This is a genomic window from Sphingobium sp. V4, from assembly GCF_029590555.1.
Taxonomy (GTDB): domain Bacteria; phylum Pseudomonadota; class Alphaproteobacteria; order Sphingomonadales; family Sphingomonadaceae; genus Sphingobium.
In genome coordinates, this window is sequence record NZ_CP081001.1 from 1,050,262 (window position 1) to 1,107,932 (window position 57,671).

A 57,671-nucleotide genomic window follows, 5' to 3' on the forward strand; every position below is an offset into this window, starting at 1 on the left:
TGGTAGGAACCCCGCTCGCGGAATTCCGCCGAACGGTGCTCTCGCAGCTGCGTGGGCCGGTCGGCTGTACGCACCTTAACGACGCGGCCCGCTCGCTGGCCGAGGCGGAAGCACTGGTTGCTCATTTGCCCGCGTTTTCCAATCAGCCGGAAGGACAATTGTGACCAATACCGACAGTTTTCTCAGGCCCAAAGCGCGCGGCTCCACGGAGCTGGGAACCTGTTTGATGCACCCGGCCTCGATTGCCGTCGTCGGCGCGTCTGATGATGCGGCCAAGACCGGATCGCGGCCTATGCGTTTTCTTGATATGGCCGGCTTTACCGGGAGAATTTATCCGGTCAACGCGCGCAGTTCGATGGTTATGGGCCGACAGGCGTGGTCATCGCTGTCTGTCCTACCTGAAGTGCCCGATCACGTGTTCGTGGTCTCGCCGACAGCAACGGTGCAGGATATTGTCGCGGAATGCGTGGCTCTCGGCGTTCCGGTGGTCACCGTCCTCGCCGGCGGATTCGGGGAATCCGGCGACGAGGGTAAAATCCTTCGCCAGCGGCTGGAGGCGTCCCTCGCCAATGGGGCGACCCGGCTGATCGGACCGAACTCCATCGGCGTGGTCAATACCCGCACCGGGCTGATGCTGACCGCGAACGCTGCCTTCGCCGAGCCAGGCATGCCGGTGGGAGGACTATTTCTGGCTTCGCACTCCGGAAGCATGATCGGCGCCGTCATGTCGCGCGGACGAGCGCTTGGCGTCGGATTTGCCGGCGCGATTTCCACGGGCATGGAAATCGACCTGTCTCTTGGCGAGATCTGCCATGCGACCCTCGATGACCCTGGAATCGATTGCTATGCCTTGTTCCTTGAATCGATCCAGCATGGAGAGGATTTGCGGCGCTTCGCCTTCGAGGCCGCGCGCAGGGGGCGCACGGTGGTCGCCTATATGTTAGGCAGGACACCGCAGGCTGCTGAACTGGCCCAGTCCCACACAGGTGTTCTTGCGAGCGAAAATGTCGTTGCCGAGGCCTTCCTCAAGGATTGCGGCATTGCCCGCGTCGAGACCCTCGAAGGTCTGCTGCGGGCCCCGGCGTTGTTGCGCAAGCTTGGCCCCCCAGTTCGTCGTGAGAGGAGCGTGCAGGCCGCGCTGGTTACGACGACGGGCGCCGGCGGGAGCATGGTGGTGGACCAGTTGGCTCTGCGCGGTGGCGAGGTGGTGGGCCCGCAGGCCGAAATCCTCGACGAGCTTGCCAGGGGCGGCGTGACGGTAAGTCCGGGGCGGATTGTCGATCTTACCCTGGCGGGAACCCGCCCCGAAGCGATGGCGACGACGCTGGAGTTGTTGCTGGCGGCTCCGGAGTTCGACACGGTCCTGGCAGTCGCGGGATCATCGGCGCGGCATCAGCCTGAACTTTTGGTTCCGTCAATCCAGGCGGCTGCGACAGGCTCGGCCAAGCCGGTCGTTGCCTTTGTGACGCCCGATGCGCCAGAAGCCCTGCGCACCCTTACGTTGGCGGGCGTTCCCTGTTCCGGCAGTCCTGAAACTTGCGCAGACATCGTTGCCGCTGCCTATGCGCGCCGTCCGGCGCGCGCACCAGTTTCGGCCGTAGCCCATGCTGGACAGGTCCGTCTGGACGAGGCGCGAGGCTATGAGCGCCTGGCAGCGATGGGCATTGCGGCTGCCGAACACACGGTGGTTCCAACCTCGACCGAAGCATCTCCGCTGCTCTATCCCGTCGCCGTCAAGCTCCTCTCGGCCAATATCGTTCACAAGAGCGATATAGGGGGGGTGAAACTATCCATAGCCAGTGATGGGGCTTTCGCAACGGCAGTTGCCGATATTGTGCGCAGCGTGCGGCAGGCTCACCCCGAAGAGGCCTGCGACAGCGTGCTGGTCCAGCGAATGACCCCGGCGCTCGGTGAGGTGCTGCTCTCTTATCGTGTGGATCGCGAGGCCGGTCCGTTTGTCATGCTCGCGGCCGGGGGAACCGACGCGGAGATTCATGCCGACCGCACGGTCCGGCCGGCGCCCGTGGATATCGAGGAGGCGTGGGCAATGATGGCGGAGGTAAGGGCTTTACGCAAACTGGAGGGGTTCCGGGGCACGCAGCGGGGTGACATGGCGGCGCTTGCCCAGGCGATCGTCTCTCTCTCGCATGCTCCACCCGAAATCGTCGAGGCAGAGATCAATCCATTGCTGGTCCTTCCGGAGGGGCGGGGCGTGAAAGCGGTCGATGCGGTGATAACCGTGGGAACCGCTTCCGCACCGAATGACTTGGCCCGGTGACCTGCCGCGGCTCCTCCCTCCCGGGTGAGGGGCGGCCATGAGCGTTGCGGCAGCCCTGGGCCGGTTCGTGGCTCGTTCGGCAAATATCCCCGCGCCGGGCGAGGTCGTGCGGTATTCGACACGCGCCCTGGTGGACTGGAGCGGCGCGATGATTGCCGGCTGGACCGAACCTGCGATGGTACCGATCAGGGCGGCTGTGGCGGACGAGCTGGGGCAAGGCGCGAGCACCGTTTTCGGCCGCGGCAGCACACGTGCGCCGCCTCGCACGGCGGCGCTGTTGAACGGTTCGGCTTCACATGCGATCGAAATGGACGACATTTATGCTCCGGGCCTGTACCATCCCGGGTCTCCCACGATCGCGTCTGCACTGGCGGTTGCCGAGGCAGTCGGGGCGACAGGCGCGGACCTGCTTCGCGCCATTGCCATCGGCTATGAGGTTGGCAATCGCATTGCTGAAGCGATTCAGCCTGAACATTATCGCTTCTGGCACACGACCGGAACAGTCGGTTGTATGGGGGCCAGCGCGGCGGCAGCGGCGTTGCTGAAACTTGACGAGGGCCAATGTGGACATGCCATTGCTGCATCGGCAACCTTCGCTGCGGGCCTCCAGCAGGCTTTCCGCAGTGAGGCAATGTTGAAGCCCCTGCATGCGGGCCGCGCTGCTGAAGCTGGTGTGTTTGCGGCAATGGCCGCCAGTCACGGCCTCAGCGGCGAGCCGGCCATATTCGAGGGGGCGGCGGGTTTCGGTGCAGCAACCAGCCGGAATGTGGAATGGGGTGGCGCTATCGCTGCATTAGGCTCGCCTTGGACAATTTGTCGCATGACGCAGAAAATCCACGCCTGCTGTGGCCACGCCTTTGCCCCCATCGATGGTGCGCTGGCGCTACGAGGCCTTGCAGGTCCTGTTTCTGGCATTCGCAACATCCGGATCGAAACCTATCCGGTCGCAGTCGATGTCGCGGGAAACATGGGGCCAACGACTCCTTACGAAGCGAAGTTCAGCATCGGCTTTTGTGTCGCAACCGCGCTTGTGTTCGGGGAAGTAGGACCTGCCGCGTTCACTTTCGAGCGGCTCGCAGATCCTGCATTGCGCGCCCTGCGGGGAAGGGTGACCCTGACCAGGTCGTCGCGGTTCGAGGCTGAATTTCCGGCGATGAGGGGTGCCGCCATAGAGATCGAGACTGCAGACGGGCGTAGGTTGCGTCACGATCAGCCCACCCGGCTGGGATCGCCCGAATTTCCGGTGACCGACGAGCAGCTGTCGGACAAGTTTCGCCGGTTGGCGGGGGCGACACTAGGGGATCTCACCGACTCTGTCCTTGATGGCCTGTGGACTACGGCCCAGGGGCCGCGAGCAGGCCTTGAGGCGAATTTCGCGGGCGTTGGCCGCGGCACAGACGTGGCGCTTTTGGGAGAGTGAGATCATGCTCGACATTCTGATCCGCAGCGGAACCGTAGTCGATGGCGGGGGTGGGGAGCCGTTCACCGCCGACGTGGGCATAACGGGCTCGACCATTTCTGCGATCGGCCGCCTTGCCGAGCCTGCGCGGCGGGTGATCGATGCCGCCGGGCTTATCGTTGCTCCTGGGTGGATTGATATCCACACGCATTACGATGGGCAGGCAAGCTGGGATCCGGAACTGGAGCCGTCTTTTGGTTCGGGAGTCACGACAGCCTTGATGGGGAATTGCGGCGTCGGGTTCGCGCCGGTCCGCCCTGGCATGGAAACCCGGCTGATAGAGTTGATGGAAGGCGTCGAAGATATACCTGGCACGGCGCTCCATATTGGCATGACCTGGGGATGGGAATCCTTCGCCGAATACCTCGACATTCTCGAGAGCGTTGAGCGCACCTTCGACATCGGATGTCTGGTTCCCCACGGTCCCCTGCGCTTGTGGGCAATGGGAGAGAAAGTCGGAACCGACAAATCGGCCAGTGGGGAGGATTTGGCGCGGATGTGTGACGAGCTGCGCCGCGCGATGGACAGGGGTGCATTCGGCATGTCCACGTCGAGGACGCCGATGCACCGCACTAAGGCTGGGGAAATGACCCCCGACTTCGATGTCGATGAAGCCGAACTGCTCGCGCTGGCAAATGTGGTCGCGGACTCGGATGGGCTGCTGCAGGTGGTGCCAGCAGGCATCATTGGCGAAGCGCCCGCCGAATTGCGTCGGGACATGAATTTGCTCGAGCGCATCGTCGACCGCACGAGGGTCGACTGTCACATCCTCATGTTCCAGAACAGCAATGATCCCGACTTTTACCGGGCGCAGATTGCGCAGATCGACCGTATGAATGACAGGGCGCGAGTTACCGCACAGTTCGGTGGCAGGGGCACGGGCTCGATCATGGGCTTTCTTGGCTGCAACCCTTTCTCGCATCGACCGAGCTTCGTGGAGATTACGGCACAGCCGAGAGAGTGCTGGCTCAGTGAACTGGCGCGACCGGACGTTCGTGCCCGCATCCTCGCGGAAAGCAACATTCCGGGCACGCCAGGAGCGTTCTACGAATCGAAAATGGAATATATGTACGACCTGGGTCCCGATTGCGACTTCGAGCCTGGACCGGATCGGAATATGACGGCGTATGCACGAGCCGCAAACCGTGCTGTGGACGAGACGATATTCGATTTTCTGCTCGACCATAGCGACCCCCCGCGTCTCTACCTGCCGGTAACAAATTATGCGGCTGGTGACCTAGAAGCGGTGCGGCACGCGCTTCCGCTTCCCAACGTAGTCCTGAGTTCATCGGATGCCGGTGCCCATGTCCAGGCCGTTTGTGATGGCTCGGTCCACAGCTTCATGATTTCGCACTGGACGAGGGACCGGACTAGGGGTCCGAAGGTTCCGATCGAGCAGGTGGTCCACTGGCTGGCAGCTAAGGCCGCTCGTTCTGTAGGACTGAACGATCGCGGCGTCCTCGCCCCGGGAATGAAGGCGGACGTCAATATTTTCAGTCATGCCGATCTGCGCGTTCTGCCGCCGCGGATCGAATACGACCTTCCCGGCGGCGCCAGCAGGATTATGGCCAGGGTGAGCGGCTACCGAGCGACAATCGTTTCGGGTGTCATCACGAGGGAGTTTGATCAAGCAACGGGCGCCCGCCCGGGCCGCTTGCTGCGGAGGGGATGCAGCTGATGGGAACTTGCCGGAGGATCCTGGAGCATACTGCCCCTTATGCCAACTGGTTGGTTGACGACTTGGGGTGCGGACGATACTTAAACAGAAAGCACGAAGTCTCCGTTCAAGCTCCTGTTCGGTTCTGATTGGGAAGTTCAAGTGGGGAGCGCCGGGTGCGGGGAGGAGACTCCCCGCACCCCAGGCTGCCTTCGATTTGACACTTGCATCGCATTAGCTCCTCTCTAGGATTGAATATTTTACCGCACTATAATGACCGGGAGAGCGTGGATCGTGAATTCTACTCCAGTTGTTCTTCAGTCGACCTCCGAAATGGAGAATATCGGCCATCGCGCGCGCGTCGAAGATATCGGGCCATCGTTCATCGCGTGGGCGCGGCAGCATTGGCCGGAACGCAGCGATTTCATCATTCGTAACTGGCGCGCGCCGGACAATGGTGCCTCCAGCCAGGTGCTCCTCTTCGATCTCGATTGGCAGGAAGAGGGGCGGGCGCATAGTTTGGGACTGGTGTTGCGGCTCGAAGCTGTGGGGTCGGTGGTCTTCCCGCGGATGTCGGACGGGTACGCCACTGGCATGGAGTTGGAATTCCTTGTGCAACGCGCGCTTCGGGAGCATTCGAGCGCTCGGGTTCCTCCCATGGTGGCGCTCGAACGGGACGAGCGCTTCCTTGGCCGTGCGTTTTATCTTGCGGAAATCGTGCCGGGCTTCGTTCCGCCGACTTTCTCGACCATGGCATCACAAGTGATGAAGGATCTCTCTCCCGCTCAACGGCGCAGAATGGTGTTGGGTGGAGTGGAGCAACTCGCCGCTATTCACGCTATGGACTGGCAGAAGGCGGGATTGGCGATGTTGCTTCCTGGCGCGTCCGACGCTCCTGACACGCACGCCCACGTTCAGCGCTTCGCGGACGATCTTGTGGTGCGTCTCAACGGGCGCAGTCTTCCGGTGGTAGAGCGAGCCATGGATTGGTTGCTTGCGAACGTCCCAGCTGACGATCGAAATTCCATAATCTGGGGAGATTGCCGGCTTGGCAATATGATCTTCGAAACGACGGGGGATCCCGCCGCAGTGCTCGATTGGGAAGGGGCGGCAATAGCGCCTAGTGCTGCCGATGTCGGCTGGTGGCTCCATTATGACTGGCGCAATCATGAGTATGAATCGACGCCGCGCCTGCCGGGCGTGCCGGATCGGTCGGAGCAGCTCGACCATTATGTGGCGCTCACCGGGCATAGACCGGGTGATCTAGAATATTGGGCCACGATGGCCGCCATTAAGACCTTGATGGCGGTGTTGACCACGGCGAACCGCATGATTGCCAACGGGCTTGTCACGGAAGAGCAGTGCGCGTTCATCAAGAATAATCCTCACCATCATCGTCTCGAGAAACTTTTCGGATAATGCTGGGTTCGGGCGCGTTTGGCCTGCGGTGGCCTGAAGCTGTGTCGCGTCATGGTGTCAAGTGGACTCCTGTGCTTTTGTTCCGAGGCTTTTGATGAGCTTGATTGTTACTCTGCCAAATGGCGATCCGATCTGCCAATTCGTGCTTGCGGACGAGGCTCTCCATATTCCAGGTCCAGAGGAAAACTGGCAGGAAAGCGTTGCGATGTGGTGCAGCGATCTCGCCGGTCAGGCCAACCTGTTCATGCGGGTCGGCCGTGAACCGCATATGGATGGCGGCAACAACACGCTTTGGGCGTTTATGCAAACACCCGATTGCGTCTACGCTCGCAATGAGCAGTTCCCGTTGCGCCCGGGCGATATCGGGGATGCCCATATCACTTCCGGGGGGGTCGGTGGCTACGAATTCGACGGGCAAGGGACCCACTGGTGGGTAAAGGATGAAGATGTTTCCTGGGACGTGTGGCTCACGCCTTATCATCAGCCGATTCCGCTGTTCCCAGCGCATAACTCCGATTACGTCCGTACGGTCGGTAGCGCACACTTTGAGGCCGCTGACCGCATGGAGGGCACGATCAGAGTTAAGGGTGAGACGCGACAGATCAGGGGCTTCTCGTACCGCGATCACAGTTGGGGACCGCGCAACTGGTCCGACATTCGGTGCCACCGTTGGACCAGCGGAGTGTTTGAGGACGATATCAGTTTCGCTTTTTCCAATTTCCTGACGCAGTCATCAGGCATCAGTCGCCGCGGCTATATCCGCAAGGGTTCGGTTGTTCATTATACCCAAAAGGTCGATGTGATTCCTTACATGGAAGGCGACGGCTTCTCGCACCGGGGAGGCCTGATCATTGCGACGCTCGAAGACGGAACCACGCATCGGATCGAGCTTGATCTCTATGCCGAGGATTCGTTGGGCAACGTATCACTCAAGCGCGATAGCGCAATGATCGATACACCTTGCCAGGCCCGCCTTGACGGACGCCTAGGTTACGCAATTCTGGAAGTAGGCGAGAACCCGCGCCGCGGCACCAATCTGATCGACTATGTCGAACGTGGGCTTTTTGGCTCTGGCCTACTGCGGTGGAAGGGACAGGATTTGGGAAGCCACATCCGGTAAATGGGCTGCCTTGTCCAACCGTGAATTGAGCACCACAGCGCGTTCACTCTCAGCCTGATGTGCCAAATTGCCGTAATGGGGGCCTTGCTTCGGTTCGTGAAAAGTCGGAACGCGGCCTTGCCGATACGGCTGGCTACTCTGGTTGTAGAAAGGGCAATCTACTCTCGGCAGCGGTGTGGGGCGGTATGAGGGCGCAAACCTGCCGGAGCGACAAAGTCAACGGCTCGATTGGCTGGACGAGCTTTTCAAGCTGGAGCGCAAGCTCTCTATGGTCACAGAATCTCGGCTGTGCCATCGCATATGAATGGCGGAATATGGCTCGCGGGTCGTGATGTGCTCATGCCCGGCCGAGGCATCCTCCTGAGGCCGCGGCCAAGATCAACCCGGCGCCCGGGCACCCCGATTGTCGTCTCAACCTACATTGAGGAGAAGGCCGACCTCGAGTGGTGGTGGACGAGGCCGACGTCACGTTCGGCCGCATCGACGTTTGGCTCCATGTGGCGGGTTGCGTTCGCGAGGGACCTTGGCCAGGGATCAGCTACCTTCCAAGCCGACTGGTTGGTTGACAACACAAGGCGCGACCAATATCCATTTATGAGCGGACCGAACTGAACAAACCGCATTGGGAAGCGGCATCGGAAGACTGCTGCGGATTTTCTTCACGGTATCTGGTTTGGTCGGGATCTACTGGGAAGGCGCAACGGTGCTGTGGGGCGACCGGATCGAGTGCCTGATCGCGTTGGTGGCGGTAACCAGCGGAATGTAAACATAACTGGACGAGGATGAGGAATATGAACGGCATTGTCGACCGCCCGATCAGAGCGATTGTCTGGGGCCCTGGTAATGTTGGCGGCGGCGTTCTGCGCGAGATTCTAAAGCTACCGGAGTATGAGCTCGTTGGCGTCCTGACGTTCGGGGATTCGAAGGTGGGTCTTGATGCTGGTGAGCTTGCAGGGGCCGGAGCGACAGGCGTCATCGTCACTAATGACCGCGATGCTGTGATCGCATTGGATGCGGATGTTGTGTTCCATACGCCCATGACGACGCCGGCTGACGAAATGGACGGCGATGTTGTCCGACTCCTCCGATCGGGCAAGAACGTCGTGTCGGCAACGTCATACCATTATCCGCCGCTGAAGGGCGCGGACTATGTTGCGAAACTTGAGGCCGCATGCCGGCAGGGGAATGCGAGCCTGCATGGTACCGGCATTCATCCCAACTTCTTTATCGAGCGGCTCGGCCTTACGCTGACAGGTATCTGTACGCGTATCAAACACATGAAGTTTGCCGAAATCGTGAACAATTCCGATGCCGCGGATTCACCGCTTCGTCGCAGTCTTGGCTATGGCATGGATCCGGCAGACTTCGTACCTGGCAACACGGCATACGAAAACACCCGGCGATATTATGAGGAATCGTTGCAGCTGTCGGCTGTCATGCTGTTTGGGGAGCGACTTGACAGGATCGAATATCGTCCGATGCCAATCCCAGCTAAGGAAGACCTTGAACTACCTAAGCGTTCTTACAAGAAGGGCACGATTGCAGAGTTCCGGCACATTTTCGTCGGTTATATTGGCGACGAACCAAAGCTGACCATGGAAGAATGCTGGCACCTTGGAGAGTATAACAGCAATCCATACCCAGATGCCAAATCATCGAATTATTATAAGATAGAGATTGAGGGCGAGCCGTGTTCCTTATCGATGGAGTTGGGCTATTGCGCTTCGATCGAAAATGGGACTGAACGTTGGCCGAACGATCCGACGCAGCCACCTTACTACGCAACAGCGGTCACAATGCTTCAGGCAGCGCCGATTGTGTGTGCCGCGGCGCCCGGACTTGTGTACCCAAAGGTCTGGGCACATTATGCGTCCGACCTGCGGACGCTGGCCAGTGGTTCCTGATTTCCTTTGGGACCTGGTTGATCCCTAACGGTTTCATGATCATTGTGATCGCCAAGCAATTTGCCTTGGTGTGAAATATGACATGGGAGCGACCCTGCGACCAGCACGCTGATCCGCCACGTCAACTATATGGGTTGCGAGAAGACGCGCTCCTTCCATAATGTCGGACTGAGGCGGGCGATGTCCGCGCAAGATACGCTCGACTTCACGGCGTCCGTCGTGGGTGAACTCCGTCTTGCTCTATACCGTTAATGAGCGACGTGGCAGGCAACTGCCCCATGCGCGAATTTTCGCTCAACTCAAAATCACCGATCCCGACGCGCCCTTGGTGGCGGATACGACAGATCGACTCGAAAAGGCCACTTCCCTTCCGATACGCGTAGAATCCCTCACACATCGGTTCGATCTCAAAATTTAGACACTCGCCGGATTCAAGTACGATTGATGCTGTTCCGCCTCGATGCGTGGCGCCATCCGCCTCCATGTGGGCAACAATGTCGATCTCTTGGGAATAATGTACGACCCCGTCACGGACCACATATCCGAGTCGACGGATATTATCTCCGTCAGAGTGGAATGTGAGCAGGCACATGCTGAGGTCAGGTCCAAACACACCGTTCAGCCAGCGGTGTGTCTTTCGTTTCCACCAATGGCGCACGCCCCAACTGTGATCGCGATAGCCCAGCGCGTCGACCTCCACTGTGTCTCCGCGAATTGAAAGCCTCCCCTTCACTCGGCACGCGGCTTCGTAATGCGGGTAGCGGTGAAAGCTGTCCTGCGGTCGCCACAGTGCCACGGGAGGATGCAGAAGGGTGCTCTGCAGGTCGATCGTTACTTCGTCATCCGAATGCACCCATCGGGTGTCTTCACCGTCAAACTCGTAGCGCGCGGCTTCCCCTGCTTTCAACAGGCTCTTGCCGACGTCGTCGGAGCGGAGCGCGAAATCCCGGCTGGACCCATAAACCCACTTCGGCGTGAAGGCGTGACACCAGAGGGTCGTGTCGCCCGCCAACAGATTGGGGGCATAGCCAAGTCGCAAAAATCCGCCGTAATCACCGGATGGGTCGCCCCAGAGGAGAACAAAGCTCTCTTGCCAGTAGGCGTCCTTTTCGGGCGAATGCGTCTGTTGGTCGGATAAGGGAAAGACGACGTCTTCCGGAATCAAATGGATCATGGTTCTGAGCATCCTTTCCACGAGATGGTTTCGCCGTGACGGTGATGCCAAGCTGACCACGCGCCCTTGACGCACATAGACCATAGCAATAAGCTTTGATCAACTGGCCGGTTGGTTTTGCAGCCTGCCTATTTCATATGAGGGAGAGCTATGCTCGAAGGTAGAGTGGCTATTGTCACCGGTGCCGGCAGCGGGATCGGAGCCGCAACGGCTGAGTTGTGTGCCGCGCAAGGCGCGGTGGTCTACGCGGTAGATGCAAACGGTCACGGCGCGCGCGAAACCGCCGAGCGAATCACGCGGGCAGGGGGAATTTGTCATGACGCGGCGCTTGATGTTGCCGATCTGGCAGCGTGCCGTTGCTTGGCTGAGAGCGTAAAGGGCGCTGAGCGAAAAGCGTCCATCCTGGTAAACTCTGCAGGTGTCAGTGTCAGGGCGGCGGTGGACGATCCGGGAGCGGAAGAGGCATGGCACCGTTGCATGGATGTCAACGCGACAGGTGTCTACAACATGGTGTTGGCCTTCACGCACCAGATGCGGGAAACCAAGGGTGCCATCGTTAATATTGCATCAACGGCAGCCCTTCTTACGACCGGTGTTTTTGCCGCCTATTGTGCGTCCAAGGGAGCAGTGGTTGCCATGACTCGCTCCCTTGCGGTCGAATTGGGGCCGAGCGGCGTGCGCGTCAACGCTATTGCTCCCGGTTTGATCGCGACGCCGATGAGTGCGCGTTTGCGAGATAAGCCTGAGATGTTGGCGCCCATAATGACCCGCATTCCGCTGGGTCAGGTCGGCGAGCCGATCGATATTGCGGAGGCCGCGGCCTTTCTCGCATCGGATCGGGCGAGGTGGATAACGGGCGTTGTCCTGGCGGTGGATGGTGGTCTTCTGGCCGCTTGATTCGTCAGCGCTATCCGGTCCGTAAGTGACCGTGATAACGTAATTCCATTTGTTCTAGCTCAAGACAATTAATTTCTGGGCACAAGCACGCCCGGTTCGAAAAAAAGCAAGTATATCAGACAGGGGAGGAAAAAATGAAAAGAAGTAAGCTCGTGGCTTCCGTTGCTTTTCTTGGTTCTTCATCGGCGCTCGGCATCACGCCGGTATGGGCGCAAGATGCGTTGGACGATGAAAGTGCAGAGCGCCGGTCGACTGTCGGTACGTCGGACATAGTGGTGACCGCAAGGCGGGGTAACGAGACTTTGCTCAAGGTTCCTGTCCAGGTTAGTGTCGTCTCCGGCACACAACTCGCTAAAGCCCGCGCCGACGACTTGGCAAAGATCGCTGAGACGATCCCGTTTGTTTCGATTGTTCGCCTCACCAGCGGCAATGGCGGGGGCATGACCGTTCGCGGGATCGGTAACTTCGGTGTGGACGTTGGAACGGGTCAAGCGGTCGCATTGAATTTGGATAACATCTTTGTAGGACGTCCCCGTATTGTCACTCAGTCGATGTTCGATATCCGCCAAGTGGAGGTTTTAAAAGGGCCGCAGGCACTCTATTTCGGTAAAAATAGTCCTGCAGGCGTGATTTCAATCAAGACGGCAGATCCCGGCAGCCAACTCGAGTTTGCGGGCCGCGCCGGATATGAGTTCGGTGCGGATCAACACTATATCGAAGCGGGATTGTCGGCGCCGCTGACGAACACATTCGCTATTCGTATTGCCGGTCGATACGATAAAATGCAGGGTTATATGCGCAATAATGCGCAACCTCTGCTTTCGCCGCCGAGCCTACCTACGGCAGGTGAGATATCCCCAGGCGCTTCGAGCAAGCGAACACCGCGTGATCGCAATTGGGGAACGCGCTTTACGGCGCTATGGAAGCCGACGGATGATTTCACGGCGCGTTTTAAATACACTCATTCGAACTATATCTCCAACGGTCAAAACAACGCCTACGAGGCTTATTGCCGTGGCTCCAGTGATAGCAGGCCTCATACCTCCGGTCTGATAGATCCTTATGCTGACTGCAACGCAGACCGAGTGACAGCGTTGGCGGATCCGATCCCCGCGCTCACTTACGGCATGCGCAATCCGCGGGACTCGCGATCGTTCATCGAGACAACGTCCGATCTGGGTGTGCTTGAGCTTTCCTACGACTTCGGGGCAGTTCTGTTGACGTCCGTCACCGGATATTATGCGCTTAAATATGAGGGCTTGGGTAATCTGGTCAATACCAGTTATGGCGTCAATGCCACATACCAGTATGAAAAGTCGTCAGGTTTCAGTCAGGAGTTCCGGTTGCAAAGCCAATTGGAAGGTCCATTCAATTTTAGCATCGGGACGTTCTACTCAAAGGAAAAGCAGTTCAACGAAAGCGACTCCGCACAGACCGCGCTCAGACCGGACCCCCGGCCAGGAGTGGTCAACGGTCGTCGGTTCACTTATATTCGAATATTCGACTATGATACGGACACGTATTCTGCCTTTGCACAGGGCACTCTCTCCCTTCTCGACAATGTAGAGCTATCGGGTGGTGCGCGGTACACACGGACCAAAAAGGCGGGCGAGGATGGCAATGTTTATGTGAATCCCGCCGCCGCAGCTGGTTTCCGACCGGAAGGCGATCTGTTCATCCGTAGTCAGTCAGAGAATAATATCTCGCCAGAGGCTACGTTAACCTGGCATCCTAATGAAGATCAGAACATATATCTCACGTACAAGACTGGTTATCGTTCCGGTGGTTTCTCAGCTCCAGCCGTTCTTCGTCCGATCAACACAGATGCAAATACGCGCTTCAAACCGGAGAAGAACGAAGGCTTCGAAATCGGCTACAAGGCGCGATTGCTCGACGGACGGGCCACGTTGCAGGCGACGGCATACCGGTACACCTACACGAACCAGCAGGTGACCACATTCATTGCGTCCGAGTTGAGTTTCCTTACGAACAATGCCGGCAAGTCGCTAGTGCAGGGCATTGAGCTCGAGGGCACTTATCGTCCTTCGCGTAATTTGTCCTTCAACAGCTCTGTCGGCTACAATGACACTCATTTTAAGGAATTTGTCGGTGCAGCCTGCTTTGCGGCTCAAACTGTGGCGGAAGGCTGCGTCGGAGGCGTTCAGGACTTAAGCGGCAGAACCGCGCCGCGCGCACCCCATTGGGCTGCAACGCTTGGAACGGTTTACACAGTATCTGTCTCTAACGGGCTTAATCTGACGCTGAACGCTGACGCAACATATACCAGCAAGCAGAATCCGAATGACGCTCTGGCACCGGCTTCCATGGAAACGGGCTTTGTACGCATCAACACTGGAGTTTCTGTTGAAGACGAACGCGAGCGTTGGCGGATTTCCCTTTTGGTGCGCAATCTGACAAACCAGTACAAGGCACTATTTACCCAAGATAAGCCGGCGGCCGGAACAGGAATCCGCAACGAGTTTTCTGGAATATTTACGCGACCCCGGGAAGTCGCGTTAGAAGTCGGATGGAAATTTTAAGTGATACTGGCCTTGGACGAGCGCTGGATCGCGATCCTGCTTGGCTGTTGCTTGCTTAATCATAGAATATGATCAACGGATAAAAGCATGTCGATAACGGAGGATAGTGATGGCATCCTATTATCAGGCCACGATCGTTATCAATTCGCCTATGCGCCAGCAATTCAGCGAGGTCATGGAAGAATTTATTCCCTTGATGGGAGGCTTCGGCTTCAAAATGATGCACGCCTTTTCGACCGTTACCGACCGGGTGGGCACGTTCATTCATCTCTGGGAGATCGAGGACGCCAACATGTTGGTGGATGGTATTCAGAAATGGCGTGAGCATGAGGATTTTCCTCGGATTTCCAAAAAGCTGTATGAGTGCATCATTTCTGAATCCATCATTCTGCTGCGTAAGGCGCCCTACTTCCAACCTGAATAGAGTGGCTCTTGCATAGGGTGAGCTTCATGGGGGCACCGCCAAGCGACGACGGAGGAGAGCGATGTTTCGGGTTATTCAATGGGCAACCGGAACGGTTGGACAGAGTGCGATCAAGGCGATCGTCGGTCGTGACGATATGCAACTGGTGGGTTGCTATGTGACGAGTGACGCGAAGAGTGGGCGCGATGCGGGAGAAATCGCGGGCACCGGGCTGACCGGGGTGACTGCCACGACCGATAAGGCCGGGATAATCGCCATGCCGGCGGACTGCGTGATCTATGTTCCGATTCTGCATGACATCGATGACATCTGCGCCTTGCTCGAATCTGGCAAGAATGTGGTGACCGGCTGCCCCTATAACTTTATCCCTTCCGGGCCCGAGCGCGAGCGGATTGTCGGCGCTTGCCGAAAGGGGGGATCCACGTTGCTGGGCGGGGGGATCGCGCCGGGGCAGCTGACCATCGTCCTTCCCATGCTGATGAGCACGCTCAGCACGAATATCCGCCACATTCATGTGAAGGAAGGCGGCAAGCCGGCCGAATATCCCTCACCATTACTGGTTGGAGAACGGATGAAATTCGGCCGCTCGCTGGAAGACGCTTACGACAATCCGAACCTGCGCGGCTGGGTTCTGCCCTGGTACAGCCAGAGCCTCCAACTCATCTGCGGGAGAATGGGTTTTGCGATCGATGAGGAGATCTGCAGCCGTCACCAGGTCTGGGCCGCGACCGAGGATTTCGACACGCCTATCGGTTTCATCAAGAAGGGGACCGCTGGAGCCCAACTGTTCGAAGTGCAGGCGACAGCGCGTGGCCAGCCGGTCTTCACTTATACGAAATACTGGCCTTCCGGCGCGCCAACTGAGTGCTCGATCGCCATAGAGCGGGGTTGGGAGGTCGAAATCGAAGGAGATCCGACGCTGACATGGTCATGTCGTGGTTTCGAGGCGGCGTTTCAGGGACAGATGGACCCGCCCGTGGTCCGCGCGACAGCGAATTGCCTGGTCAACGCCGTCCCACAAACATGCGAAGCCGCACCAGGATTCGCCACGCTGGCTGAACTGCCGCCAATGAGCGGCCGCGCGGATGCAGGCCTGGGACGGGGGCAATGATCGCGCGGCGCGAAATATGTTTTTTCGTACGCACATGACGGACCAACGACATAGGTTGATTTCGAGGAGTGATGCATGCAGCGGACAAAAGCGGTGAGGCCTGTCCTGCCGGAAAATGATTTCGATCATGGCCCCGCCGTGATATCGCTGTCGCGCGCAGATCTGCTTGTACTTGCGTCTATCCGGCACGGTCTACGGTCTCATGTGGCTGAAGAACTTGCGTCACCGATGGCTCGGACCATTTGCAATTTTAGCGTGGAGGCGCTCGACCGCTTGATCGCCAGTCATGAATCGTGGCCCGCGATTTTGGCGGATAGGATCAAGGAACAGGCCGGGGCCCTCGGTAAAGCCGCTGCATTACTTTCAGGCAACGGGGCTATCGGGAAGGATGAGGCGCTCGCCATTAGCGTCGACGCCGACGCCTGCGGCGATGTAGCTCATCTACCGCTTGCCGAGCTCGAACAGGCTCACCGGGTCATTCATACTTGGCTCGAGCGGATCGCCGCGCCGTTGATGCGTGCATGCGCGGCGGGAGATCGAGAAGCGGACACGCTTTTCAGCGCATTTGCCTCTGCTTACGGCGAATCCCGGCAGAAACTCGACGATGCCTCGCAGACGAGGGCCGATCACTATGCGACAGAAGCAGAGAAATATGTCCGGGTTACCCGCGAAAGCTTCGAGCGGTATCTCATCGATCGGTTTCCTGAGCGCAAGAATCTGGCTGTTACATCTTTCAAGGAACTGCCCGGCGGATCGTCGAAGACCACGCTCCTGGTTGATGTAAAGGGCCTGGAAAGCGAGGAAGTGACGTCGATCGTGGTGCGGATGGATCGACAGGGAGGCTCCACAGATACGAAAGCGGTAAATGAGGCGCCGGTCCTTGCGGCTGCGTATAGGCACGGCTTTCCGGTGGCCGAGTTGCTTTGGGTGGAACCGGACCCGGACGCTGTGGGGCTGGCCTTTATTGCGGTGCGCAAAGTCGATGCCGAACCCGCTGGCGGGATGCAGGGCGCTGTTGCGCCGGATTGCGGCCCTGCCATCGGTATGCATATCGCCGGCATCCTGGCGCGGCTGCACGCCATGAATCCGGCCGAATTCGGCCTCCCCGAAGATACGGGCGAGCACCCAATGAGACCCCTGATCGACAATGCGAGGCGCCTGTGGCTGGAAAGCAAGCTCGAACCAGATGGGCTCATCGAATGCTGTCTGTGCTGGCTGGAGGAAAATCTGCCGCCCAGACCAGAGCGGCTCTCCCTGATACACGGTGATATCGGTGTCCATAATCTGCTAATTTCGGGCAACAGAATTGCCGCCATCCTAGATTGGGAGTTGTTCCACCTCGGCGACCCTGTCGAAGAACTTGCCTACGCCCGCAATTCCATCGAGGCCATCATGCCTTGGGACGAGTTCTTGGCCGAATACCAGCGCCATGGCGGCGGCGATTATCTGGAAGAGACTGCACGTTATTACCGTGTCTGGGTGGCGGTCCGAAACGTGATCTACACACAGCTTTGTAAGCATGCGTTTTACACGGGTGAAAACCCTGACCTGCGATGGGCCACCTATGCGAGCTATCAGGATTCGTTGCAGCGCAGGGCGTTATCGCGAATCCTGGCGGATTGTTCGTGATCCGTCTGTGTTCTTCTGTGAATCCCGGCATCGCTGGTGAGAGATGTAAGGAAAATGCCAGATGAGCGGAGATAGCTAGGCGATGACAACGTTCATTCTCGTGCACGGCGGGCTCCATGGAGGGTGGTGTTGGGAGAAGGTGGTTCCCCATCTTGAACGCGCGGGACACAAGGCGATTGCGCCCGACCTGCCGGGATCTGGCATGGACAACATATCCCCGGAACATGTCACGCTTGAGATGACTGGCGGGTTCGTGGCTGATCTCGCTCATAGGGTAGGCGAACCGGCCGTCTTGGTTGGTCACAGCCTCGGCGGCATCACCATAAGTGACGCCGCCGAGCGGGCGGCGCATGCGGTGCTCGGGTTGGTATATGTCGCAGCGATTCTGCTTCCGAACGGAGGGCAGGCGTTCGGTAATCACAATGGTGGGAACAGCCACTCGCCGGGATTTCGCGTGAGCGATGACGGGGGCACGTTGATGGCGGATCCGGCGGCGGCTGCAGAAATATTCTATAATGGCTGCGCGAAGGAGGATGTCCGTTCCGCCGTCGCGCGGCTGATGCCGCAGCCGACGCGTCCCTTGCGCGATTGCCTGTCCATTAGCGAGGCACGGTACGGAACAGTGCCGCGTGCTTATGTCGAATGCCTCCAGGACAACGCGCATCCGCTCCATCTTCAGCGTAAACAACAGGCGGCCATGCCTTGCTGGCCCGTGTTCACCATGGACACGGGGCATTCCCCCTTCGTTCAGGCGCCCGAAGAATTCGCGGTCTATCTTATCGAAGCGGCGGCGGCGTTTGCGGCGAAAGCAGGCTGATAGGCGGGTGCCCCGGGGCGCATTCTTATACACGATCATGTGCGCCGTGGATTCTCAATCTTGCTCAGATTGTGAGGTTTGTGGTGGCCGCGCCAGCCCTCTTGAGTTCCTTGGTTGAAATCCAAGAGGGGTGAACGACAGGGGTGCGGGTCAGGACCACATACGCTACTTGATCGGCGGGCGATAAGACTGGAAAGACTCACTTCGAGAATGCGCCTGGTGGCTATCGAACGGGCCTCAAACATCCAGTTGGTGGACAAATCCGATACCGCCATATAGTGTTCTCTGGCCCTCCGAATATCCGCACCGAGAGAGCCGCTCGATCAGGGCGAAAGAGGCGTGTTCCGGCGGGCAGTACGGTTTCTTGAAAGGGACTGCAGAAATACATGAAGCTGATCGAGACTTCCCCGGAGCGATTTTCCTTGCTGGCAGCGCCTGCAAGGAAGCCCTGGTCGATTCGCCGGACTACATCGATCCAATTGTCCTGGCCGGATGGCGGCGCGGGTTCGCTGCAGTTGCATGGCCACGGACGCGATCTGCTAACGCGGCGGGGTATGACGGATGTCGAGATACTGATGGCCGACAATGTGCACGCCGTCATAGATCAGGCGAATGTCATAGCCAGCATCGAAACCGTTCCCGCATTGCCTGCCGACCTGGATTTGGTTGGGCAGCATGCGCGATCGGGCTTCCGGCGCGCCATTGCGCCCGCGGTGAGCGATCCGGCGTATCGCGCCCGCCCTCTCGCGCTTTTGCTTGACGATTTCGTCGGGGCCAACATCATATCAGGCTGGATCAAAGTTAAGTGGGTGGGCCAGCATAGCGGCTGGAACCGGGGCCACATGGAGGATGTCTGCGTCGGCTATGCCGCTGGGTCGACGGCCTTTGATGATTTCACCAATCTGAAGCTCAGCTACATTGTTCCGCCGATGGAGCCGTATGACGATCCGCTCGGGTTCCACGAGCTCGGCCCGGATGTCGACGGTACGGTGAGGCGGTTGCGGCGTATTGATGTCTGGTTCGACGATGGCCGGTTGATGATGGACGCGTTGTTCCAGGATAGTGGTGTCTTGCATGACCCGGTCCATCGCTCCGCAATTCACGAGTATCGCTTGCAGGCAAGTGCGGAGCGGGCGAACGACGGATGGCGGCTCTCGTCTATATCCGCCGAACCCGGAACGCTTCCTTATACCGAGTGCCGCGGGGCACCGCTCAATCTGAAGGCCCTTGTGGGTTCGTCGCTCGCCGAACTGCGGCAGACCGTGCTGGCCGAGTTGCGCGGACCGCTGGGATGCACGCACCTAAACGATGCCGTGCGTTCGCTATCCGAAGCAGGAATGCTCGCTGACCGGCTTCAGACTGAGGCTTTTGCGGGTCGTGGCATGTGATCTGCGGTGCAGCCTGCTTTGGCCGAAGCTACAGCGTCGACGGCTCTGGCGATCTGCTTTCCGCATCGCGACGTTAGTGGCGCGATCTAAAAGTTTTATCGGAGCTTGCCATGCCTTGTGAATGGAATGAGCTCTTCGGGAATGTGGAAGCAGCGTCGAGAACGTCCTTGGTTCGCGAAGTGATGAATTACCGTGAGGATAGACGACCAATCGCACTTCATTTTATCTCGACTTTCATGGAGGGCTACGTACGTTGGTACGCTGAACGAATAGGGCACGGATACTGAAGATATGCCAGTTTTGAATGTAACAAATCGCGAAGGCATCGAACGAACTATCGAGTGTTCGAACGGGCTCTCCTTGATGGAAATCATCAGGAACGCGAACTTTGACGAACTTTTGGCGCTGTGCGGCGGTTGCTGCTCATGCGCGACCTGTCACGTCTACGTCGATGATGATTTCACGGAGGCGCTTCCGCCGATCAGCGATGATGAGAACGACCTGCTCGATAGCTCCGACCATCGGCAGAGTAATTCGCGGCTTGCCTGCCAAATTTCATTTAGCGACATGCTCGACGGGCTTAAGGTTCGCATCGCACCCGAAGACTGAGGTCATGCGCCTATCCCGGTGTAGCAGCACGGGCTCCGACACGTCGCATGAGCCTCGTCGGTCTGATCGTCATTTCCTCATGTTTAGATGTTTAGGGCAGTCGCATGAGAAGCTTTGATGTCCTGATTACATGGTGGCGCCCAGGCGGCGATCGCGTTGTGCCAGGCTAAATTTGAAGGCTCGATCGCGATCATCGGCGATGAGTCCCAGCCTCCCTATGAACGCCCGGCCGCTTTTTGGGACGAGCGCAATGTCGACATGTTGCTCAGCTGCCGCGTCGTCTCGGTTGATCCGGTCGCGTGCACAGTCACGACCGATGACGGCGCCGCGATCGGCCAGAAATATCTGGTCTGGGCGACCGGCGGCTTGCCGCGGCGCCTGGCCTGCGCCGGCCATAACTCGGCTGGCGCGCATATGGTGCGGACCCGGGCCGACGGCGACCGGATGTTGGCCGAAATGCCGAACGTCACCCGAGCGGTGGTGATCGGGGGTGAATATATCGGGCTCGAGGCGGCCGCGGTCCTCGCCAAGTTTGGCAAGAAGGTTGTCGTGCTCGCGCGCGTTGCTGGCGAGCCTTTGGCGCGCTTCTAGGAGGCCGAGCATTGCGCGCATGGAGTCGAGGTGTGCCTTGGTGCGCAGGTGGATTGCATCGAGGACGTCTACGGTAAGGCGATCGGCGTCCGCCTGCACGACCGCGAGGTCCTAGATGTTTGGTCCCGGCGATTGATGGTGCGGGTTTGATATAAATCGCCCTGGTTCATTTTCCCAGCATTTGCAGATATATTCGTAGGGTGTGAGGCCGCGCAGGGTCTTCAGGCGACGAGCAAAATTGTAGGCTGCGACAAAGTCACCAAGATGCAGCCGGAGTTGATGGTGCGTCTCGTAATGGTAGCGCTTGACGGTCGCCTCCTTGATTGTCCGGTTCATCCGTTCGACCTGGCCATTATCCGGCATGAAGGCGGCGGCGCTTCAAGACTCGGCTGATCTTCGGATCGGCGCTATGGTGAGACCATCCGGGTTCTGGGGCGCTGGAAGCACGTGAGTGCGGGCAGGCCGACTTAAGACCATGGGCTGTGAGCCCGAGCCGTTATTTGGCCGCCCCTGCGGTCCGCCCGGATGCGCTGCGAGCGCGAATCCGTAGTTGCCGTGTTGCCCGCACGCTTCCGATCTGAACGAGGAGGAAGATCATGCGGGTGATAGGAATGGATATCCACCGCACGTTTGCCGAGGCGGTGATGATCGACGGTGACAGGCTGGTCCGGCTGGGTCGCGTGAATATGTCGCGCGAGCACCTGGCCGCGTTCGCCGCCAAGCTGACGCACGAGGATCATATCGTCGTGGAGGCAACCGGCAACGCTCAGGCGGTGGTGGAGGCCGTCGCCCCCTTCGTTGGTCGGGTGGTCATTGCCAACCCACGGCAGGTGCATCTGATCGCGAAAGCGCGGATCAAGACCGACGTCATCGACGCGACGGTGCTCGCTCGTCTGTACGCGAGCGGCTTTTTGCCCGAGGTGTGGGTGCCGGATCAGAAGACGATGAGCCTTCGCCGGCAGGTGACACGGCGCAATCAGGTCGTGCGTCAACGCGTGCGACTAAAGACGATGATCCAGGCGATCCTGCACGCTCACCTTGTGCCGCAATGCCCCCATGCCGACATCGCGGGTCCGAAGGGTCGCGCCTGGCTCCTGGCGCAACTGCTCCCCGACGACGAGACCGCGGCGATCGAGCGGCATCTGCGCGAGTATGATCGGCTGACTGAGGACCTTCGGGTTCTCGAACGCGAGCTCGCGCGTGATGCGCTAGCGAGCGCCGAGACGAAGCGGCTCATGACGATCCCTGGCATCGACATGGTTGTCGCGGTCGGCCTGCTCGCGGCAATCGGGCCTGTCGACCGCTTCACCAGCCCCGGGCGTCTAGTCGCCTTCCTTGGGTTGAATCCCAGCGTGCATCAATCGGGGAACAGCCCGGCCAGGCATGGCCGTATCACCAAGCAGGGTCCCTGCCACGCCCGGACAATGCTGGTCGAGGCAGCATGGCAGGCGGTTCGAGCACCCGGCCCGCTTCGGGCGTTCTACGAACGCGTCCGCGGGCGGCGCGGCACGCACGTCGCCGCGGTCGCCGTCGCTCGCAAGATTGCGGTCATCGTCTGGCATCTGCTCACGCGCGGCCAGGACTATGCGTGGGTCCGTCCCGCGCTCCACGCAAAGAAGCTGCGCGATCTCGAGCTGCGATCCGGCCAGCCCGCTCGCCGAGGTCAGCGCGGCGCCGGGTACGAGTACAACTTGACCAAGTCCCGGCAGGAGGAGCGGCAACGCGGCGAACGAGCCGAAGCCGCGTACAAGCGACTAACCGAGGGTTGGACGAAGCGAGGCAGTAGGGTGCCTGCGAGCGCCTCAGAGGAGGCACGACAATGAAGGCAACGTGGTCGGGCCTTCACCTCCAGCCCAACTCTTCGCCACGAGGTCGCCCGCAGACTCGGAGAAAATAGCACCACTGCGCGAAAGGGGCTATTCAATCCCATCCGTGGTCCACGGATGACGTGGTTTGGTGAGACGGTGCTGGATGTCGAGGTCGGCGCAGGCCGCTTCGAAGGCGTGGCAGCGAAACGGCAGTTTTTGCGCCCGCATTTCCTTGATGTCCTCCGGCGTCCAACCATCTCCGGCCGGATCGGTAAAATGCGTCCCGTTATCGGTGAGCACGGTGTGGATGCGGTATGGCACGGCTGCGGCGAGATGGCGCAGGAAGTCGCCAGCGACGCGGCGAGTGGCCTTCTCATGCAGTTCGACAAAGGCGAACTTGCAGGTCCGGTCGATGGCCACCAGCAGATAGAGCTTGCCCTGCTCGGTTCGCACCTCGGCGAGATCGATGTGGAAGTAGCCGATCGGATACGCCTTGAACTTCTTGCGTGCGGGCTTGTCGCCATCAACATCGGGCAACCGGCTGATGCCATGGCGCTGGAGGCAGCGGTGCAACGAAGATCGCGTCAGGTGCGGGATCGTCGCCTGTAGCGCATAGAGGCAGTCGTCCAGCGGCAGCAATGTGTGACGGCGAAAGGCCACCACCACGGCCTCCTCCTCAACCGTCAGCGTCGTGGACCTGGCTTCCTTCGGCCCAGTACGCAGATCCGCCGTCGACGACCGCTTCTTCCATTTGGCGACCGTCTTCTGGTTGACCCCGTGGCGCTTTGCCAGAACTCTCAGGCTCTCTTGACTATGCTGTATTGCTCGACGCACTGCCTCTGTCGTGCGGGCGCTCCCGTGTAAAATCTGTCCCATAGTGCGTCCTTCCACTCGCTTGCGGATATTGCACCATCAATCGCCGGGACCAAACATCTAGCGTGCGAGATGGTGATAGTCGGCATCGGCATCATTCCTGCCGTCCCGCCGTTGATCGCGGCGGGTGCTGAGAGCGTCAATGACGTCGCCTTCGATGCGGAATGCCGCACCGGCTTGCCTGACATCTTCGCGATTGGCGATTGCGCTGCGCACAGCCACGCCTTTGCCGACGGCGCTACGATCTGGCTGAGAATGCCAACGACCAGGCAAATGTCGTCGCGAGGCGATCACCGCCGGCCGGTCGATTACTATGCCGTGTCTTGGTTTTGGTCGAACTTATATGACTTGCGCCGGCAGGCGGTGGACCTGTCGATCAGCTTCGATGAGGCGATCGTTCGCGGCGATACAGGCGCGCGCAGCTTTTCGGTCGTCTATTTGAAGGACGGCCGGGTTATCGGGTTATCGTGCTCGACTGCGTTAACGCGACCAAGGACTATGTTCAGGATCGGAAATTGGTCGAGGGAGGGGCAAACCTGACAAGGCCCGCCTCGCCGATGCATCGATCCCACTCAAGGAGGTGATGCCGCTTGAATCTTATCCTCCGGCTGAATGAAAGGTGACCTCGACCGAAAAGCGGAGGCTGACATTGATCTCCTCGCTGCGCGACATCCAAACGCCGCTGGTATTCTTGGGCATTTTGCTGCTCGGCCTCCCACCGAGCTGACCCGCACATTCAAGGGCGGCACCGCCTCTGATTGGCTCCCATCAATGGATTGAGGCTTTAGGGTAATGATCCAGCTATCGTGTCGAACGTCGGTCGTCGTCCCGCTAGAGGGGGCGTGCTCAGCTGTCGAATGTCACGATGATTTTCGAACATTCGGGTGCTCCGGCCATTGCGAATGCATCCAGTACATTATCGAATGCGAACAAGTGGCTGGTGATATCGGTGATGGCGTCTGCGAGGTCAGGGAGCGCCGCCACCACCTCGGGAATCTCGGTAGGATAGCCGATGGCGCCGACGATGGTGATCTCCTTGCGCATGACTGTAAACAGGGAAACGGTTTCCGGCTCTTCATGCACGCCGGGCAGCACCACGCGCGCGCGAAACTTGGCCATATCGAGTATGGCCGGAACGATGCCGGCTGCTCCAGCCAAATCAATGAAAACATCGGTGCCGACCACGGGGCTGTTCTTGTACAGATCAACCCCATGAAACTGGGCCAGCCTCTCCGCCACATCTTCGCGCGACGCGTCGATGACAGAACGTGCGCCTAGTGCAAGTGCCCGGCCAAGGCGGGCGGAGGAGCGTGCGATGGTGACAATATCATTGATTCCCATGCGCTTCAGCCAGAGAATGGCGGCCAGTCCTATCGGACCGGCGCCATAAATCACGACTTTTTCCGAGGGCTGGCACTTTCCCTGATAGATCGCGTGCAAGGCCACCCCCAACGGGTCGGTAAACGCCGCTTGCTCGTATGTGACGCCGGGTGGAATTTCGAACACGTCTTCGTTGAGCTTCACGTCCCGAACCAGAAAGCGATGAGCAAAGGCTCCCTCAGGCGCGCCATTACCAAGGATGCCCAGCTTGTTCGCTGGGTCCGCTGATTTGGCCATCGGGTTGATGATCACTCCCAAACCCGGCTGGATATCTTTTACGTGCTCGCCGACCGTTGTGACGATGCCCGTCGCTTCATGCCCGATCGGCAGTGGCTGCCCTTCTGACCTGAGCCTGCCGTTTCTCCTATAGATGAGATCCGTTCCACAGATTCCGCACGCTTTCGTCTGTACGATGATGTCATTCGGTCCCGCCAGCGGCTCTTGCACGTTATCCAGCCGAAGATCGTTGCGGCCATGGATCTGGAGTTGCAGCATAACATCCTCGCCATTATAATTATTAATCGACAATCGTCTTGCGAAGCAGACCCGTCGATCGGCTCTCATGATTGTCTTCCCCGACACGTATGACACTGTCAAAATCGACGTTCAGTCAAATGGACGGTAGATCATTTGGAAACTGCCCTATATCGACGAGTCCTGCAAGCCTTGGTTTGGGGCTGAAGGAGTGTTGGGGTCGCAAGTCTACGGTGTTCGGCGCGCTTTTTGTGCCTATTCAGGAGTGGTAATCCTTGGGCGGTTGCCTGCTTGCACGTCGCTCTCGAGGGATGCCGACACAACGCGCCGCCCTTCTTGCCAACTATTCCAACCAATCATATGGTTGACATTTAGAGGGTATCTGAGGGCGACGGCGCTCGGGAAGCGGATGCGCGACGGACGAGGCGACCATCGACTGCCCGGAAGATATCGGAATGGGCTCAGTGACTTGTCGAAGGCGATGTCGAGCGAAACTCGCGATCCCTGGTTGCGATTGAGGAAAGGGAGATAGAAATGGACGGACGCAAAGCCCTGATCACCGGTGCAGCTTCCGGGATTGGCCGGGCCGTGGCCCGCCTTTTCGCCGAGCAGGGAGCTGCGCTTGTGCTCCTCGATCGCCACGGCGATGCGCTGCATGCCGTTGCAGGCGAGACGGGGGCGAGTGCTCTCGTACTCGATCTCGCAGACATCAGTGCGATAGATTTGGCGGTAGAGGATGCTGCGAAGGTGATGGGTGGGATTGATTGTGTCGTCAACTGCGCCGGAATTTCGCACATCGGCCCGATTTCCGATGTTGATCGTTCAACATATAAGAGATTGATGACGATCAATCTGACTGCGCCTTTCTTCCTTTGCCGTGCTGCCATCCCTTACCTCCTGCAACGTAAGGGATCGACCATTGTGAACATTGCGTCCGGAGCGGGGCTTGTCCCGCATGTAAGAAACAATACGCTTTATTCGACCTCGAAGGGTGGCCTGGTGCTTATGAGCAAGGCGCTTGCGACTGAACTGGCTCCCAATGTGAGGGTGAACGTCGTCTGTCCGGGGGTAACTCACACCGCGATGACGGAAGGCATTCTGGCGGGAGCGGATGGAGGGTCCTTTTTGCGTCACTATCCGATGCAGCGCGCAGCTGACGCCGAGGAAATCGCGCAAGCTGTGTTGTTTCTCGCGAGTGACGCATCATCTTACGTCAACGGGACCGCGATGGCAGTGGACGGTGGCCGCTGCCTACACTGACCGCGGAGGATCGCAAGGCGCGTGTCGTAACAGGTCTTAGCGCGGTAGGCGTTAGTCTGTACGGGACGGAAGACGAAGCGCGTGCGGTATTCAAGCTCGAGGCGTCAGTTCCGTAACCTTAACCGATCGACGAACAAAGCGAATGCAGCCGATGGCTGGCGGCGGCTCGGATAGTACAGGTGATAGCCGGGAAACGGCTGCGTCCAATCGGCAAGGATCTGCTTCAACGCACCACTCGCGAGATATGGTGCGACCTGATCTTCCAGAACAAAGGCCAACCCAAACCCGGCTAGAGCCGCTTCCAAGACCATCTTTGCGTTGTCGAAGATCAGCGGTCCATTCATTCTGATTCGGAGCTGCTCCCCGCCCTTCTCCAGTTCCCAAGCATAGAGACTTCCTGCGCTGCGCATGCGGAGATTGACGGCACGATGGCGTGTAAGCTCCTCCTATAGCGCGACGATCTGGGTGAGAAGCTTGCGTCAATCAGGATGAGAACTGATCGTCGCGGTGTTCATGTGGTGCCTGCTTTGATTGACGCTGGCAAGCGCTACTCGGAGGTCTGATTGTCGGCGCGCGACATTTCCTCGGTCGACTTGATTGTCGCAAAGGTCGGTGGCCGGCCAGCGCGTGATTGACGCTGGATCGCGGAACGGCGGCGATAGCTTTCGACATTCATCTCGAAGATCGTCGCATGGTGAACAAGGCGGTCCACAGCGGCGAGCGTCATGGCGGGATCCGGGAAGACCCGGTTCCATTCGCCAAAAGGCTGGTTGGCGGTGATGAGCGTGGAACGGCGCTCGTACCGGGCGCTGATCAGCTCGAACAGGACGGATGTTTCGGCCTGATCCTTGGTCACATATGCGAGATCATCGAGCACCAGCAGATGATATTTGTCGAGCTTGGCGATCGCGGCCTCCAACGCGAGTTCGCGGCGCGCGACCTGGAGTTTCTGGACCAGATCGGAGGTGCGGGCGAACAGGACGCGCCAGCCATTTTCGATCAACGCCAGGCCGATTGCGGCCGCCAGATGAGTTTTGCCGCCACCCGGCGGACCGAAGAGAATGAGATTAGCGCCTTTTTCCAGCCAGCCATCGCCCGAACACAGCGCCGTGACCTGCGCGCGCGAGATCATCGGCACCGCATCGAAGGCGAAGCTGTCGAGGGTCTTGCCCGGTGGCAGGCGGGCTTCGCCCAGATGCCTTTCGACGCGGCGGCGATCCCGTTCGGCGATCTCATGCTCGGCAAGCGCCGCAAGCAGCCGGGCGCCGGGCCAGCCTTCCTTGTCGGCCCGCGTGGTGAAGTCGGACCAGATCAGTTTAATCGCCGGCAGGCGCAGATCGTTGAGGATAAGGCTGAGCCGCTGGGCGTCGATAGCGGGTGCACTCCGGCTCATGCGGCTTCTCCCGTCAGAAGATCATCGTAGATGGCAAGGGGGACCAGTTCCACAACGACATCGGGAAGCGCTGCTGGATCGGGTGCAAAGCGTTTCCGCAAGGCATCCATATCAGGCAGGCGGTCGGCGGCTATGTCGGCGGCCAGCAGTTCTGCGAGTTCGGCTTCGCAGGCCCGCTCATGCGCCATGGCCAGCAGTTCGACCATTTGCCGGCAAGCGACCCGATCGGGCAACGCGGTGATGAGCCGATCGAAGGTCTGTCGATAGGCCTCTCGTGGGAACAACTGGTCACGATAGACCAGCTTGAGAAGCGCCATGGGTTTGCGCCGCAGGCTATGGATGACGTGACGATAATCGGCCACATGGCCGTGCGCGCCGTTGTTGAGGGATCGTCCCCGCTGCAGCGTCATCAGGTGCGTGCCGCCGACGAAGAGGTCGAGCCGATCGTCGTAAAGCCGAACCCGTATCCGGTGCCCGATCAGCCGTGAGGGTACGGTGTAGAACACCTTGCGAAGGGTGAAGCTGCTGGACGAGGTGATCGTGACGACTTTCTCCACATAATCGCTGGTGCGGGCGTCAGGCAACGGCTGCAGTGCCGCGCGCTCGGCGTCGATGCGCGGGCCGTTGCGACGGTTCTTGCGGCTGACGATCTCGTCAATGAAGTGCCGGTAGCTCGCCAGATCATCGAAGTCCCGCGATCCGCGCATCAGCAGCGCGTCCTTTATCGCCGCCTTCAGATGCCCGTGCGGACTTTCGATCCCCCCATTCTCATGGGCAACGCCGCGGTTATTGCGCGTCGGCGTCATGCCATAATGTTCACACAGGGCGTCATAGCGCAAAGTCAGATCCTGCCGGGCATCGGCGTCCAGGTTACGGAACGCGGCCGACAGGCTGTCGCTGCGATGCTCGGTCGGGGCGCCACCGACCGCCCACAGCGCATTTTGCAGCCCCTCGGCAAGGGCAACATAGCTCTCGCCGCCCAGGATCACATGGGCGTGTTCGAAGCCCGACCACAACAGTCGGAAATGGTAGAGGCGGTGATGGAGCGGCACACCAGCGACCGTCACCTCCTCATCCTTCATCTCGGTGAAGTCCGACAGGCCGAGCCGCCCTGGCTCATGCGTCTGTCGGAAGATTACCTCCTGTTCGGGGCCGTGGATCGCTCGCCACGCCCGGATACGTCGTTCCAATGTTCGCCGGATGCCCGCATCGAGATCGGGATGTCGGCGCAGCATCTCTTCGAAAATGGCAACCACCCGGATACCAGGCGCCGCCTGGAGCAAGGGCACGACCTCTTCCTCGAATATCCCGGCTAATGGGTCTGGTCGCCGCCGCTCTCGCTGCGCCTGCCTCTGCGATGGAAGCCGAGGGTCTCCCTCGATGCGATATGCTGTCGCCGTGCTGATACCGGCCTTGGCCGCAGCCACCGGAACGGCATGGGTATGTCGGAGCTTCATGTAGAGCCTCATCTGATGATCGTTGACGTGGCGGCCCGGCATCCGCGGCATCCCCTCTCGCGAAGTTATGCCTCAAAGTACCTGACCGGCCGCAACCATCAGAAACGCCCCCGAAAAAGGGCGCCATCGCCACCTGCTGATCCGGCTCCGGGCTACGCCCTACGCCGGATCAGCAGGTGGCGATTCTCATCTTGATTGACGCTGCTCTCTCATCCTGATTGTCGCGCGGCATCCTCCGGCGCTTCTGCAATGCCGTAGCGCTCGAAATAGGAAGGCGCGCCTACCACAACCAGTCTCAGGTCGGGTCCGATCCGCACGGCGATCATGTCCTTGGCGAGTGCTTCGCCGATGCGCACGCCTGCGTCGAAGCGCTCATCGACAATGTCGGTCATGGCGGGATCCACACTCAGTTCGACCTGCACCTCTGGATATTCCGGGAGCCAATCCTTGATCATGGGCCAGAGCACCGACTCACAAGCATGTTCGCTGGCGGTGAGCCGAATGGTGCCCGACGGGGTCTTGCGAAGCGTCCCGACTGATCGGAGGCCTTCTTCAATATTCGCCAAGGCTGGCCCCAGCCTGTCGAGCAATCTGGCACCCGCCTCGGTCGGCGACACCTTGCGAGTAGTCCGGATCAGGAGCCGGATGCCTAAGCGCGTCTCTAAGCGACGAAGCGCGTGGCTCAGAGCCGACTGCGATATGCCTAGGCGAGCAGCGGCACGTGTGAAATTGCGTTCGTCCGCGATAACTGCGAAAACGTGTAAATCGTTAAGGTCGTCGCGATGCATTGATCATTGTCTCCGCAGGCGGTCTGTGTGGTAGGCCGATGTCCGTTCACTCTTGCACGATTTGAGGTAAAGGCTAACCATTCATGAATGCTGTGCATTACAGCATGCGGGCGTGTCCGCCTAATCCCAACAGCAACAAGTGATATATCCGCTCCGAACAAAGGAGCGTGATATGACCGAGCAGTATGGTTCAAATTCCACCACCGACGATGTGCTCGCCGGCATCGACTTGCGAGGCAAGCGTGCCCTTGTGACCGGCGTATCTTCGGGACTTGGCGTCGAAACCGCCCGCTCCCTGGTGGCGCACGGCGCCGACGTGATTGGTGCAGCACGAGACATCGCCAAAGCGAAGCAGGCCACGGACGCAGTGCGATCTGCAGCGGATGCCAGCGGGGGTAAGTTCGAACTGGTCTCGCTGGACTTGGCCGACCTTTCAAGCGTCCACGCGTGCGCTGGCGGGCTGCTCGCGACCGGTCTCCCCTTCGACATCATCATTGCCAATGCCGGCGTAATGGCGCCGCCCTTGGTTCGCACGGTGGATGGCTTCGAATCGCAGTTCGCCACGAATTATCTGGGGCACTTCGCCCTGGTGAACCGGGTTGCCCCCTTGCTGAGAGAAGGCGCACGCGTCGTAATCCTTTCCTCAGCGGCGCACCAGTTGGCCGACGTCGATATGGATGATCCAAACTTTCAGCGCACGGGGTATGATCCGTGGATTGCTTATGGGAGATCGAAGACGGCAGCGGCACTGTTCGCGGTCGAGTTCGATCGGCGGCATCGAGAGCGAGGAGTGCGGGCGGTCGCTGTTCATCCTGGCGCGATCCAGACCGGCTTGCAGCAATTCACGGACCCCGCAGCAGAGCAGGGCATCATCGATTCAATCAACGCCGCCAATGCCGCGGCGGGCCTACCGCCGTTCCGGTACAAGACGGTTCCTGAGGGTGCTGCGTCGTCGGTGTGGGCAGCAGCAAGGGCCGACGCTGAGGCCGTCGGAGGTCATTACTGCGAGGACTGCCAACTAGCCGAGATCGACGACAGCGAGGGTGTCCATGGCGGGGTCAAATCTTACGCATTAGATTCGCAGCATGCCCGCGCCGTGTGGACGAGGACCGAGAAACTCCTCAATGAACACTATTAAGAGCAAAGATGACGGCCGCGACGTATCGCGACCGCCAGACTCAGTTGAAAGGAAATAGCTATGAAAACACGCACTCTAGGAGCCAGTGGCCTTCGGGTCTCCGAGCTCGGCTTGGGCTGTATGGGTCTGTCGTTCGGCTACGGCCCGGCAACCGAGCCTGAGGATGCAATCAAAATCATCCGCGCAGCCTATGATTTTGGTGTGACCTTCTTCGACACAGCGGAAGCCTACGGTGCCGAAAACGAGGAATTATTGGGCGAGGCGGTTGCTCCTTTCCGGGACAGCGTCGTTCTCGCGACGAAGTTCGGTTGGAAGGACGGCAATACCAGGACGCGTGAGCTCGATAGCCGCCCCGAGCGCATCCGCCTCGTCGCAGAACAGTCACTTACGCGGTTGAAGACCGACCGGATCGACCTTTTCTATCAGCATCGCGTTGATCCAGAGGTGCCAATCGAAGATGTCGCCGGTACGGTGCGGGATCTGATTGGCGAAGGCAAGGTCAAGCATTTCGGGCTTTCAGAGGCCGGCGCCAAAACCATTCGCCGTGCCAATGCAGTTCAGCCGGTCACGGCGTTACAAAGCGAGTACTCACTGTTCACTCGTGATCCCGAAGCCGAAATTTTGCCCACGCTGGAGGAACTCGGTATTGGATTCGTGCCCTTCAGCCCGTTGGGGAAAGGCTTTTTGACCGGCAAGGTCGACGCTCACACCCGTTTTGCGGAAGGTGACATCCGCAACACCTTACCACGCTTTCAGGGCGATGCGCGCGAGGCAAACCTACGCCTCGCTGAAGCGATTGAGCAGATCGCTGCGCGAAAAGGTGTGACATGCGCTCAGGTCGCGTTGGCTTGGCTCCTCGCTCAGAAGCCGTGGATCGTGCCGATCCCGGGCACGACCAAATTGCATCGTCTCGAAGAAAACGTCGGCGCCATGGAGGTGTCGCTGAGCGGAAGTGAACTTGCTGAGATCGCGGCGGCGCTGGCCAGCACCCCGGTCGAGGGGCAGCGATATACAGAGTCTGGGATGAAGCTTGTCGGCCGCTGATCCCGTGCGCGCTGATCAATAATCGAGCGCTTGCTCTGGTTTGCGCGCAGTGGAGCCCGCCAAGTCAGTCGATTCTAATGCGGTTTGAGACACTCTCAAGGCAGATTAATGCCTGCGGATCGATCGTTGGTGGATGCCGCACGGTGTGCGAAAGTAGCCCTGAATATGGATTAGCGCCGTCGAGAGATGACTGTTCCGAGCGATCTTGACTATACACAAGCTGGCGAAAAAGAAGCCGTAGCGGATTTTCCTCGCGACACCGGTCCCGCAAAGCGGGACTCGTCGGACGGGTGCAGGCATAAGCGGTATTGCACAAGCTACCACATCCAGCAGTGAGAACCAGGTACCGCGGCGCGATGACAGCGTCCGGCAGTACCTGGTTCTCATGATCTGGTTATTTAAGGAGACGCTTGGCGAGCGTCATGCGATGCACTTCGCTCGGCCCCTCATAGATGCGCATAACACGAGCGCGCTGGTACATGAGTTGCAGCGGAAGGTCCTTGGTGAGGCCGAGAGCGCCGAACGCCTGAATCGCGTTGTCGATCACTTCCTGGGCGAGCTCCGTGGCGACGATCTTAAGCATAGATGCTTCGGTGCGGACGTCTTCGCCACGATCGGCCTTTGCCGCTGCATCTTCCAGCATCAGCCGACAGGCATGAATCTTGGTATACCCATCTGCGATCCACCACTGCACTGCCTGCCGGTCGGCAAGGGCTTGGCCAAAGGTGATGCGTTCCTTGGCATGCTCAATCAGCATCTTGAGTGCCCGGTCAGCCATGCCTATGGAGATCGCAACCATTTCGATCCTGCGCGAAACGAGGCGATCCTGCATCGCGGCAAATCCTTTGCCAACCGAGCCGAGTACCTGCGTGGCCGGTACCCGGCAGTCCTCGAGCACGACCTCATAGGTGCGAAAGCCGCCGAGCATCTTGATCTCGCGCTCGACGATATAGCCCGGAGTATCCTTGTCGATGATGAAGGCGGTGATGCCCTCATGTCGCTTGCCGTCACCGACGCGGGCCATGGCGATGGTGAAATCGGCGATCGGCGCACGGCTGATCCAGATTTTGCGACCGTTGAGAACGAAGTCGTCACCGTCCTGTACGGCCTTCGTGGTCATCATGGCGGGGTCGCCGCCCGCACCGGGCTCCGAGATGCAGATTGCCGATACGGTTTTGCCCTCGATATAGGGCGTCAGATACTTCTGCTTCTGCTTCTCCGTCCCGTGACGAGCCAGCATCACCAAATTGGGCGAGTCCGGCGGGAAGGTGAATGGGACCATCGTCCGCCCCAGTTCTTCCTGGACGCGGGCCATGACCGTCGCCGGCAAATTATAGCCCCCGAACTCTTCGGGCGCATCCAGGCCCCACAGGCCCAGATCCTTGGCGCGTGCAATCAGATGTTCCGATTCCTCGGGCAATAGCGACCAGTGGTTGCCTTCCGCTTCACGCGCCAGGACAGCGGGTTCCAACGGCAAAAGTTCGCTCGCCACAAATTTTCGGACGAGATCCACAATCATTTCCTGTTCTTCGGTCAACGCCATTTCATTTCCTTTTCGTTCGATGCTCGTCCCATTGTTCATCCGTCCATTGCAGAAGATCTTCGGCCCCGGACGTGCGAAGGTGGTGACCGCCATCGATCACCACCATTTCGCCATTGATGTATCCGCCCGCATCCGACGCCAGAAATGCGGCCAGGTTTGCTATTTCTTCATGTCGGCCAACGCGCCCCAGTGGGTTGTCATCCGATCCGTCGCCGGAGCCTTCCAATCGCGCCGCCGGACGGAGGCGTTCATAAGCACCCTCGGTCGGGAAGCGCCCGGGCCCGATCGCCACGCACCGGATGCCGCGCGGCCCCCATTCCACAGCCAGGCTGCGCGTCATGGCAAGCAGCGCGCTCTTGGCCATGGCAGACGGCGTAGTGAACGCGCGGCCCGTAATAACGGAAGTCGAGAGAATGGACAGCACGACACCGGCATGATCGCTTTCGATCCATCGCCTGCCCGCCGCAAGCGTCATGTAGAGCGAGCCGTGCAGCGTGATGCCGAGTACCGAGTCGGCCGCGCGCGCCGATAATTTGTGGCTCTGGGCTATGAAATTGGCGGCGGCATTGTTGATGAGCACGTCAACGGGGCGCTGCTCGAAAATTCGATCGTACATTCCTTCGACCGCTTCCGCGTCGCGAATATCGCAGACGTAACAGGTCACATCGATACCGAACTCCTGCCGGATTTCGCTCGCGGTTTCTTCGAGCACTTCCGCGCGCCGGCCGCAGATCACAAGGTCCGCGCCGAGCGAGGCGAAGCGGCGGCCCATGGATTTGCCGATTCCTGTACCACCCCCGCTAATGAGGATGCGCTTGCCGCGCAGAAGATCATTTTGGAATATTTCGTTCACTGGCCAATTCCCCTGAACCGCGGCGGGCGCTTTTCCAGGAAGGAGGAGATGCCCTCCTGGAGGTCGTCACTGCCGAAGCACTTAAACTGCTCGCGATCCGCGTTGACCACGGCCTGACCGAGCGGCCGTGATAGATCCTCGTAAATCTGGCGTTTGATAACCGCCATGGCACGAGGCGATGACCACGTCGCCAACTCTTCGGCCCGCTCGCGAACCGCTTCCTGAAAGCGCTCCGCAGGCAGGAGGTAGCCGAGTCCAATCTCACACGCCCTCTGGGCGTCGATGGCCTTTCCGGTGAGTAGCAGATCCATCGCGTTCATGGTTCCGACCAGCCGGGGCAGGAGCCACGACGTGCCATGTTCGGCAATCAACCCGCGCCGCACGAACGCGGTGTTGATCTTGCTGCCTTCGCAAATGAACCGCAAATCCGCGTAGAGCGCAATGGCAAGCCCGACCCCCGCGGCTGCCCCATTGATCGCGGCGATGATTGGCTTGGGCACACCCAGCAAATAGGAATATCGTTGCTCGAAGTCACCGGTCGGTGCATCGGCAGGAGGTGGCTCCCGCTTGCTGCGTGGGCCCGAAAGATCCGCGCCAGCGCAAAAGGCCTTGCCGGCGCCGGTCAGCACGATCACATGCGCTTCGGCGGTGCGCGCTGCTAGATCGATGAACTCGCGCAGCAGCTCTTCCATGGAAGGCGTCCATGCATTCAGTTTATCTGGTCTGTTCAGTGTGATGGTGGCAATCTTGTCGGTCAGATCAAAGAGAATCTCGCCAGCCACTTGATCTCTCCCAACGCATGTCCGCTAGCCCCTCGCAGTGCTCGACACAACCAAGCTTTGAATTTCAGACTCCAGGCCATTTGGACGCATTGCCGCCGTCCGTCAACCAACTATATGGTTTTGATCGCTGGCGGCGCTTCTTCGCTTGAGTTTTAGGAGGAGATCGCTCTATGGACGCTCTCAATTAATACGACCGGATGGTTGAGGTGGCGGCCGAACCGGGCGGCCGCGAAGAAAGGATGCCTAATGAACGAAGAAGCTACTCCTGTCCGAGTGCTGTCCGGTGTAAAGGTTTTGGATTTTGGCCGCTTCATCGCTGGACCGGCTTCGGCTGCCTTTCTCGGTGATCTTGGCGCTGATGTAATTCGCATCGACAAACTTGGCGGCGGCGAGGATCGGGGGATGACCCCGGTGACGGCGTTTGGGGAAGGAACGATGTTTCTTCAAAACAACCGCAACAAGCGATCGATTGAAATGGATATCGCTTCGCCGGAGGGGCGGGACGTCGTGCGCAGGATGGTGCAGGACGCTGACGTCGTAATCGCCAACATGCCGGAAGGCACACTGAAGTCACTCGGCCTCGACTATGAATCCCTGCGGGCGATAAATCCACGGATCATCGTGTCGACGTCATCAGCGTATGGGTCGGGGGGGCCGTATAGCAAGCGGATCGGCTTCGATGGCGTTGGGCAGGTGATGTCCGGTGCGGTGTATCGCAGCGGCACGCCGGAGCAGCCGGTGCGCGCCGCCGTGCCTTACGTCGATTTCTCGACTGCACTGAGCGGGGCAATGGCGGTGCTTGCCGCGCTTCTTCATCGCGAGCGCACCGGGGAGGGGCAGCATGTTGAGACGTGCCTGATCGGAACGGCTTTGATGATCGCTAGTTCGTTCCTGATCGAACAGGCGGCCCTTCAGGTCAATCGGCAGGCCACGTTGAATCGCGGGCAGCTTGGCGCTCCGGTGGACATGTTCCGGATGAAGGATGGATGGCTTCTGATCCAAGTCGCCGGTCAGCCCATGTACGAGCGCTGGTGCAAGCTTATCGGCGAGGACAGCTGGCGCACCGATCCCCGATTCGCGACGGATGTCCTGCGCGGAGAGCATGGTGAAATCATCAGTGCCCGGATGCAGCAATGGTGCGATTCGCGGACCAAGGCGGAGGCCATAGCGGACCTGGAAGCGATGAAAATTCCCGCCTATGCCGTCTATTCGCCGCAGGAGGCGCTCGACGATCCCCATATCCAGGCGATGGGGTTTCTCCAGCCGGTGGAATATCACGGTCTTGAAAAGCCGGTGCCGATTGCCGGACCGCCGTTCCGAATGTCCGCTACGCCGCCCACCATTCGCCGGAGTCCGCCTGCCAGCGGAGAGCACACGAGGCAGATTCTTGGGGACTTTGGCTATGACGAAGCGGAAATCGAGCGGTTGCATGCGGCGGGTGTCGTTCGATCTGCTCCGGTCGAATTGCGTGTGACCGCTTAACCGGCTTGCAAACCATAGAGTGGGACAACGACGCGCGGGATAAAGAGGAGAGGACCGACAGATGTTTCGAAGGAGTTGTGTCCCAGAGGGTGACGGGCTTGGCGCTGAGAGAACCGGAGGTTCGGGCAAGTCTTGCGCCAGCAGCTTGAAACGCCGGCAATGAGCTGTGAGGCCATTTTCGACCCTGGTCATCTTGTCTCATGCCCGGCACTCGAAACGAAGCAAAGCTACAGCACGCGTGATACGATCCTTTATGCGCTCGGGGTGGGGGCCGGTGCTACAGACCTCCCCGAGCTGCAATATATCTATGAGAAGGATCTGAACGCGCTCCCTACAATGGCCACCGTCCTTGCTCATCCCGGGGCGTGGCTCAGGGATCCCCTGTATCGAATAAATTGGCGCATGGTGGTTCACGGGGAGCAATCGTCGATATTTCACCGGGCCCTCCCGCTCGAGGGCGACGTTATGACACGCCAGAGTGTAATCAGCGTTCATGACAAGGGAGCTGGCAAAGGCGCACTCATTTATACAAGGCGCGAGTTGTTCGATGCCGTCGACGGTGAGCTGTTGGCGACGCTGATCCAGGGGAATCTTCTGCGTGGCGATGGTGGCCATGGCAGCGCAGGTGACAATACTGCGCGGTTTCCCCATGCCGTGCCGGTAGACCGCGAGCCCGATATCGTTCTGACGCTGCCGACCCGGGTCGAGCAAGCAGCGCTCTATCGCCTGCTGGGTGACTTTAATCCGCTGCACATCGATCCTGTGGCGGCCCGCACGGCCGGATATCCGGGACCCATCCTGCATGGATTGTGCTCTTACGGCATGGCGGCGCGCGCGGTGATTGCGACATTTTGTGACGATAGACCCGGCAGCCTCCGGAGGCTGGATCTGCGGTTTACAGGACCGGTGTTTCCAGGCGAATCGATCCGCTTCGACATCTGGGTCGAAGGACCCGGACGCCTCGCGCTGCGAGCCGTCGCACACGAGCGTGACCAGGTGGTCCTCAACAATGGGTACGCCGAGCATGACTGATGCGTCGCGCCCGGACATTTGCAAAGGAATTTTCGATGCGTGACGATGCCTGCCAGGCGAAATGGCTGACCGACGAAGTGCTGATGGTAGGTGAGACGGCTCGGCGCTTCTTCAACCAGGAATTTGTCCCGAACATCGATAGATGGCGTGAGCAGGGTGTGATCGACCGCAGTCTCTGGAAGGCTGCAGGAGACGCTGGATTGCTTGGCTGTTCCCTTCCCGAAGAGGTTGGGGGAGCGGGAAACAAGGCCTTTATGGCCATCACTCTTGTGGAACAGGGACGGGCGGGCGACGCCGCCTGGGGCATCAGCGTACATGATTATGTTTGCCACTATATCCTCGCCTTTGGCACCGACGACCAGAAGAAGCGCTGGTTGCCGCGGCTCATCTCGGGGGAAATGGTGGCCGCCATTGCGCTCACGGAGCCAGACGCCGGCTCGGACCTCAAATCTATTCGAACGACCGCCGTCGACGCGGGCGCACGTTATGTCGTAAACGGACAAAAGACCTTCATCACCAACGGGCAGACCGCCGACCTTATTTGCGTTGCGGTCAAGACCGATCCCGCTGCGGGGGCGAAGGGCGTTTCGTTGCTGATGGTGGAAACTGATGCCGCGCCCGGGTTTCGCCGCGGGCGCAAGCTGCACAAGATCGGGCTGCACGCGGCCGATACGTCTGAACTGTTCTTCGACGATATGGAGGTTCCGAAGGAAAATCTGCTCGGCGGGCGCGAAGGCGAGGGCTTTCGCCAGCTGATGGTCCAACTGGGCTGGGAACGGTTGTCCATCGCGCTGCGATGTGTCGGGTTGGGCGATTACGCCCTTCGCCACACCGTGCAGCATGTCACGGCGCGCAAGGCGTTCGGTGGGACGCTATTCGACTTGCAGAACACCCAATTCACACTTGCGGAGGCCAAAACCGATCTTGAGGCGATGCGGTTCTTCTGTTTCGGCGCTGTCGATGCGCTGCTTGCCGGCAAGCTGGACCCCGCGCTCGCCGCCTCCGCAAAGCTGTTTGCCACGGATCGGCTAAACGCTCTTGTTGACCAGTGTCTGCAGCTACACGGCGGCTATGGCTTCATGGATGAATATCCGATCGCTCGGTTGTTCGGCGATGCCCGGGCCGCGAAGATTTATGGCGGGTCCAATGAAGTCATGAAAATGCTGGTTGCGCGCTCACTTGTCACTGACTGAATATAATCCGGGGAGATACGAAATGAACATTAGGGTTGATCAGATCGATGACCACGTCGCGGTAGTTGAATTCAGCCAGCCTCCGCACAATTTCTTCAATCCCGACATGCTGTGGGACATCAAGGAAGCCTATAGGGAATTGGGCAACGATGGCCACACGCGTGCGATCGTTCTGGCCAGCGAAGGTAAGCATTTCTGCGCGGGGGCGAATTTCCGCAAGGCTCCCGCGGATCCGGCCGCTCCGCCGCCCAGGGAATTGCCCCACCTATATGATATCGCGCTTATGCTGCTTGAGCAGCCACTTCCGGTCGTCGCGGCCCTCCAGGGTGCGGTGGTGGGCGGCGGCCTCGGTCTGGCACTGAGCGCGGATTTCCGTATCGCCACGGCAGGCGCACGACTGACCGCCAATTTCGCGCGGCTTGGTTTCCACCATGGATTCGGCATCTCTGCCACTCTGCCGCGCGTTGTGGGTGCCCAGAAGGCGCAGGAACTGCTGTACACGGGACGGGATGTACTCGGTGACGAGGCGCTTGGTCTGGGTCTGGTTGACAAACTGGCTGAGCCCGAAGCGCTGCGGGAAGACGCAATCGCAATGGCGAGCGAATTGGCGCTGTCCGCACCGCTGGCGCTGCGCGCAATCCGCAAGACCATGCGAATGGGACTTGTCGAGGAAGTGCGCGAGGCGGTGAAAGTCGAGCTTCGTGAACAGAATATTCTGCGCGAAACGGAAGATTTCAAACTTGGTGTGAACGCAAAGCGAGGCGAAGTGCCACAGTTCGGGGGTCGGTGAGCTATCAGAAGCATTGGGACCATGGCTATGAATGAATTTGTCGATGCAATCCCCGAGACGATTCCGGGTCTTCTACGCTGGGGAGCGCAGCGTTGGCCGGAACGCCTGTTTGTAACCAATCCCGATGGCTCGGAATGGAATCGGAAGCAGGCGCTTGTGGAGGCGGAGAGCGCGGCCGCCAGTTTTTGCTCGCTAGGCATTGGCCGCAACGATCGCGTTGTGGTGATGCTGCCCAATAGCGCTGACTGGCTGCGCTGCTGGTGGGGGCTGGCGATGCTCGGGGCCATCATCGTCCCGTTCAATCCGGCGCTTCGCGGCAATATCTTCAAGGGCATTTTCCAGACCATCGATCCCAAGATGATCGTTGTCGAGCGCGGCGCTGAAGATTTGTTCGATGAGGAGCAACTTCGCCGGACGCGCTTTGTCGACGAGATTGTCGCGAAAAAGGCGCCCGCGTTAGAGACTTGGCCCGAGATCGACCCCGCCGACCCGGCGGCGATCATCATGACTTCGGGGACAACAGGGCCCTCCAAGGGGTCGCTTATGCCTAATCGCCAACTGACCCGCCAGTCCGGGTGGTTGATCGAAAAGGCAGGGGTAGGCGAGGACGACGTCTTCATGGCGGACATGCCCCTTTTCCATCTGAGCGGTCTTTCGCCGATCTCGACGACGATGGTCGCTGGCGGTCGTTTCGTGCTGAGGGTCGCGCCAGCGGTTTCGACCTATTGGGAAACGGCTCGCGATCATGGTGCGACCTGGAGTTACATCGTCGGTACCATGTCCGGCTTTCTGACGTCAAAGCCGGAACGTCCCGCCGAGAAGGAGCATTCGCTGCGCTTTGTGCTCGCAGCTCCGCTCCCCGCAGATATCGAGGCCTTTAAGGCACGCTTCAACCTCGGCGGGATTGGAAGCAGTTATGGCATGAGCGAAGCCGGCATTGTCGTGGTCCAGTCGCCATTTGAGCCGATGCGGCCGAATAGTGCGGGTCGCGGCCGCGAAGGTTATGAATTCCGGCTTGTCGATGCTGAAGGCAAGGATGTCGAGCTGGGGCAGCCGGGGGTGTTGCTGGTTCGATCGCTCATACCCAATCGCATGACCCTAGGATATTTCGGTAACGAGGAGGCGACGAGAAATCTCTTGCAGGATGGGTGGCTCAATACCGGCGACATCCTTTCGACGGATGAAGATGGTTATTTCTACTTCCAGGACCGTGCGAAAGACAGCTTGCGGCGCCGCGGCGAGAACATTTCGAGCTTCGAGGTCGAGCGTGAGGTGCAGTCCCACCCTGACGTGCAGGAAGCCGCGTGCGTTGCATATCCGAGCGAATATGGGGGCGATGACGAGGTCAAGGTGTTCGTCGTGCTTCGGGAAGATGCATTCATCGATTGGCCGGAGCTGGTCCAGTTTCTTGCAGCCCGGATGCCCTACTTCATGGTGCCCCGTTATTTTGAGCCGATCGATGACTTGCCGAAGACACCGACCAATCGGGTTCAAAAGCACCTGCTTCGGGAGAAGGGCAATGGACCCAGCGCATGGGACAGGGAAGCGGCGGGAATCATCATCGGCCGGGACGGAAAGGTCAAGCAGTCCGCTTAAACGGGCTCGTTTGAGCGGTGCGGGCTTCGCGGCGGCACATGCCCGATGGGGCAGGGATATCTTGGATTATGGGGAGGAATTATGGCGGAGCCACTTGGCGAGGATGATGTTAAAGCACTCCTTGATGAGTTGAAGCCGTGGCGGATAATACCGGACCGCCTTCGCCATTGGGCGAAGCTGAAGCCGGATGCGCGCTTCGTCCAATGTGAATCGCCATGGCTGACATTCAAAGAGTGCGATGAGCGTTCGGACAGGATCGCCGCGGGCTTCGGACAGCTGGGTATCGCGAAAGGTGATCGTGTAGCGGTGCTGCTTCCCAACCGGGTTGAAATGGTGCTGATATTCCTGGCTTTAACAAAGCTTGGGGCGATCATGGTGCCGCTCAATATCTTCCTGAAGGGCGAATTCCTAGCCTATCAGTTGCGGGATAGTGCTTCGAGAATATTGGTTACGGATGCATCGGGATCCCGCGCGCTGGCGGATGTTGCAGGTGGCTTGCCGGACTTGCGGGCTATCGTGCTGCTCGATGAAGGCAACGGCCAAGAGGGGCAAGAGAGTCCTGTCGTGGCGGACGGCGTCGCCGTCCACGCGTTCGCGACACTGTCCGCGACGGCTGAACCTTGTCCGGTTGTTGCGCTTACGATGCACGATATCGCGCTCATCATGTACACTTCAGGCACAACCGGATTGCCTAAGGGCTGCATGCTGAGCCACGGCTATTATCTGAGCCAGCCCTGGTCTGACATTCGCGCGGGGATGCTGCGGCCGGACGATGTGCTCTACTCGGCCATGCCGCTGTTCCACGCTGCGGCCGGCGTGCGTCAACTTGGCCAGGCGCTTCTTGTCGGCGCGCCAACCTGCTTTGACGCCCAGTTCAGTGCGCGCCTCTTTTTCTCGCGGGTGAGGGAAGTGGGCGCAACCTGGGTCAGCATGGTCGCAGCGATGGTCAAGGCTGTTCTCGCGCTGCCGCCGGAAACGGATGTCACCGACCACAAGGTGCGGTATGTCACCGCCAATGCGGTTCGCGCGGAAGATCAGGAACAGTTCGAGCAACGCTTTGGGCTCGTCGCAACGACCTTGGGATTTGGGCAGACCGAAGGCATGGCTTTTACGAAGGCGCACCTTGATCATGCCGCGCGTAAGCGAGGTACGATCGGGCACGCCGGATATTATTTCGATATAGCCCTGCTTGACGATGACGGATTCCCCGTGCCGACCGGCGAGATCGGAGAGCTTTGCGTCCGACCTCTCGAACCGGAGATGATGTTTTCCGGCTATTGGGGTAAGCCCGAGAAGACGCTGGAGGCGTTCGCGGGACTTTGGTATCATACGGGCGACCTTGCCTCGGTCGATCCTGACGGGTTTTGCCTGTTCCAGGGACGCAAGACTGATTCGATGCGTCGGCGTGGCGAGAATGTTTCCGCCGTTGAGCTCGAGGATGCGATCGGCAAATTCCATTCCGTGCATCAGGTGGCGGTTCACGCCGTGCCATCGCCGCTTGGGGAAGACGACATCAAGGCCTGCCTGATCTTGAAGGCAGACATGGATCTCGACATGGCTGCCTTTTTTGATTTCCTTCGGCGCAATGTGCCATATTTCGCCATCCCGCGGTTCGTCGAAGTGATGGATGCGTTTCCGCTCACTCCAACGACGGGCCGCGTGATGAAGCGGCTGTTGCGCGACCGGGGAGTGGGTGACGCAATCGACCTTGAGGCGATTGGCCTGATGGTCGATAAGTCACAAAGAAGGAGCTGAGCGAACGGGCGTCGCTCAGCAGCGGTCCCATTCAAGTTCGAGAGTGTCGAGCGCCAGGATAGGACCCAAACGGGAAAGCGATGGGCTGCCGGGTTTGCGCCGGAATGTTGGGATCGCTTTCACCCACTCTTCGGTCAGAATCCGCATTTCCGCGCGGGCAAGAAAGTTACCGAGGCAGACATGCGCTCCGGTGCCAAAGGCGAGTGTAGGCCGAGTCCGGTCGAGTTCAAACTTTTCGGGGGCGGCATAGATGGAGGGATCGAAGCCAGCACCCGGCAGCGAAGCGAGGATCATATCGCCGGCGCGCACGTCGGCCTCACCCAGCCGGCAATCCTGGGTCGCGACCCTGGGCGGTAGCACAACCGAATAGCGCCGCAACGACTCCTCGACAAAGGCGCCGATGCGCTCGGGATTTTCACGAAGTTGCTGCTGAATATCGGGTCGCTCGGCGAGATTACGATAGGTGAAACCCAAGGTTCCGGCGACGGTATCCAGACCTGCGACGAACATCATCAGTGTAATCGATTCAATTTCCTGATCGGTCAGGTCACGGCCGCGGATCGACATGGTGACGAGGTGCGAAAAAAAGTCATCTCGAGGTTCTACGCGCCGCTGCGCCGTAATCTCGCGCATCTGGCCGGTGACAAACTCGCGCATTGCGTCGCGCTTCACCGGATCGCTCCAATGTGCGAAATATTCTCCGACGATCTGGCGGAATTCGGGGAACCGCTCGAGCGGCATTCCCATGATTTCCATGAAGACCGATACCGGGAACCGCGCGCCGATCGCTTCGGTAAACTCGCAACCTCCCTTGTCCGCTACGTCTGCGATGAGGCGCCTCGCCCAGGTTCGAATCTGGTCATTGAGTTTGCGTACCACTGCGGGTGAGAAATACCGCATCAGCTCGCTGCGATAGGGACCGTGCTCAGGTGGATCGAGGTACAGAGGGATCATCGGGAACGCCGTCTGGGCCTTGGGAATGGAACGTTCGGCGGCCGAAAAACGGTTATGATCCTTGAGCAGCTCGGTCACCAGATCATAGCTCTGGACGACCCAATGGCCACCGTTTCGGGGTGTAAAGAACACCGGCGGGGCCTCAGCCAGCAGGTCGCGATAGCCTAGATGGATATCCTCTCGCTTGAGCCGGTCATCGTTGAAGAGGTCGAAATCGAATATGAGGTGCTGCGGAAGATTGCCATCCATCTTGATCACCATTTCCTCTCCTGCTGCTGGACCGACTCCAGTCAATGCCTGGGCTTCGCTCCTGAATGACGAACCCGCGTATTTTTTCTATGCCGTCGTTATGGCCGGGAAAACCAATTCCAAGTGGAATAGAAGGCTAACTTTCAACTCAACGGTTGGCAAGGGGGAGGATCTTCTCCTATCAACTGTCGGTCTCGCCGCCAATCGTCCCAGGATGTTCGGTTGTGGCAAGGCGCTGATCTTATGATCTGGAAGGGATGGCTGAATTGCGGGAAATGCTGGGGCTGCAGGGCAAGCGCGCCCTCGTTATCGGTGGCGGAGCGGGAATTGGAGCGTGCATTTCGCTTCGCCTGGCTGAGGCTGGCTGTGATGTAGCGGTGTGCGACTTCGTAGCCGATAATGCCGCAGCGGTGACCGAACAGGTCAGGGCGCTTGGCGTAGAGGGCGTCCCGGTCGTCGGGGATGTTCTGCGCCACGAAGACGTCCCCTCGTTGGTTGCGGCGGCTGAAGGCGAACTGGGCGGGATCGACGTCCTTGTGAACATCGTAGGTGTTTCACATTGGGCGTCGCTGATCGAGATGCCCCTCGAGACCTGGAATCTCGATCATGAACTCAACCTTCGGCAAGTGTTCCTGATTAGCCGCGAGGTCGCCAAGCTGATGGTTTCCCGACGTCGGCCCGGCGTGATGACCTGCGTCACTTCGGTCAGCGGAATACAGGCGGCGCCCAATCATGCCGCTTATGGCGCCGCCAAGGCAGGCCTTGTGCAACTTGTGCGCAGCATGGCGGTGGAATGGGCTGACCACGGCATTCGCGTGAACTCCGTTGGACCCGGTTCGATCGTGACACCGCGGTTGCCGCGGACCGAGGCGCGGGACAACTTCATGCGCAAGAATGGCGTGCCCCTTGCTCGCCGCGGGGAAGCGGATGAGGTTGCCAAAGCCATTTTATTCTTATCCTCGAATATGGCCAGCTATATCACGGGCCAGAATCTGATGGTCGATGGGGGGTGGTCGGCCGCAAATCTTTGTGTTCGCGCCGATATCGCGACACCATGAGCTTGGCCCGACGATATCTGCCCTGATCGTCGGCGTGGAACGCCCCTGCCGGTCATCGCAAGCGCGCGCCCGGATGCTGAGCTTGACTGCGAATGGCTGCGGGATTACCAACCATATGGTTGAAAAAATGCTCTCCTCGCGGCAGGTTTATCCGATGATGGAGGGGGCAGGGGCGTGATGATCGCGCGAATTGGAGGGGTATGCAATTGGAACCGTTGGGTGGTGATGGCCTTGCTCACAAGCACGAGCAATCACTTGAAGAGTTCGAAGCGCTCGCTTTATCTCGCTTTACCTGCCGGGCGTTCGACTCGGCTCAGGTTCCGCGTCCGCTCATTGAGCGCTTGCTGCAGGTAGCTCAGCGAACCGCCACCTGGTGTAACACTCAGCCGTGGCAGGTTGTTGTTACCGAGGGGGATGCCACGCGGCGATTCGCAGACGCACTTTATGCCCATGCTCTGAGTGGCGCCCCGCCGCATTCGGACGTGCCGTTTCCGGGCCCCTATGTTGGTCGGTTCGATGAGAGGCGCAAGCAGGTTGGCAAGCAACTCTATGGTGCCCTGGGGATAGAGAAGGGAGACCGCGAGGCTTCCCGTCGGCAGACCCTGGAGAATTTTCGCCTATTCGGGGCACCCCATGTGGCGCTTGTCACCAGCGAACAAGCGTTGGGGCCGTATGGCATCCTGGATTGCGGGTTTTACATGGGGCAGTTTCTCCTTGCGGCGCAAGCGGCCGGACTGGCGACGGCAGCTCAGGCGGCCATTGCAATGCATAGTGACTTCGTCCGCAGTTACTTCAATATTCCACCCGGGCGCCTGCTGCTGTGCGGCATTTCTTTCGGCTATGCCGACCAGTCTCAGCCCGTCAACAATTTCAGGACAGGCCGTGCCCCGCTAGAGCAAGTGGCGGAATTCATTTCGTAACAATTGGAATGTTGCGATCGGGAGGAGAGGCGGTGGATATCAGCGGTTTGTTCGATATTCGGGGTAAGGTCGCGCTCGTGACGGGCGGAACGGCTGGTATCGGGCGCATGATAGCCGAGGGGCTGGTCCGTGCGGGCGCGGATGTCTTCATTTGCGCGCGCAAGGTGGATCAGGTCGCCACGACGGAAGCTGAGCTTGCCGCTCTCGGTCGTTGCCGGGGTGTCGTGGCCGACATTCAGTCGGATGAGGGGCTCGCCGCCATTTTGGCCGCCATCACGCCGATGCAAAGACTGGATATTCTCGTCAATAATGCGGGGCGCACATGGGAAGCTCCCCTGGGCTCCGTCGAGAAATCGTCGATGATGAAGGTCTACGATCTGAATGTCGCATCGACATTGATGCTCGTGCAGGCATTGCTGCCCCTTTTGCGAAGAGTGGCTACCGTCGAAGATCCAGCGCGGATCATCAATATCGCTTCGCTAAATGGTATGCGGGCCGCGGACCGGTCGAATTTTCCCTATTCCACGAGCAAAGCCGCGATGTTGATGCTCAACGAGCATCTGGCGAGGGAACTGGCCGGAGAGAATATCACGGTCAATGCGATTTCTCCGGGCTTCTTTCCGTCAAGACTGACGGCTCATATGCTTGATGATCCCGAGTTCAGAGCAAGTGTCGCGTCGCCCCTTGGTGGCCGGATCGGCGCGAGCGAGGACATCGCCGGTACGGTCATCTACCTGGCATCGAAAGCGTCAAGTTGGCTGACCGGCTGGAATATTCCCCTCGGTGGCGGACGGAAGGTTATCGACAGCTGATGTTAAAAGAGCTCCAACCATTCGAAGTGGCGGTTTCCGATGCGGAACTCGCCGAACTGGAAGACAGGATCCACCGAACGCGATGGGGCGGAGATTTCGGAGGCGACGACTGGTCATTTGGAACCAATGGCGTCTATTTGCGCGAGTTGGCCGACTACTGGCTGTACGGCTATGACTGGCGCAAAACAGAAGCGGCCATCAACGCATATCCTAATTTTCGCATGGAAATACGGGATATCCCCATCCATTTTATGTGGATCAAAGGGAAGGGGCCTTCTCCAAAGCCGCTGATATTGACCCATGGTTGGCCCTGGACCTTTTGGGATTACAGGAAGCTGATTGGCCCACTCAGCGATCCCGCCGCGCATGGCGGTGATCCGAGGGACGCGTTCGATCTCGTTATTCCCTCGCTCCCCGGCTACGGATTCTCAGGTCCCGCCGCTAACGGGATCGCGTTCTGGGAAATCGCGGATCTCTGGGCGGAATTGATGACGGCGCTGGGCTATGCTTCGTTTGGCGCGGCCGGTTCTGACTGGGGCGCATTTGTCACGGCACAGCTCGGGCACAAATATGCCGATAGAGTCTTCGGCGTCCATTTTCCGTTGATGTTGCCGCTCGACGCGCTCAGCGGTGGTGGCGGGGTCGATCCCGCACTTTACAGCGATACCGAACAGGAGTGGTTGGCCGCGAACCTGAGGTTCAGGGCCGACGGTTACGGCTATGCCTTGCTGCAGAAGACCCGGCCGAGGACGCATTCCTTCTCAGCCAATGATTCACCTGTCGGACTCTTGGCCTGGATTGTCGAGAAACGCCGAAGCTGGAGTGACTGTTCGGGCGAGGTGGAGAGCCGTTTCAGCAAGGACGATCTTCTGGATACCGCCATGATCTATTGGGTAACCCAGAGCTTCGGTACCGCGGCAAGGCTATATTATGAGACAACCAACCGGCCGTGGATAGCTTCCCATGATCGCTCGCCGGTTGTCGAGGCTCCCGTCGCGGTGCCCGTGTTTCCGAAAGAGGTCATGCATATGCCCCGGAAATGGGCGCAGCAATATTATAATCTCAAACGCTGGACCTCAATGAGCAATGGCGGTCATTTTGCGCCGATGGAACAGCCGCAGGCAATGATAGCCGATTTGCGCGCCTTCTTCGCAGACTGCGCCCCGCCACAGACCCCATGATCAGAAATGGAAGCCCTGTTATGAAAACACTTGCTGCAGTTGTGCGTTCACCGGGTGGGCCTTTCCTGTTCGAAGAACATGAGCTCGAGGATCCGCGCGCGGACGAGGTTCTGGTACGCATCCATGCGACCGGTATATGCCACACAGACATCGCAGTGCGCGATCAGCACCTTCCGCTGCCGTTGCCCGTCATCCTCGGGCACGAAGGCGCCGGCGTGGTTGTGAAGGTTGGATCCGAGGTTCAGCAGATCGCTCCGGGCGATCATGTCGTGCTGACCGCGGATTCCTGTGGCCATTGTCCGATGTGCCATTCGGGCCATGAGCCCTATTGCGATCAGTTGCGCCCACTTAATATCACGGGGCTTCGAGGGGATGGCACCAGCAGGATCATCGATGAGGCGGGTTTGCGCGGATCCTTCTTTGGCCAGTCCTCCTTCGCCACTTATGCGTTGGCGACCGTCCGGAACACGGTGAAGGTTCCCGCAGATATCGACATGTCCATCTTGGGCCAGTTGGGGTGCGGGATTCAGACGGGGGCCGGCGCGGTTCTCAAGCGGCTGATGCCCGATCCGGGATCGAGCATCCTCATCTGCGGAGCTGGCCCGGTCGGGATCGCGGCGGCCATGGCGGCGCGCATCGCGGGCTGCGGCACCATTGCGGTCATGGAGAAGCACCCGGCGCGTCTGCTCGCTGCCGGCAAATTCGGAGCCACGCATGTTGTCGATGCGCAGCAAGGCGAGGCGGCGTTTGACGAACTTTCGGCGCTTGCCCCGAACGGTTTCGATGCCGTTATCGATACGACCGGGGTCCAGGCGTTGATTACCCGTCTGGTCCCTTTGGTAGCGCCTCTCAAGACATTGTTGCTTCTGGCGCCTGGCGCAACTGTAACTCTCCCTCTTTCGCCGATGATGGCTGGCGGCCGCACGGTTAGCTCGCATTCCTGCGGTCATATCTCTTCGTCGGTCTTCATCCCTGAACTGATCGAACTCTATCGCCAGGGCACGTTTCCAATAGATCAGTTGGTCACGACATTTCCATTTTCGGCGATAGAGGAGGCATGCCGCGCTGCGGAGTTGGGCGAAGTGATCAAACCGGTCTTGGTTATGGACTGCTGAAGCTTGTCCTTGGGCAAGACAGCAAACAGTGTGGGCAGCGGCCGGGATCTCGGGATGTCCAAGTCAACCGTTTGGATGACGCAATATTGACTGGCTGGTTGAGTGGGCTAAGAAGGTCCTGCAGCTTGCTGCCAATTTAGACACTCAAGGAGGGGAACATGAAAAACATCGTCCAACGGACACTGTTTTGCGGGGCGTCGGCGCTTGGCCTTATCGCATTTTCACAGCCTGCGATGGCTCAGTCGGCAGATCAAGGTGGCTCAGCAACGGATGCTTCGGCCGGGGACATTATCGTCACCGCCCGTCGAGCGTCTGAATCATACATCAACGTTCCGGTGCAGGTCGCCGTCCAGTCCGGTGAAGCGCTGGCACGTACCAACGCGAACGACTTGTCCAAGATCGCTGAGAACATCCCCTTCGTCCAGATCACAAAAACGAGCAGCGGAAGCGGCGGCGGCTTCGTCATTCGCGGCGTGGGCTCGTTCGCGATTGACGTCGGGGTTTCCCAGGCTGTTCTCGTGAACATGGACAACGTTTTTATCGGCCGGCCGCGCATCATTTCCGCAGCGCAATATGATATCGCGCAGGTCGAAGTATTGAAGGGGCCCCAAGCCTTATTCTATGGCAAGAACACTCCAGGCGGCGTGATTTCGATCACTACCAAGGATCCGGAGGACCACCTGGAAGGCTATGTACGCGCCTCTTACGAATTTAATGCGCGGGAGCGCATCCTGGAAGGCGGGATTTCCGTGCCCCTATCCGACACTGTGGGGGTGCGCTTCGCGGGCCGGATCGGAGCTGCTGACGGCTGGCTGAAGAACGATGCCACGGGCTACGCGGTCAATCCGCTCACGCCTGTTGCTCCGTTTCTTGCTGCTTTTCCGGTGCCGGCGGGCGTTTCCCGCCGCGCGCCGCGGACAGATGATACGAGCGGGCGGATCACTGTGAAGTGGCAGCCTAACAGTGATTTCACTGCAAAACTGAAGTATACTTACGGTCTAAGTCATTCAGATGGCGATAACGCAACCAATGAAGCGTTTTGCGACCCCAGCCGCACCACCCATGCTACCGCGTTCGGCATTCCCGACGTGCAGAATGACTGTCGTGCGAATGGACGGGTCAATCACAGTGGCTTCCCGGTCGGTCTTACGGTCAATTACCCGCTTGCCAATGGGGGTGTGCCTTATGGGACAACCAAGTCACACCTTGCAGGGCTTGAGCTGGATTATAATTTCGGTGGCCTGTCGCTTTCGTCCATTACGGGATATTATAATCTGAAGTACCGTGGCGCACAGAACTCATATCATGACGGCCTAGGCAATAATTTGGCTGCCCAGTCCGAAAATGCGACCGGGTTTTCTCAAGAGCTGCGGCTTTCTTCGCAATTTGAATTTCCAGTCAATTTCGTGATAGGCGGTTACTACGGCGACCAGAAGCAACTTAACCATTCCTATTCATACATTCTTAACTTGGGATTGGACCCCGTACGCGGTAGCTATTTCACATATGATCGCTTGACGGACCAGAAGACAACAACATGGTCCGCTTTCGGACAGCTGCGCTATGATGTGACCGATCAGCTTGAGCTGAGCGCTGGCGTGCGCTACACTTCAGAGAAGAAGTCGGATTATAATGGCAATGCCTATATACATCCTTTGGCGGCCTCTTTTCTAGAACCTGCCTTCTTCGATCGGTCGACCACCTTCACAGATTGGTCGCCGGAGGCGACCCTGCGATGGAAGCCCGCTGATGGGCAAATGATCTATCTGTCTTACAAGCAGGGATATAAATCAGGTGGGTTTTCGGCGCCGCCTGTTTTCTCGAGAGGTTACACCGACGCTTCCACGCGGTTCGATCCTGAAAAGGCGCGGGGGTTTGAAGTCGGCTATAAGGGAGAATTGTTCGATCGACGCTTGCGCGTGGAATTGGTCGGCTATCGTTATAATTATTCGAGCCAGCAGGTTTCGATCTTCGTACCGGATTCGCTGGGTTTCCTGATCAGGAACGCGGGTGAAACGCGGGTGCAAGGTATAGAAGGCTTACTCAATTGGAGGGTATCGAACGGACTCAGCCTGAATGCTTCGCTGGGTTACAATGATGCGCACTACATAAAGTATGAAGGCGCAGGATGCTGGGCCGGCCAGACTGTGGCGCAGGGGTGTGTCCCGACTGGCGTCGGGACAGCTACTGCTCAGGATTTGAGCGGTCATCAGGCTCCGAGAGCGCCCAAATGGGCGGGAACTATCGGCATCAATTATGAGGGTGCCGTCGGTGACGGCTTGAAGGTGAAGCTATATGGTGGCGGGATTTACTCCAGCAGTTACAATGCCTCGGACAATCTTGATCCCTTCGAAACCCAGAATCAGTGGTTTAAGGTAAACGCATCGATCGGCATTGCGTCCGAGGATGACAAATATGAGTTGAGCCTTATTGGCCGCAATCTCACAAATCAATATACGCTCACTTTCTCGCAGGATAAGGCGCGCGGTCTACCCGGGGAGTATATTGGATATTTCGGCAGAACCCGTGAAATCGCGCTTCAGGGTACCGTCCGGTTTTGAGCGCAGCTTGTTTCTCCCAACTGAATGGCGCGCTCCGGCGCGCCATCTCTTTTGATGGTTGATATTACCTAAAGATTGATTGGATATCGCAGGAGAGACCCAATGCGAGCTGCCATTGCCGTTCGACCGAACGAACGGATCGTTATCGAAGATGTGAATTTCGGCGGTCTGGGCGACCGGGAAGTTCGCATCCGCACCCGCGCTTGCGGCGTGTGCCATTCCGACCTTTCCTACCATGAGGGTAAGAACGGACCCGCCGAAATGTTTCCCATGGTCTATGGCCATGAGGCGGTCGGCGAGGTCGTCGAAACCGGTTCTGCGGTAAGTCGATGCAAGGTTGGCGACATCGTGGTCGTCAGCCTCTTTCCCGTGTGCGGGGAATGTTGGCACTGCCAACGTGGGGAAAGCCAGCATTGCGAAACATTTGGGCTGGTGGCGACGAGCCAGGGTTTTTTGCGCGAAGACGGGTCCCGAGCTTTGGCTCTGGCGGGAATCGGTGCTTTTGCCGAAGAGTTCCAGATCAGTGAAACACTTGCAGTGCCGATCCGGACTGACGTTCCCCTGGAACAAGTCGCATTAGTGGGATGCGGCGTCACGACCGGCGTGGGTGCGGCCCTTTGGACGGCGCAAGTGACGCCCGGATCGACGGTCGCTATATTTGGCTGTGGGGGCGTCGGACAGTCAGTCGTGCAGGGAGCAAGGCTGGCTGGAGCCGGGCGAATTTTCGCGGTGGATCCTGCGCCACTCAAACGACAGGTGGCGCAGCAATTCGGCGCTACCGATTTGATAGATCCCATCGCGCAGGATCCGGTGGAGGCGTTGCGGGAGGCTACGGACGCCCGCGGCGTCGATTTCGCCTTCGAAGTGACAGGGATACCCGCGGTTGCGCAACAGGTTTTTGCTTCGCTGCGTAGGCGTGGAATCATGGTGGCGGTAGGTATGCCGCCAGCAGGTTCCGATTATATATTATCCGGTCGTGGCTTCTTCGCGGAGGAAAAGCAGGTCCGCGGCTCGCTCTATGGCTCGGCGCAGTCGCGCTATCACTTGCCTATGTTGATTGGGCTGGCTGAGAGCGGCAAACTCGATCTAGCGAGCATGGTGAGCCGTAAGATCGGGCTGGAGGACATAAATGAGGCCTTCGATGCAATGCGCAACGGTGAGGTGATCCGTAGCGTCATTACCTTTGATTGACATGCAGAGCGGGCGGGAAGGTCGGTGCCCATCAGCCGTCCAGGGAATTAAACCTTGAGCAATATACACTGGGAGCAGCCATGAATAACGAACTGTGCAATAGGCTGGACCTTGAGTTTCCCTTGTTTGCATTTAGCCATTGCCGGGACGTTGTGGCAGCTGTCAGCCGGGCAGGCGGGTTTGGTGTGCTCGGGATCGTCAATCGGACGCCTGAAGAGGTCGAAATTGAATTGGACTGGATCGATGCGCACGTCCAGGGCCGGCCCTATGGCGTTGACCTCGTTTTCCCGCAAAAGCTCGCAACGAAAGGTGAGCCCGAGCTGACGTATAGCGATTTGCTCCAACGCGTACCCCAGGCACACAAGGAGTTCGCTGCCCATATTCTCGAGGCTGCGGATGTTCCCCCTGTTTCTCGGGCGGAAACCGACGAACGCCGTCCTCCATTCGATCCGGCATCCGGTCGCGCCACGTTGGAAGTCGCGTTGCGCCATCCCGTGAAGCTCGTGGTCAATGCACTTGGCATGGCGCCTCAGGATATGATCGATGCCGCGCACGCAAGAGGGGTTCTGGTCGGCGCGTTAATTGGCTCGAAAGAGCATGCCGTCAATCAGGTCGCTGCAGGAGTCGACATCCTTATCGCACAGGGAACCGAGGCAGCGGGCCATTGTGGGGAGGTATCGACGATGGTGCTGGTGCCGGAAGTTATTGAGGCGGTTCGTTCCTTGGGGAATGTTCCCGTCTTGGCTGCGGGAGGCATTGCGACGGGGAGGCAGATGGCCGCGGCGATGGCCATGGGGGCTGCGGGAGCGTGGACGGGTTCGATCTGGCTCGCGACGAGCGAAGGTGAATCATCTCCGGTTCTCAAGGATAAAATGCTTGCTGCTTCCAGCCGCGATACCGTTCGGACACGTACACGCACCGGTAAACCGTGCCGCAATCTGCGGTCAGCGTGGACTGATGCTTGGGAAAACGATCCCGCAAGCCCTGGACCCCTGCCGATGCCACTGATGTCGCTGCTAAGCGAGGCTGCTCTTAAAGCTGCCGATCAGGCGGCGCAGGCAGGTAATGAAAAGGCTCGAGCGATTGTTACTCATGCCGTTGGACAGGGGGTCGGACTGATCGAGCGCATCTCATCGGCGGGCAGCGTGGTGCAGGACTTCAAAAGAGATTTTCTTGAATCGGTTGAGAAGTTGAATTCTCTCGTATCATCATGATGTGTGCGATTAACTCATTGCGGATGGAACGGCAATGTTCTGAACCGAAGTGCGTAAAGGCAAGTCGGTCAAATCTATTAACCCTTGCGTACAATATTATCTTAGGATCGGATCGATTTTGAACGCTCTTCATCAGAGATATAAGGGCACACTTCGCGTTGCTTTTCAAGGCAGCTTCTTCAAAATACGATAGATGAGACGGCGCGTTGCGTCACTACCTCATCATTCAGACGTGGGCGACCGGCATTCATGATAAGGATTTGCTTGACTGGAATACGCTGGTGTCACGGGGCGCACTTGAAGCTATCGGCAGTATTGGGGTTCCCGGCGACGTATTTCGCCCAAAGGGGATAAGGACAGAGGGGCCTCGTGCGCCTTTGTGCTCCTGGATTGGCATCCGCCACGGTTCCTCGTTCCGGCTGGATTTCCTTGCTCTCTCCAGGCCTCAAGCCAATCCTCGATGGGTGCATTTGCCGCATCGAACGAGTCGCAAAGTTGCGCGACGGCCTGTCACGGCATGATGCGCCATCGTTGGCGTGCTCACGCTGGAAGCCACCATCGTCGCGCCATGCGGCTAAACTCTTCACTGCACCCGGCGGGATACTCCGCGAAGACGACGTCCGGTTCGTCGAGGCGGTGCGCGCCGCCTCGCCAGTGATCGCGCAAGCGGCGGATCTCGCCCGGCAGTTCCACGACATCCTGGTCGGACGGAATGCCGCAGGCCTTGATCCGTGGCTCACGCAGGCGCTGGGGAGCGCGATCGGCTCATTCGCGCGTGGCATCCGGCGCGATATCGACGCCTTTCGTGCCGCGTTGACGTTGCCCTGGAGCACCGGTCCGGTCGAAGGCAAGATCAACAAGCTCAAGCTTATCAAGCGATCCATGTATGGTCGCGCCGGGATCGATCTACTCCGGGCGCGGATCATGGCATGACCTGCACCGAAAGTTCGGGAGAACCCACATCTGGGGAAAGTTCGGGACCCGTTGACACGAAGCAAGGGCAGAGCGGCCGGTTGGGTTCCAGACCGCTCAACGCCCAGACTTCCGTCTCTGCCCGCCGCGCTGTCAGAAGCGATATGTTCCTTCGATCACGAATTCGCGCGGTCGAGCGGGAACGCCGATATAGTCGCCCGGCGAGCCCCGTGAAGAATCGTTTCCAAACAGATTGATGAACTCATTGGTGAGATTGCGACCGATGAACGACAGTTTCCACGTATCGTCCTCAGCGCCAATGGAAATGCCCGCGTTCAACTTCCAGAAAGAAGCCTGGACTGTCTCGGGATCCAAGGAATCCAGCGTATTGTATGACGAGGAATAAAACGCATCGCCGTTGAAGCCAAGCTTGAGATCATTGCCAAGCGACATGTCATAGGTGGCGCCGAAGTTCCCCGACCATTTAGGTGCACGTGGCAGCCTCCTGCCGCTCAGATCTGCCAGGCAACCCGCTGGCGATCCGGCGATGCAAGCTGCACCCACGTAGGACTGATACTTCGCATCATTGTAGCCCAAAGCGCCACGCAGGTTGAGACCTTCTATCGGAACATAGGCAACCTGCATTTCGATGCCCTGTACGCGGGTTCTCCCAGCGTTGCTCACGATGAAGCTGTTGAGTGTGGCGTCGAACGAACTGAGTTGCTGGTTCTTATAATTCGTCCGGTATGCCGCGATCTCCAAGCGTAGTCGATTGTCTAGCAACTGGGCCTTATAACCCAGTTCAAATCCCTTCGCGGTTTCCGGCTTGAACGTCGTGTTCTCGTCCGTAAACGAAGGGATCAAGATTGCGGGATAGGAAAAACCGCCGGATTTGTAGCCAGTTTTATAAGCGATGTAGAGCGTCTGACGCGCATCGGGTCTCCAACTTAGCGTAGCTTCCGGCGAATAGTTGCTGCCCCTGTAAATGCGATCAAGATAATTACCCTGCGCACGCAGATTCGCCGCGAATGCGGGATTTACATAGGTGAGCCCGTCCAGCGAATCACGTTTGTCGCGAGTATACCGCGCGCCGGCGGTTAGTTCGAGTGAGGGAGTGATGTCCCAAATGATTTGGCCGAACACGGACTGAGACGTCGATACGAAGTCGATCAACCGATCGTAAGTGTAATATTTGCCCGTAGCAGGGTCGACCGGCAGCGGTGCAATCGCCGAGTGATTATTGTTCCACTGATGAATTCGATCGATATAACCACCGATCACAAAGTTCACCGGAGCATCGAAATCGCTCGACAGCCTAAGCTCCTGTGCAATCGACCAAGTGTGCTCTTCGGCGACGTTGTAGATACCGGCAAAGGACGTCTGGTTAGCAACGAATGAAGATGTGTTTCGCAGATCATAGAACCCTGTGATTGCAGCTAACTTGAGCTGATCGTTAATCTCCCAGTTCGCATTTAGCGAAGCGATGTGCGTGGTTAGCCGCCCATAGGGCACGCCTCCGTTTGCCTCAGGCATGTTGGCGGTCAGCACTGCGGGGAAGTCGCTGACGGAAGTATGGCGGTCGAACGCACAATCTCCGTTCAGGTCCAGCGAGCCATATGCGGACGGATGCGTTATGCCACGCCCGCAATAAAGGATGTACAATTCATCGTCGCCAGCATTCCTGGCCCGGCCATAGCTATATTTTAGCTTGATGTTCAGCGAAGGCGTTGCATCCCAGACAACCGTCAAACGCGCGCCAATATCTTCAGTGTTCGGTCCAAGACGCGCCGAGGCGCCTGGCAGTGTGGCGCCGGCCGCAATCCAGGGAGCAAAGGCGGGCGTATTG

At 59.0% G+C, this 57,671-nt stretch carries 45 protein-coding genes and 5 pseudogenes (2 of these 50 only partly in view); 36 read left to right on the forward strand and 14 right to left on the reverse strand.

Annotation, left to right across the window (positions count from 1 at the left end):
• The 7 genes from K3M67_RS05510 to K3M67_RS05540 form a co-directional block, all read left to right on the forward strand.
• Window positions 1-164: the 3' portion of a DUF2889 domain-containing protein gene (locus K3M67_RS05510; protein ID WP_285832515.1), read on the forward strand. 760 nt of this gene lie to the left of the window's left edge; the window shows 164 of its 924 coding nt (coding positions 761-924); its start codon lies off the left edge, out of view; its stop codon occupies window positions 162-164.
• Entirely contained in the window at window positions 161-2,278 is a 2,118-nt protein-coding gene (locus K3M67_RS05515; RefSeq protein WP_285832516.1) for an acetate--CoA ligase family protein, read from the forward strand. The genes K3M67_RS05510 and K3M67_RS05515 overlap by 4 nt, the downstream gene beginning before the upstream one ends.
• 37 nt (window positions 2,279-2,315) lie before the next feature.
• Window positions 2,316-3,698 carry an MmgE/PrpD family protein gene (locus tag K3M67_RS05520; RefSeq protein WP_285832517.1) on the forward strand — a complete coding sequence of 461 codons (1,383 nt, stop codon included), beginning with the start codon at window positions 2,316-2,318 and terminating at the stop codon, window positions 3,696-3,698.
• A 4-nt stretch (window positions 3,699-3,702) separates the two neighbouring features.
• Window positions 3,703-5,415, forward strand: a complete 1,713-nt coding sequence (locus K3M67_RS05525) for an N-acyl-D-amino-acid deacylase family protein (protein WP_285832518.1) — start codon at window positions 3,703-3,705, stop codon at window positions 5,413-5,415.
• A 312-nt stretch (window positions 5,416-5,727) separates the two neighbouring features.
• Entirely contained in the window at window positions 5,728-6,813 is a 1,086-nt protein-coding gene (locus K3M67_RS05530) for a phosphotransferase family protein (RefSeq protein WP_285832519.1), read from the forward strand.
• Between the two features lie 94 nt (window positions 6,814-6,907).
• Window positions 6,908-7,933, forward strand: a complete 1,026-nt coding sequence (locus K3M67_RS05535) for a DUF7064 domain-containing protein (protein WP_285832520.1) — start codon at window positions 6,908-6,910, stop codon at window positions 7,931-7,933.
• Between the two features lie 791 nt (window positions 7,934-8,724).
• Complete coding sequence (locus K3M67_RS05540) at window positions 8,725-9,837, forward strand: NAD(P)H-dependent amine dehydrogenase family protein (RefSeq protein WP_285832521.1); 1,113 nt, start codon at window positions 8,725-8,727, stop codon at window positions 9,835-9,837.
• A 205-nt stretch (window positions 9,838-10,042) separates the two neighbouring features.
• Here K3M67_RS05540 and K3M67_RS05545 read toward each other — a convergent pair whose 3' ends face one another.
• Window positions 10,043-11,011 carry a DUF7064 domain-containing protein gene (locus K3M67_RS05545; RefSeq protein WP_285832522.1) on the reverse strand — a complete coding sequence of 323 codons (969 nt, stop codon included), beginning with the start codon at window positions 11,009-11,011 and terminating at the stop codon, window positions 10,043-10,045.
• A 150-nt stretch (window positions 11,012-11,161) separates the two neighbouring features.
• Here K3M67_RS05545 and K3M67_RS05550 point away from each other — a divergent pair, with 150 nt between their 5' ends.
• From K3M67_RS05550 to K3M67_RS05590, 9 genes and pseudogenes are all read left to right on the forward strand, one after another.
• Complete coding sequence (locus tag K3M67_RS05550; protein ID WP_285832523.1) at window positions 11,162-11,908, forward strand: SDR family NAD(P)-dependent oxidoreductase; 747 nt, start codon at window positions 11,162-11,164, stop codon at window positions 11,906-11,908.
• A gap of 134 nt (window positions 11,909-12,042) precedes the next feature.
• Window positions 12,043-14,448 carry a TonB-dependent receptor gene (locus K3M67_RS05555; protein ID WP_285832524.1) on the forward strand — a complete coding sequence of 802 codons (2,406 nt, stop codon included), beginning with the start codon at window positions 12,043-12,045 and terminating at the stop codon, window positions 14,446-14,448.
• Window positions 14,449-14,557: 109 nt separating this feature from the next.
• Complete coding sequence (locus K3M67_RS05560) at window positions 14,558-14,872, forward strand: hypothetical protein (RefSeq protein ID WP_285832525.1); 315 nt, start codon at window positions 14,558-14,560, stop codon at window positions 14,870-14,872.
• A 61-nt stretch (window positions 14,873-14,933) separates the two neighbouring features.
• Complete coding sequence (locus K3M67_RS05565) at window positions 14,934-15,983, forward strand: NAD(P)H-dependent amine dehydrogenase family protein (protein WP_285832526.1); 1,050 nt, start codon at window positions 14,934-14,936, stop codon at window positions 15,981-15,983.
• Between the two features lie 75 nt (window positions 15,984-16,058).
• On the forward strand, window positions 16,059-17,612 hold the full coding sequence (locus K3M67_RS05570; protein WP_285832527.1) for a phosphotransferase family protein: 1,554 nt from the start codon (window positions 16,059-16,061) through the stop codon (window positions 17,610-17,612).
• 82 nt (window positions 17,613-17,694) lie between these two features.
• Window positions 17,695-18,429: an alpha/beta fold hydrolase gene (locus K3M67_RS05575; protein WP_285832528.1), complete on the forward strand. Its 735-nt coding sequence runs from the start codon at window positions 17,695-17,697 to the stop codon at window positions 18,427-18,429.
• Window positions 18,430-18,815: 386 nt separating this feature from the next.
• Window positions 18,816-19,817 (forward strand): DUF2889 domain-containing protein, encoded by a 1,002-nt coding sequence (locus tag K3M67_RS05580; RefSeq protein WP_285832529.1) that lies wholly within the window; start codon window positions 18,816-18,818, stop codon window positions 19,815-19,817.
• 291 nt (window positions 19,818-20,108) lie between these two features.
• Entirely contained in the window at window positions 20,109-20,426 is a 318-nt protein-coding gene (locus K3M67_RS05585; protein ID WP_285832530.1) for a 2Fe-2S iron-sulfur cluster-binding protein, read from the forward strand.
• Between the two features lie 129 nt (window positions 20,427-20,555).
• Window positions 20,556-21,131 (forward strand): annotated as a pseudogene (locus K3M67_RS05590) (FAD-dependent oxidoreductase); the annotation flags it as partial.
• On the opposite strand, the pseudogene K3M67_RS05595 reads toward K3M67_RS05590, so the two are convergent.
• Window positions 21,129-21,371, reverse strand: a pseudogene (locus K3M67_RS05595) (integrase core domain-containing protein); the annotation flags it as partial. The pseudogenes K3M67_RS05590 and K3M67_RS05595 overlap by 3 nt on opposite strands.
• Before the next feature lie 242 nt (window positions 21,372-21,613).
• On the opposite strand from K3M67_RS05595, the gene K3M67_RS05600 reads away from it, so the two are divergent.
• Complete coding sequence (locus K3M67_RS05600; RefSeq protein ID WP_285832531.1) at window positions 21,614-22,840, forward strand: IS110 family RNA-guided transposase; 1,227 nt, start codon at window positions 21,614-21,616, stop codon at window positions 22,838-22,840.
• A gap of 96 nt (window positions 22,841-22,936) precedes the next feature.
• Here the strand turns inward: K3M67_RS05600 and K3M67_RS05605 are convergent.
• A pseudogene (locus K3M67_RS05605) lies at window positions 22,937-23,701 on the reverse strand (DDE-type integrase/transposase/recombinase); the annotation flags it as partial.
• A gap of 69 nt (window positions 23,702-23,770) precedes the next feature.
• Between K3M67_RS05605 and K3M67_RS05610 the strand changes: the two are divergent.
• On the forward strand, window positions 23,771-24,238 hold the full coding sequence (locus tag K3M67_RS05610; protein ID WP_285832532.1) for an oxidoreductase C-terminal domain-containing protein: 468 nt from the start codon (window positions 23,771-23,773) through the stop codon (window positions 24,236-24,238).
• Between the two features lie 306 nt (window positions 24,239-24,544).
• Here the strand turns inward: K3M67_RS05610 and K3M67_RS05615 are convergent, their stop codons facing one another.
• Window positions 24,545-25,642 (reverse strand): zinc-dependent alcohol dehydrogenase, encoded by a 1,098-nt coding sequence (locus K3M67_RS05615; protein ID WP_285832533.1) that lies wholly within the window; start codon window positions 25,640-25,642, stop codon window positions 24,545-24,547.
• A gap of 444 nt (window positions 25,643-26,086) precedes the next feature.
• Here K3M67_RS05615 and K3M67_RS05620 point away from each other — a divergent pair, with 444 nt between their 5' ends.
• Window positions 26,087-26,812: an SDR family NAD(P)-dependent oxidoreductase gene (locus K3M67_RS05620; RefSeq protein WP_285832534.1), complete on the forward strand. Its 726-nt coding sequence runs from the start codon at window positions 26,087-26,089 to the stop codon at window positions 26,810-26,812.
• 104 nt (window positions 26,813-26,916) lie between these two features.
• Here K3M67_RS05620 and K3M67_RS05625 read toward each other — a convergent pair.
• The 5 genes and pseudogenes from K3M67_RS05625 to K3M67_RS05645 all read right to left on the reverse strand — a co-directional run.
• Window positions 26,917-27,243, reverse strand: a pseudogene (locus K3M67_RS05625) (LysR substrate-binding domain-containing protein); the annotation flags it as partial.
• Window positions 27,244-27,359: 116 nt separating this feature from the next.
• Window positions 27,360-28,205 carry an IS21-like element helper ATPase IstB gene (gene istB, locus K3M67_RS05630; protein ID WP_285832536.1) on the reverse strand — a complete coding sequence of 282 codons (846 nt, stop codon included), beginning with the start codon at window positions 28,203-28,205 and terminating at the stop codon, window positions 27,360-27,362.
• Entirely contained in the window at window positions 28,202-29,704 is a 1,503-nt protein-coding gene (gene istA / locus K3M67_RS05635; protein ID WP_502958892.1) for an IS21 family transposase, read from the reverse strand. Before istA ends, istB begins: the two co-directional genes overlap by 4 nt.
• 167 nt (window positions 29,705-29,871) lie before the next feature.
• Window positions 29,872-30,228 carry a LysR substrate-binding domain-containing protein gene (locus K3M67_RS05640; protein WP_285832894.1) on the reverse strand — a complete coding sequence of 119 codons (357 nt, stop codon included), beginning with the start codon at window positions 30,226-30,228 and terminating at the stop codon, window positions 29,872-29,874.
• Window positions 30,229-30,270: 42 nt separating this feature from the next.
• Window positions 30,271-30,450, reverse strand: a pseudogene (locus K3M67_RS05645) (helix-turn-helix domain-containing protein); the annotation flags it as partial.
• A gap of 172 nt (window positions 30,451-30,622) precedes the next feature.
• Here K3M67_RS05645 and K3M67_RS05650 point away from each other — a divergent pair.
• The gene (locus K3M67_RS05650) at window positions 30,623-31,588 is read left to right on the forward strand and encodes an SDR family NAD(P)-dependent oxidoreductase (protein WP_285832537.1); all 966 of its coding nucleotides are present in this window, start codon (window positions 30,623-30,625) and stop codon (window positions 31,586-31,588) included.
• Window positions 31,589-31,648: 60 nt separating this feature from the next.
• Window positions 31,649-32,632: an aldo/keto reductase gene (locus tag K3M67_RS05655; RefSeq protein WP_285832538.1), complete on the forward strand. Its 984-nt coding sequence runs from the start codon at window positions 31,649-31,651 to the stop codon at window positions 32,630-32,632.
• Window positions 32,633-33,026: 394 nt separating this feature from the next.
• Here the strand turns inward: K3M67_RS05655 and K3M67_RS05660 are convergent, their stop codons facing one another.
• From K3M67_RS05660 to K3M67_RS05670, 3 genes are read right to left on the reverse strand one after another with little or no spacing between them, the layout of a single operon-like run.
• On the reverse strand, window positions 33,027-34,268 hold the full coding sequence (locus tag K3M67_RS05660) for an acyl-CoA dehydrogenase family protein (protein ID WP_285832539.1): 1,242 nt from the start codon (window positions 34,266-34,268) through the stop codon (window positions 33,027-33,029).
• Entirely contained in the window at window positions 34,177-35,028 is an 852-nt protein-coding gene (locus tag K3M67_RS05665) for an SDR family oxidoreductase (RefSeq protein WP_285832540.1), read from the reverse strand. The genes K3M67_RS05660 and K3M67_RS05665 overlap by 92 nt, the downstream gene beginning before the upstream one ends.
• Window positions 35,025-35,810 (reverse strand): enoyl-CoA hydratase-related protein, encoded by a 786-nt coding sequence (locus K3M67_RS05670; protein ID WP_285832541.1) that lies wholly within the window; start codon window positions 35,808-35,810, stop codon window positions 35,025-35,027. The genes K3M67_RS05665 and K3M67_RS05670 overlap by 4 nt, the downstream gene beginning before the upstream one ends.
• A gap of 246 nt (window positions 35,811-36,056) precedes the next feature.
• On the opposite strand from K3M67_RS05670, the gene K3M67_RS05675 reads away from it, so the two are divergent.
• From K3M67_RS05675 to K3M67_RS05700, 6 genes are all read left to right on the forward strand, one after another.
• Window positions 36,057-37,292, forward strand: coding sequence for a CaiB/BaiF CoA transferase family protein (locus K3M67_RS05675; RefSeq protein WP_285832542.1), 1,236 nt, complete (start codon window positions 36,057-36,059; stop codon window positions 37,290-37,292).
• A 132-nt stretch (window positions 37,293-37,424) separates the two neighbouring features.
• Window positions 37,425-38,324 (forward strand): MaoC family dehydratase, encoded by a 900-nt coding sequence (locus K3M67_RS05680; RefSeq protein ID WP_285832543.1) that lies wholly within the window; start codon window positions 37,425-37,427, stop codon window positions 38,322-38,324.
• A 35-nt stretch (window positions 38,325-38,359) separates the two neighbouring features.
• Complete coding sequence (locus K3M67_RS05685) at window positions 38,360-39,517, forward strand: acyl-CoA dehydrogenase family protein (RefSeq protein ID WP_285832544.1); 1,158 nt, start codon at window positions 38,360-38,362, stop codon at window positions 39,515-39,517.
• 22 nt (window positions 39,518-39,539) lie between these two features.
• The gene (locus tag K3M67_RS05690) at window positions 39,540-40,307 is read left to right on the forward strand and encodes an enoyl-CoA hydratase/isomerase family protein (protein WP_285832545.1); all 768 of its coding nucleotides are present in this window, start codon (window positions 39,540-39,542) and stop codon (window positions 40,305-40,307) included.
• A 27-nt stretch (window positions 40,308-40,334) separates the two neighbouring features.
• Window positions 40,335-41,903, forward strand: a complete 1,569-nt coding sequence (locus K3M67_RS05695; RefSeq protein ID WP_285832546.1) for an AMP-binding protein — start codon at window positions 40,335-40,337, stop codon at window positions 41,901-41,903.
• Window positions 41,904-41,984: 81 nt separating this feature from the next.
• Complete coding sequence (locus K3M67_RS05700) at window positions 41,985-43,658, forward strand: AMP-binding protein (RefSeq protein ID WP_285832547.1); 1,674 nt, start codon at window positions 41,985-41,987, stop codon at window positions 43,656-43,658.
• 15 nt (window positions 43,659-43,673) lie between these two features.
• Here the strand turns inward: K3M67_RS05700 and K3M67_RS05705 are convergent, their stop codons facing one another.
• Window positions 43,674-44,873 carry a cytochrome P450 gene (locus K3M67_RS05705; protein ID WP_285832548.1) on the reverse strand — a complete coding sequence of 400 codons (1,200 nt, stop codon included), beginning with the start codon at window positions 44,871-44,873 and terminating at the stop codon, window positions 43,674-43,676.
• A gap of 245 nt (window positions 44,874-45,118) precedes the next feature.
• Between K3M67_RS05705 and K3M67_RS05710 the strand changes: the two genes are divergently transcribed.
• The 9 genes from K3M67_RS05710 (at window position 45,119) to K3M67_RS05750 (ending at window position 55,846) form a co-directional block, all read left to right on the forward strand.
• Window positions 45,119-45,919, forward strand: coding sequence for an SDR family NAD(P)-dependent oxidoreductase (locus tag K3M67_RS05710; RefSeq protein ID WP_285832549.1), 801 nt, complete (start codon window positions 45,119-45,121; stop codon window positions 45,917-45,919).
• A 200-nt stretch (window positions 45,920-46,119) separates the two neighbouring features.
• Window positions 46,120-46,839, forward strand: coding sequence for a nitroreductase family protein (locus K3M67_RS05715; protein ID WP_285832550.1), 720 nt, complete (start codon window positions 46,120-46,122; stop codon window positions 46,837-46,839).
• Window positions 46,840-46,871: 32 nt separating this feature from the next.
• Complete coding sequence (locus K3M67_RS05720) at window positions 46,872-47,651, forward strand: SDR family NAD(P)-dependent oxidoreductase (RefSeq protein ID WP_285832551.1); 780 nt, start codon at window positions 46,872-46,874, stop codon at window positions 47,649-47,651.
• A complete protein-coding gene (locus K3M67_RS05725) occupies window positions 47,594-48,832 on the forward strand; it encodes an epoxide hydrolase family protein (protein ID WP_285832552.1) in 1,239 nt (412 codons plus the stop codon). The genes K3M67_RS05720 and K3M67_RS05725 overlap by 58 nt, the downstream gene beginning before the upstream one ends.
• 20 nt (window positions 48,833-48,852) lie before the next feature.
• A complete protein-coding gene (locus K3M67_RS05730) occupies window positions 48,853-49,947 on the forward strand; it encodes an NAD(P)-dependent alcohol dehydrogenase (RefSeq protein WP_285832553.1) in 1,095 nt (364 codons plus the stop codon).
• Between the two features lie 158 nt (window positions 49,948-50,105).
• Window positions 50,106-52,508 carry a TonB-dependent receptor gene (locus K3M67_RS05735; RefSeq protein ID WP_285832554.1) on the forward strand — a complete coding sequence of 801 codons (2,403 nt, stop codon included), beginning with the start codon at window positions 50,106-50,108 and terminating at the stop codon, window positions 52,506-52,508.
• 102 nt (window positions 52,509-52,610) lie between these two features.
• Window positions 52,611-53,699: a Zn-dependent alcohol dehydrogenase gene (locus tag K3M67_RS05740; RefSeq protein WP_285832555.1), complete on the forward strand. Its 1,089-nt coding sequence runs from the start codon at window positions 52,611-52,613 to the stop codon at window positions 53,697-53,699.
• Window positions 53,700-53,779: 80 nt separating this feature from the next.
• A complete protein-coding gene (locus tag K3M67_RS05745) occupies window positions 53,780-54,913 on the forward strand; it encodes a nitronate monooxygenase (RefSeq protein ID WP_285832556.1) in 1,134 nt (377 codons plus the stop codon).
• Between the two features lie 495 nt (window positions 54,914-55,408).
• Window positions 55,409-55,846 (forward strand): transposase, encoded by a 438-nt coding sequence (locus K3M67_RS05750; RefSeq protein WP_502958893.1) that lies wholly within the window; start codon window positions 55,409-55,411, stop codon window positions 55,844-55,846.
• 132 nt (window positions 55,847-55,978) lie between these two features.
• Here K3M67_RS05750 and K3M67_RS05755 read toward each other — a convergent pair whose 3' ends face one another.
• Window positions 55,979-57,671, reverse strand: the 3' portion of a protein-coding gene (locus tag K3M67_RS05755) for a TonB-dependent receptor (RefSeq protein ID WP_285832557.1). It continues 776 nt past the right edge of the window; only the last 1,693 of its 2,469 coding nucleotides appear in the window; its start codon lies beyond the right edge, outside the window — the gene reads right to left on this strand; its stop codon occupies window positions 55,979-55,981.

Coding starts and splice junctions, on each gene's coding strand:
- K3M67_RS05520 (WP_285832517.1), top strand. CDS start 2,316: ATGAGCGTTGCGGCAGCCCTGGGCCGGTTCGTGGCTCGTTCGGCAAAT.
- K3M67_RS05525 (WP_285832518.1), top strand. CDS start 3,703: ATGCTCGACATTCTGATCCGCAGCGGAACCGTAGTCGATGGCGGGGGT.
- K3M67_RS05530 (WP_285832519.1), top strand. CDS start 5,728: ATGGAGAATATCGGCCATCGCGCGCGCGTCGAAGATATCGGGCCATCG.
- K3M67_RS05535 (WP_285832520.1), top strand. CDS start 6,908: ATGAGCTTGATTGTTACTCTGCCAAATGGCGATCCGATCTGCCAATTC.
- K3M67_RS05540 (WP_285832521.1), top strand. CDS start 8,725: ATGAACGGCATTGTCGACCGCCCGATCAGAGCGATTGTCTGGGGCCCT.
- K3M67_RS05545 (WP_285832522.1), bottom strand. CDS start 11,011: ATGATCCATTTGATTCCGGAAGACGTCGTCTTTCCCTTATCCGACCAA.
- K3M67_RS05550 (WP_285832523.1), top strand. CDS start 11,162: ATGCTCGAAGGTAGAGTGGCTATTGTCACCGGTGCCGGCAGCGGGATC.
- K3M67_RS05555 (WP_285832524.1), top strand. CDS start 12,043: ATGAAAAGAAGTAAGCTCGTGGCTTCCGTTGCTTTTCTTGGTTCTTCA.
- K3M67_RS05560 (WP_285832525.1), top strand. CDS start 14,558: ATGGCATCCTATTATCAGGCCACGATCGTTATCAATTCGCCTATGCGC.
- K3M67_RS05565 (WP_285832526.1), top strand. CDS start 14,934: ATGTTTCGGGTTATTCAATGGGCAACCGGAACGGTTGGACAGAGTGCG.
- K3M67_RS05570 (WP_285832527.1), top strand. CDS start 16,059: ATGCAGCGGACAAAAGCGGTGAGGCCTGTCCTGCCGGAAAATGATTTC.
- K3M67_RS05575 (WP_285832528.1), top strand. CDS start 17,695: ATGACAACGTTCATTCTCGTGCACGGCGGGCTCCATGGAGGGTGGTGT.
- K3M67_RS05580 (WP_285832529.1), top strand. CDS start 18,816: ATGAAGCTGATCGAGACTTCCCCGGAGCGATTTTCCTTGCTGGCAGCG.
- K3M67_RS05585 (WP_285832530.1), top strand. CDS start 20,109: ATGCCAGTTTTGAATGTAACAAATCGCGAAGGCATCGAACGAACTATC.
- K3M67_RS05600 (WP_285832531.1), top strand. CDS start 21,614: ATGCGGGTGATAGGAATGGATATCCACCGCACGTTTGCCGAGGCGGTG.
- K3M67_RS05610 (WP_285832532.1), top strand. CDS start 23,771: ATGGTGATAGTCGGCATCGGCATCATTCCTGCCGTCCCGCCGTTGATC.
- K3M67_RS05615 (WP_285832533.1), bottom strand. CDS start 25,642: ATGAGAGCCGATCGACGGGTCTGCTTCGCAAGACGATTGTCGATTAAT.
- K3M67_RS05620 (WP_285832534.1), top strand. CDS start 26,087: ATGGACGGACGCAAAGCCCTGATCACCGGTGCAGCTTCCGGGATTGGC.
- istB (WP_285832536.1), bottom strand. CDS start 28,205: ATGAGCCGGAGTGCACCCGCTATCGACGCCCAGCGGCTCAGCCTTATC.
- istA (WP_502958892.1), bottom strand. CDS start 29,704: ATGCCGGGCCGCCACGTCAACGATCATCAGATGAGGCTCTACATGAAG.
- K3M67_RS05650 (WP_285832537.1), top strand. CDS start 30,623: ATGACCGAGCAGTATGGTTCAAATTCCACCACCGACGATGTGCTCGCC.
- K3M67_RS05655 (WP_285832538.1), top strand. CDS start 31,649: ATGAAAACACGCACTCTAGGAGCCAGTGGCCTTCGGGTCTCCGAGCTC.
- K3M67_RS05660 (WP_285832539.1), bottom strand. CDS start 34,268: ATGGCGGTCACCACCTTCGCACGTCCGGGGCCGAAGATCTTCTGCAAT.
- K3M67_RS05675 (WP_285832542.1), top strand. CDS start 36,057: ATGAACGAAGAAGCTACTCCTGTCCGAGTGCTGTCCGGTGTAAAGGTT.
- K3M67_RS05685 (WP_285832544.1), top strand. CDS start 38,360: ATGCGTGACGATGCCTGCCAGGCGAAATGGCTGACCGACGAAGTGCTG.
- K3M67_RS05690 (WP_285832545.1), top strand. CDS start 39,540: ATGAACATTAGGGTTGATCAGATCGATGACCACGTCGCGGTAGTTGAA.
- K3M67_RS05695 (WP_285832546.1), top strand. CDS start 40,335: ATGAATGAATTTGTCGATGCAATCCCCGAGACGATTCCGGGTCTTCTA.
- K3M67_RS05700 (WP_285832547.1), top strand. CDS start 41,985: ATGGCGGAGCCACTTGGCGAGGATGATGTTAAAGCACTCCTTGATGAG.
- K3M67_RS05705 (WP_285832548.1), bottom strand. CDS start 44,873: ATGGTGATCAAGATGGATGGCAATCTTCCGCAGCACCTCATATTCGAT.
- K3M67_RS05710 (WP_285832549.1), top strand. CDS start 45,119: ATGGCTGAATTGCGGGAAATGCTGGGGCTGCAGGGCAAGCGCGCCCTC.
- K3M67_RS05715 (WP_285832550.1), top strand. CDS start 46,120: ATGCAATTGGAACCGTTGGGTGGTGATGGCCTTGCTCACAAGCACGAG.
- K3M67_RS05730 (WP_285832553.1), top strand. CDS start 48,853: ATGAAAACACTTGCTGCAGTTGTGCGTTCACCGGGTGGGCCTTTCCTG.
- K3M67_RS05735 (WP_285832554.1), top strand. CDS start 50,106: ATGAAAAACATCGTCCAACGGACACTGTTTTGCGGGGCGTCGGCGCTT.
- K3M67_RS05740 (WP_285832555.1), top strand. CDS start 52,611: ATGCGAGCTGCCATTGCCGTTCGACCGAACGAACGGATCGTTATCGAA.
- K3M67_RS05745 (WP_285832556.1), top strand. CDS start 53,780: ATGAATAACGAACTGTGCAATAGGCTGGACCTTGAGTTTCCCTTGTTT.